This window comes from Microbacterium sp. Leaf179 (assembly GCF_001423785.1).
Lineage (GTDB): Bacteria > Actinomycetota > Actinomycetes > Actinomycetales > Microbacteriaceae > Microbacterium.
Genome location: NZ_LMPH01000002.1, coordinates 792,932 through 843,947 on the forward strand (window position 1 = coordinate 792,932; position 51,016 = coordinate 843,947).

The window sequence follows — 51,016 nt, forward strand, 5'->3', positions numbered from 1 at the left end:
GCCCTCGCGCCGGTCGGGGAAGTAGGCGAGGAATCCCGTCAGGGTCCCCCACGTGGCGGTGTCGGACTCCGCGACGACGGTGAGACGGATGTCGACGGCCGCTTCGACGGCGCGGACGACCTCGGCGAACGTCATCCCCGGCGCGAGCGCGGCGCGCGCGAGCGCGCGATCGACCCGGGCCTGCACCCGGGCACGCGTCTCGTCGGCCTGCGTCATCGCCGGTCCCCCCTCGCGGTCGATCATGGTGTCGGCGGCCTGCCGCGGAGCGAGTGGGCGATCGCGCGCAGGGCGTCGGGCGACATCTGCCCGAGGGCGCGGAACTGGATGCTCTCGGCCCCCGCCGCGCGCATCGCCTCGCGCAGTTCGAGCTCGGCCTCGGTGCGGTCGGTGAGCGCCTCGTCGGTGTGGTCGGTGAGGTATTCGACAGGAACGTCGGCCCACTGCGTGATCTGCCGCAGCACCTCTTCGTCGACCACGACCGTGTTCGTCGTGGCGTCGAGCAGGCCTCGGGCACCGGCCGCGACCGACGGGTCGGCATCGTCGAGGTGCCCCAGGAGCTCGGTCTCGGTGGCGGCCTGGCTCGAGATGAGTCGGCGCACGCGTTCACTCACGGCACCGGCGGGAACCCGCATCTGGACGCGCGGCGCCGACTCCGGGCTCGCGAGCTCTTCGGGGGCGACGCCCAGGACGGCGGCGAGCGATTCGATGTCGTTGGTGTTGTACGGCAGCGAGAAACCGGCCCGCGACTGGTAATAGCTCTTCGTCATTCCGGCGCGACTGATGAGCTCACCCACGGTGAGCCCTTTCGCCTTCCGCAGGCGATCCACATTCGCCACCACTCGTCGGGAGTACCGAGAGGGTGGTCCGACAGCGCCACGACCCACGTCTTCGATCGTAGACGACCCTCACCCGGGGGGAGGTGATCGTATTTACGTGACGCCGGGAGTGCTATTTACGATCCTCTGTGCTTGGATGAATGCGAGACATCGCGTGCGGCCCCCCGGCTCGTTCCGCCCGCGTGCGTCGGATGACGCGGGGCTGCCGCTTTTCTCGCCTACGGGCGCGGCGGCATTGGGGGACGCCGCGCCCGTTCTCCCCTCTCAGCGTGAAGGTCAGGCGATGCGTCGCTCCCGCGGACGGATGACCCGCCACCAGCTGTGGCCGTAGCCCTCGAGGGCGACCTCGAACCTCCCGTCCTTCAGCGGCACGGGACCCTCGGTGTCGCTCAGCAGGTTCACCACGCTCCACCCCTCGGCATCCGCTCCCTCGAGAGTGAGGTGAAAAGTGCGTCCATCGGGGGCGAAGTTGTGCGCGGCGACGACCATGCCGAGTTCGCTCGTCACCGAGTGAGCCAGCACGCAGGCGTGGGGCTGATCCAGGATGCCGAGCTCCCCCCACCCGATCTCGGGCGAAGCGCGGTAGTGGCGCACCAGGTTCTGGACGAACCTCAGCATCGAGTCGGGGTCGTGGCGCTGCTGGGCGACGTTGACGTGCTGCGGACCGAAGCCGCCGGGAACCACCTGCGCGACGAGATCATCGCCGTCGGCGTGCGAGAAGCCCGCGTCTCCGGCGCCGGTCCACTGCATGGGAGTGCGAACGGCGGCGCGGCTGCCCTCGATCTCGGGGTTCTCGCCCATGCCGATCTCTTCGCCGTAATACAGCACGGGCGCGCCCGGCAGCGAGAAGATCAGGCTGTAGACCATGCGGATGCGACGAGGGTCGCCCTCGAGCATCGACGGCAGGCGGCGGGTGATGCCGCGGCCGTGGATGCGCTGGCCCGCGTTCGGCGCGAACGCCTCGAACACCTCGTCGCGCTCGTCGGCCGTGAGCTGGTCGAGGGTGAGCTCGTCGTGGTTGCGCACGAAGTTGCCCCACTGATTGCCCCGGGCGATGTCGGGCCGCGAGAGCAGCGCATCGCGGAGCGGACCGGCATCCTGACGGGCGAGCGAGAGGAAGAGCCGCTGATTGGCGACGAAGTCGAACTGCATGGTCAGCTCGTCGCCGTCGGCGTCGCCGAAGAAGCGCAGCTGCTCGTCGTAGGGCAGGTTGACCTCGCCGAGCAGCATGGCGTGACCGCTGCGGCGCGAGACGTAGCCGCGGAGCTCGCGCAGGAACTCGTGCTCGGGTCCCTCCTGCCCGTCGATGAGGTGGGGCACGGCGTCCACCCGGAAGCCGTCGATGCCCAGTTCGAGCCAGAAGCCGATGGCCTTCGCGATCTCTTCGCGCACCTCGGGGTGGTCTGTCGCGAGATCGGGCTGGTGCCGGTAGAACGAGTGCTTGTAGTACTGCCCCGCCGTCTCGTCGAAGAACCACACGCCGTCTTCGACGTCGGGGAACATGCTCGCGGGGGCGTCGTCGGGCACGTCGTCGCGCCACTGGTAGAAGTGGCGGTACCGGTTGTCGCGGCTGGTCCGCGCCTGCTGGAACCAGGGGTGCTGGTCGGAGGTGTGATTCACCACGAGGTCGACGATCACGCGCATTCCCCGGTCGTGCGCGGTCCGCAGCACCTCCACCATGTCGCCCAGCGAGCCGTAGCGGGGGTCGACGCCGTAGTAGTCCTCGATGTCGTACCCGTTGTCGCGCTGCGGCGAGGGGTAGAACGGCGCGAGCCACAGGCAGGTGACCCCGAGCTCGGCCAGGTGGTCCAGGCGCTGCGCGAGGCCCCGAAGATCTCCGATGCCGTCGTCATCGGCATCCAGGTAGGTCTTGACGTCGAGGTTGTAGAAGACGGCGGTCTTCCACCACAGGTCGCTGGTGTCGGTGAGTCTCATGCCGTCGCCACCCCCGTCGCGGTGTCGGGGTGGCGCGCGGTGGTCGCGGAGGTCGTCATCGGAGCCCTCTTCTCGGGAGCGGTGGCGGCTGGTCCCCTTCGTTCTACCCACCGCACCTGATCATCGGCGGCCTCTTGCCTCGGTCGCGGCGATGTGCGTCGTGCGGTGGCGGGCGGAGGAGCAGGGATGAGCGGAGGACCTACGCCGCGCCAAGGCCCTCCCCTCGCCCCACGCCCTCCGCCCATCACCGGCCGCGGGGCAGCGCCACCGGCAGCGGGGCGCGGGTCAGAGGCGGCAGGACTCCCGCTCGACCAGCGACACGTCGATCACCGTGAGCTCGTCGAGGCCGAGGCCGGCGTCGGGCCGCAGGCGCGCGAAGACGCGCTCCGCGGCGAGCGCTCCGATGCGGCGCGGATCCTGGTCGATCACGGTGACGGCCGGGGTGAGGGTGTCGGCCATCGGGAAGTCGCCGAAGCCGACGAAGGGCATCGGCGCCCCGCGCAGCACGTGCGCGAGCGCCATCGAGGAACGGGCGTTGGCCGAGAACAGCGCCGTCGGCGGCTCCGCCAGATCGCGGAGCCGTGCGAGAGCGGATGCCGCGGACTCGCGGTCGGAGACCTGAGAGGCCACGAGCTGCTCATCGATCTCGACGCCGGCGTCGCGCAGCGCCCGGCGCCAGCCCTCGACGCGCTTGGTCTCGGTGGACAGGTGCACCATGTCGCCGACGTACGCGATGCGGCGGTGACCGTGCGAGAGCAGGTGACTGGTGGCGAGGTGAGCGCCGGCCTCGTCGTTCTCGGTGAAGGTGTCGGTGAGCAGCCCCACGGGGGCACGGTCGACGAAGACGATGGGCGTGTGACCGCGCCAGCGCTCGAGCCACGAGTGGTCGGTGCCGACGGGCGCGATGACCAGCCCGGTCAGCTGGCGACCGAGCAAGGACTCGAGCGCGGGGCGTTCGTCGTCGGGATCCTCGCCGAGGCTCGTGACGAGGGTCGACAGACCGTGGCGGCGTGCGGTGTCCTCGACGGAGCGCGCGATGGCGGCGAAGAACGGGTCGACGACGTCGGGCACCGCGACGCCGATGACCGAGGCGCGACCGGCGCGGAACGTCGTGGCCAGGGCGTTGGGCACGTAGTTGAGGTCGCGCATGGCCGCCTCCACCAGCGCGCGGGTGTCGGGCAGTACGTGGGGGTCGTCGTTGAAGACGCGCGACACCGTCTTGGTGCTCACACCAGCGCGCAGGGCGACGTCGCGCATCGTGGTCACGAGGCACCTCCGGGGTGTGGGCGAGTGGCGGGTCCGACGAGCCACCCTATCCGGCGGTCACCGCCGACCAGCGCCGAGACGGCGGGGGCCGACGCCGCCCCCCGCCGGGCGGAAGAGGCGTTCTCCCGCCCGGCACCGTGGCATCCGTCCCCCGCGCGCACCCGCGGCGAGATCGGCCGAGGGGCGTCGGACGCGATCATGGACGGACCCGGCGCCGGGCGGGCGTGGTCATCTCAGCGGCCGTCGACGGCGTCGGCGAGTTCGCGCAGGCGCGGCAGGGCGCGGCCCGAGAGCAGCTCCTCGCGGCGGTCGGCGTCGATCGAGAGGCTGTCCTTCCACAGTGACCGACCGGCCATCGCGCCCGACGCACCGTTGGCGACGGCCGTGCGCACCTGCTCGATGAAGGTCTCGTGGTCGACACCGGCCGACAGCACGGCCCACGGCACACCCTGGGCGACCTCGGTCACGCGGGCGCTGGCCTCGGCCGAGCCGGGGTACTGGAGCTTCAGGATCTTCGAGCCGCACGCGACCGCCAGTTCGGCGCCGTCGACGACGAGGTCGGCGAACTTCGCCTTGTACTCCTCGTCGCTCTCGTCCTCGAGCTGGTACGTGAGCAGCTCGACGATGAGCAGCAGGCCCTCGGCCTCGCAGGCGGCGACCAGGTCGCGGATCTCCTGAGCGACGCGGGAGTCGGCATCCTGCTTGTCGGGGCGCGTGTAGTAGAGCATCTTCGCGACGGTGCCGCCCATGTCGCGGACCGTGCGGGGGGTGACGCCGGGCACGAAGCGCGTGTACTTGAGGCCGTCGACGGTCTCGAAGCCCGAGGCGTCGAGGCCCACGACGAGTCCGGTGTCACGGTCGAGAACACCGTCGTCGACGATCTGCGGCAGCGCGACCTCGGGGTCGAGCAGGATCGCGGGAGCGTGGTTGGCGAGGTGGCGGACGAGGTCGGCCTTCACCTCGGCGAGCTCCTCGCGCGTGATGGCGTCGGAGCCGTTCGGGGCGTCCTTGATCGCGGCCTTCATCCCGTTGCGCTGGTCGGCGGCGACGATGAGCATGTGGCCGTCGGGGGTACTGATCGACTGGAGCGCGCGGCGCTCGAGCGTGGTGAGTTCGTTCATGTTTCTCTCTTCTCTGGGGTGTGCGCGCGCGTGCGGTCGGGGCAGGCGCGAGGGTCGGGTCAGGAGGGGACGGATGCCGAGACGAGGCGCCGCGCCATGTCGGCGGCTCCCCACGCGACGTCCTGCTCGCGGGCGGACAGGGCGAGGTCGGGCAGGGCGTGGGCACGGGCGCGTCGGACCGAGGCCATGCCCGCCCACCCGCCGGTGAGCGTGGAGTGGGTCGCCGGGGCGACCTCACGGTCCATCGCGGCGATGAGCTCGGCGATCTCGGCGTTGCTGTGCCGGAGGGCGGCCCCGAAGATCTCGGCGGGAGAAGCCTCGGCGTGCAGCGTCAGGCGCAGGACGCCGTCGTCGTTGCGCGCCCCGGTGACCTCGATCGCGCCGGCGGGCAGCTCACCCTCGTAGGGAAGCGCCATCACCGCGGCGTCGAGGACGTCGCGCCCCGCGCGATCGCTGATGCCGCTCGCGTGCAGCACGCGCCGCAGCAGGAGCCCGGTCTTGACGCCGGCGACGAGCACGTGTTTGCCGGGCACGACGTGGCGCACCTCGTTGATGAGAGCGTCGGCCAGGCGCTGGCGCGCGGCGTACCCCAGGGGCGCATCGAGTACGCGCAACAGCACCTCGGCCGTGCCGAGCGAGACGTGGTACCCGTCGGCATCCAGCGTGCCGTTGGCTTGAGCGGCCACGAGGTGGTCGTGGCCGGCGACGGTGAGGGCGGCACCCGCGACGCGCGGGCCGAAGACATAGGAGGCGACGCCCCACGAGAGGCCTCCGCCGCGGAGCGGGGGAAGCAGCGTGTCGTCGACGCCGAGGGCGTCCAGCATCGCGGGCCACGCGGCGCCGGAGTCCTGGTCGATGAGGCCGGTGCGTGAGGCGAGCGAGAGCTCGAGGGCGACGTCACCGCCGAGGGCGGCGACGATGAACTCGGGCAGGTCCAGCCAACGCAGACCCGCGAGGTCGGTGCCCTGATCGCGCAACCAGGCGAGCTTGGCGACGCTCACCTGCGCTCCGAGGGGCAGGCCCGTGCGGCCGGCGAACTCCTCGCGCACCGCTCGCGGGAACGCCGCGATCTGCTCGAGGCCGCGCGGGTCGAACCAGGCGAAGCCCAGGCCCGCAGCGGCACCGCTCTCGTCGATCAGGATGCCGGTCTCCCCCATGCCGGCGACGGCGAGCGAGGTCAGCGGCTCGGCGGTCAGCGGGGCGAGGTCGGCGTCGACGAGGTCGACGAGCGCGCGCACGGAGGCCAGCAGGTCGGCGGCGGCGATGTCGGTGGTTCCGCCCGCTCCGACCCGCCACGGGGTGGGTACCTGAGCGCCGGCGATCTCGGTGCCGTCGTCGTCGATGACCAGCATCTTGATCGCGGTGCTGCCGAGGTCGAGCCCGCCGTGCAGGCGCGCGGACCCCGAAACCATGTCACCGGTGTCTCGCATGAGCGGCCGTCCTTTCCGGAACTTCTTCGAGTCCCGGAATTTCAAGCATGACACCGGTGACTTGCTACGTCTATGGTGGGGGTATGCCGTCGCCGTGTCAAATACCCGAATCGCTCGCCGTCGTCGTCGCCGGCACCGCCGGCAGCGGCAAGAGCACCCTGGGTCGGGCGATCGCCGAGCGCCTGCGGGCGCCCCTCGTCGACCTCGACAGCGTGACCACGCCGCTGCTCGACGCCCTGCCCGACGGCGCACTGGGCGACCACTGGCTCACGTCGCCGCACTCCCCCGCGATCCGCGCCGGACGCTATGCCGCCCTGCGCGCCACCGCCACCGATGCCCTCTCCACGGCGGGCCGCGTGGTGGTCGTGGCGCCGTTCACCGCCGAGCTCACCGGGGGCCACGAATGGGACGCCCTATGCGAGGCCCTCGCCCCCGCCGAGCCGCACGTCGTGCACGTCGACGGAGACCCCGCCGTGTTGGCATCCCGTCGCTCCTCCCGCGGCGCGTCTCGCGACGCCCACCGCCCCCACACCGCTCCCGTGGCCCCCTCGATCCCGGTCACCGCCGTCGACGCCGAGCTGTCGACGGCGCAACAGCTGGCCCGCGTCCTGCCGGCGCTCGGGATCCGGCGACCGATCGATGCGGACGCCGAGATCTTCACGCGCGAGTTCGACGCCGTGCTGTTCGACCTCGATGGCACGCTGGTGGACTCCACGGCATCCGTCGTGCGGTCGTGGCGCCGCTTCGCCGAGCACTTCGACGTGTCGATGGAGGCCCTGCACGCCAACCACGGCCAGCCCGCGCGCACGCTCGTGGGTCATCTGCTGCCCGCCGACCGGCATGCCGAAGCCCTCGCGCACGTCACCGACCTCGAGGTCACGGATGCCGTGGGCCTTCTTCCCATCCGAGGCGCCGACGCGTTCTTCACCTCGGTGCCGGCCGAGCGACGGGCCATCGTGACATCGGGGTCGGTGCCGATCGCCACCGCCCGCCTCGCCGCCGCGGGGTACGAGCGTCCCGCGGTGTTCGTCACGGTCGACGACGTCGAGAACGGCAAACCCCACCCCGAGCCGTTCCTCACCGCCGCCGCCCGCCTCGGCGTCGACCCCGCGCGCTGCCTCGTCGTCGAAGACGCGCCGGCCGGCATCGCGGCTGCCCGCGCCGCCGGCTGCGCCGTGCTGGCCCTCACCGGCACGACGGCCGAGGAGGAGCTGACCGCCGACCTCGTGGTGGACGGGTTGGACGCCGTGCGTCTCGAGGTCGCGGCATCCGGAAGGCTGCGGTTGGTGCCGGCCTGACACCGGCGCTACCCGGCAGAACTCCCCATCCGTGCCCGTCGCAGCCCGCCGACCCGCCCCGCTCGACACAGGGCGCGGGGTTCTCTCCGGCGATGCGTCGCCGAGTCCCCCACGAAAGATGCGTAAGGGTCAGAGTCGGTTTTGCACGTTTGCGGATTTCGCATTGGGGTTTGGCACCGATCCGATCCGCGGTTCTCGGGGCTTCTCGATGAGCCTCGCTCGCGGGTTCCTGGGTGGTGCAAAACCGATCGGTTTTGCGCCATTAAGTAGCTTCGTGGTCATGACGCCCCCCTCGGATTCAAGCTCGCCCGTTGAGCGTGACGGGGCACGTCGTGACGGCTTGACGGGCGGCGCCAGAACCGACCGACGAGGCGAGCTGCAATCCCTGAGTCCCGTGCCACCTTCTACCGACGATCGCGCACTCTCGCCCGCTGACTATCCCCAGCAATCATCTCCCGGAGCACGCAACGGATAGGCGCCCCTCAGCGACACACACCTGCGGACACCTATCCGGTGGACGTGAGCCACACAAAACGTCCGTGTCTGACCTCTCGAACCGCAGCTCTCTCCGCCCCGCATAGCGATGCCTATTCGGACCACTCTCACCACATCTAAGGCCCACCGCTGTCGGCCCTCCCCCAGCCTGATGCCAGCACCGCCTCTACGAGCTTGGGCGCGGAACTGAACCAAACGGTTCTGCGCTGACGGATGCTCGACGAAGTTCATCGAGCATTGAGGAGTGTGAGGAGCGTGACGACAAATACACACGCTCAGCAAAGGAGCATCCAGCCCGTCGGTCTTCCTGCGTTCTCATAGGAAAAGTGCTCCCGCAGCAAGGCCGAACGTCGCGCTGCTGAAGAAAACGGCAGTCCCGGCATCCCTGTCGGATCTGATGGCCAAGTCGAACAGGGTCAGGTTCCCCACGGCAGCTGCCGCCCAGATTGCGGCACCGGCTGCAGCCGCGCGGCGAACGACCCTACTCTTCGTGCCAGCGTCCGGAGGTCACGAATGGTCGTCATCTCCGTCCGATTTACGGCCCACCTCGCTACGCCGCATCATGCTGGGCAAACGCGAAATGATGACGACCGAAGCGATGACGGTCACCGCGAGGGGAACTGCGAAGGTGTACCAAGGTGCAAAATCGGTCACCACAGCCACCCACCAAAGTACGGCGAGGGAAGAAACGAGCAGGAAGAAAACTGCGTACGCCAGCAGAGCAAACGGGTGGGTGTAGGGGTTCTTCTTCATTTAACAGGACCTAATCGTTGACGAGATACTCAATATCAAGCCCACCGTCGATGCGCTCAAACCCACCACTCCCGCCACTCCCAGTGCAACTGACGCTCCGAAGCTCGGGACTGTCGCCGCCGCACTAAGGACGACCCCGACCACGGAAGCCCCCAGACCAGCGATAGATGCGACCAAACCGACGACGCTTTCAGTGCATTCGGCGCTGAGGCCAGATGGGTCCTTTGCGTTGACGGGGTTGCAGTTTGCATAGGCGTAGGGATTCGCTTCCTGGCCGCTGGGGTCTGTCTGCGTGAAGCGGGCTTGGCTGGCGTCGTAGTAGCGGGCGCCGAACTTGTAGAGGCCGCCGCCGACGCTGAGCCCGCCGATGTAGCGGAGTTGGTTACCAGCGACTTGAGCGTTCGAGCCGTTAAAGCGTTGTTCGCCGTCAGGGCTGTAGCTGTATCCGCCGAGGTAGACGCCTTCGCTGTTGAAGATGCCGGCGACGGAGCCGAGGTGATCGGTGACGTAGTAGAAGCGCGCGTCGTCGACGGTCTTGTACCCGATTGCTACGCCTTCGGCGGTGCGGGTGTAAGTGTGCTCCGTGGTCGAGCCGTTGGTGCGACGCATGAGACCGAGGGCGCCGTTGTCGAACGATAGGCCGGTGCTGACGCCGTATCGCTCGGTGTTGCCGGTGGCGAAGTTGGTGTTTTGGGTGGAGCCGAGGGATCGGACCTGGCTGCGAACGCCGTAGCTGGATGCGAAGCCGGAGCCGTCGCGGGTTTGATTGCCAGCGGCGTCGTACGTCCAGGTCGCGGAGTCGCCCGTTGCGGAGGTGAGTTGGTTGGCGGCGTTGTAGGTGAAGTTCTTGTTGCCGGTGATGCCGGTGGCTCCGGTGCGGGTCAGTTTGGTGCGGTTGCCATTGGCGTCGAACGCATACGCCCAGGATGCCGACACTGTCGACCCGGTCTTTTCCTCAGCCTTCTTGAGCCTGTTGCGGGAGTCGTAGGTGTAGGTGGTGACGGCACCGGCTGTGATGCCCTGCTCCTTGTAGGAGGTGCGGGTTTGCACGTTGCCGCGGTCGTCGCTGGTGCCCGGGGCGGCGTAGCCGTATCCGATGTCGACCACGGTGGTGCCGGCCCAAGTCTTGGCGGTGATGCGGCCGGGGCGTCCTCCGATGTCACGGGCCGTTTCGATGGTCGCGTTGCCGGGGAGGATGCGCTTGGTCTCCGCTCCGTTGTCGTCGTACTCGAAGAAGATGCACCCGGAATTGTCCGGGTTTGGCTGGGGACAGACGGTACCCCCACCCTGATACACCGTCGTCAACTGATTGGCAGCGTCGTACGTCAACATGTAGCTGTCTTCGGCGTAGTCATTCACGACGGGTCCCAGCGGTTCAGCGCCGGTGTACCGAAGAAGATTTCCCACCTTGTCGTACCGATAGTTCATGTCCGTACCGGAGCGCGGGCCGGTCTCTCGCGTCAGATTGCCCTGCAGGTCATACTCGGAGGTTTTCACACCGCCGGCGGAGTCAGTACGGGATTTCTCGAGCCCGTTGTCGTTCTCGCAGCGATGCGTGTGTCTTGATCGCGCCCCCCACAAGCCGACGGCTGACCCGACAGAGCCGTCAGGCAGCCGGTCGGGCGCTGTCGCTCGTCGCGACGATGGTCTGGCGGTACGCCTTGATCTTCCGCTCCAGCGCCGCCAAGTGACGCTGGACCTCGGCCTGCCGGGCGAGGACGGCCGAGTGGTGTTGTTCGAGGAGCGCAAGACGCTCGGCATGATCAGCACCGGCCCGGTACGCCGCCGCGTATTCGCGCATCTCTTGCACGCTCATCCCCGTGCCGCGGAGCATCACCGTTCCGGCGAGCCAGCTCAACGCGGCCGTGTCGTACCGTCGCCACCCGTCCGGACCACGGTCGGGCGCGGGCGCGATGCCTTCCTTCTCGTAGTAGCGGATGGTGTCGACGGTGATGCCGAGGAGGTCTGCGGCGACACTGATCGTGACGGGCTCGTCGACGTGGACCTCGGGAAGCAGCATGGAACTGAGTCTGCCACTTGACATGGTGTGCACACCAGTGTGGAAGGTTGTCTTCGCCCGGGGCACCTCGGCGAGGAAAGGACACCACATGCAGCAGATCCCTCTCGGCTCCCAAGGCCTTCAGACTTCCGTGCTCGGGCTCGGATGCATGGGCATGAGCGCCTTCTACGGCGGCGCCACCGAAGCAGGCTCCACCGAAGCCATCCGTCGAGCGCTCGACCTCGGGATCACTCTGTTCGACACAGCGGAGGCGTACGGGCCGTTCGAGAACGAGCGACTCCTTGGTCGCGTCCTCGGCACGGACCGGGAGCGTGTGGTCATTGCATCGAAGTTCGCGACGGACTTCACCGACGACGGCGAACCAATCGGCCTCGACGGCTCCCCAGAACACGCGCGCCGCGCGATCGACCGGTCCCTTGGGCACCTCGGTACCGACCACGTCGACCTCTGGTACCTCCACCGTGCAGACCCGAAAGTGCCGATTGAGGAGACCATCGGCGCGATGAGCGAAGCCGTCGCTGCTGGCAAGGTGCGCTACATCGGCGTCTCAGAGACTTCGGCCGAGACGCTTCGTCGGGCGCATGCGACGTTCCCGATCACAGCGATCCAGTCCGAGTACAGCCTCTTCGAGCGCGACGCCGAGCACAACGGCGTCCTCGACACAGCCTCGGAGCTCGGCGTCGGGTTCGTACCCTTCTCCCCACTCGGGCGCGGATTCCTCTCCGGAACCGTCACCCGCAAAGACGACCTGCCTGAAGGCGACGCCCGCCGCAACCTCCCCCGGTTCTCTGACGAGGCCATCGAGGCGAACCTCCGCGTCGTCGCAGCGCTCAAGGTCATCGCCGACGAAAAGGGCGTCACCACGGCGCAGCTCGCGCTCGCGTGGCTGATCCAGGCTGGCACAGTGCCGATCCCCGGCACCGCCAAAGCCGCGCGCATCGAGGAGAACGCCGCCGCCGCAGACGTCGTACTCACCGCCAACGACCTCGAACGCATCGACGCCGCATCCCCGCACGGCATCACGGTCGGCACCCGTAACACCGAAGCAGGAATGGCACGCGACCGCGGCTGACCTGCACGCGAAGGCCCGCGACACCGAACAGGTCTCGCGGGCCGGCGCCGGATTCAACACCGCGCCCCTCGCTGCGATGCGCCGAAAATCCCTGCCGTAAGGGGTTTTCGGTGATCGTTGTGGCGCCTCTAAAGCGCCGACGGTTCCGGTCCCGCCAGAAACGATCGGTTTTGCACGGCTGGCGGAATCGCGAGATCAGCTGCGATCGGTGCTAACCGACCCTGGTTGCGCACCACGCGGCCTGGGTCAGGGGGTGGGCGCACATCGCATTGATGAGTAAGTCTCGATCACACGGTTCTCGTCTGGATAGCCGGCCTCCGCGAGAGCTTTTCGCACGTCGGCTCGGACGGCCTCTCGATGCGCTGCCCCTTCAAGTTCGGTGTTCGATGACCATTCGGTGTCGTCCAGGTCAGTGAGCGTGCTTACCCATGAGTCGAATTCCGCGGAACTGACGGTGGAGTCGTCGAGGGCAGCGCGCGCGACGCTCCACGCCTCGTCCGTTGCTTCATCGGACAAGCCCGCAAGCCACCACTCGATGCGGCACGAGCCGCCCGCTACGGCAATGTCGTCAGCCCGATCGACAGCGTCAGGCCGAACGAAGCCGCAGGCGCTCAGACATACCAGCAGGACCATGGTGGTGGCGGAGACCACGATTGACCGTCGGTTCATTGCTCAACCCTACGGAGGATGGGCGGTGACTGACCGTTGCTCCGCTTGTCCCCTCTGGGTGGTGCAAAGCCAATCGGTTTCGCACCAATGCTGGAGGCGCCGACTGGTTACCGGTTGTGCTGTGCGCGAGGCCTGGCTACCAGGTCGTGAGAACTGTGAGCAGAATAACGAGCCCTACGACGAAGCCAGCCAGGCGAAGCGTCTCCGCTCATCCTCCAGCCCCGTCAGCTCGGACCGAAAGCGGTCATTGTCCTGGCTCGCATAGTCGCTACTCATCGCTCGACAGTATTGGCCGCACCCTCTGATGGGGCCACGACTTTGCTCATCACGTGGCCGTTCCCAATCGTGCCTCCCAGAACGCTTCTGGGAATAGCGTGCGGTGCGGAACCGACCGTCGCGCCGAGGAAAGCGAGGGGAAGACGCGGCTACCTGGGGCGAAACCGATCGGTATCGCACCAGGTCGCATCAGTTCTGCGTACCGGCATCGGCGCCGTGTTCGCTTTCGAAGGCGCGCACCTTCTGCCGATACCGCGCCATTTCAGTGAGCCCGTATATGAAGCACAACACCCATCCGATGGCAAAGGTCGAAGTTCCGCCGCTCATCAGCAGGACAAGACCAAGGGTGACGCCAATCCCCCCAACCCAAAGTGCCCACAGGGCCCGCACTCGGATGCGACCGAGGGCCAGCCGCTGTTGGATGAGGGATGCCATGGGTTGACTCTCTCGGCCAACGCACTTCGAGCGCAACCAGCTCGCCCGTGCCGCAAAACCGATCGGTTCGCGTCAGCGCGTCAGGACGTCATCGGGAGTCGTTCCTGCTGGCCGCTGCCCGCCTCGGCGCCGAGCCCCGCCGCGCGACCCAGGCCCCGAGCCCCGCCCCGCACACCTCCGGCAACCCGCCCCACCACCCGCTCCCACCCACCCTTCCCCCGCAAAACGCAGGAGTTGTGCCGAAGCCGCAGCGCACACCCCGCCATCGCGGCCCCTCTGTCACGATGAAGCACGAACGGGCGGCAGGGCATTCAAGGGGGCAGACATGGCGCACGGCGCATCGAGCTGGTCGAGATTCTGGAACAGGGGCGGGTTCTGGCGGGCACTCCTGCTCGCGGTCGTCTATCTCGGCGTCTATCTGCTGATCGGTTTTCTGCTCAGCCGCGTGCTCGCCCCCGGCGGAAGCCTGCGGGGCGAGACGGGCAGCGCGGGCGACGTGTTCTTCGGCACCGGCGTCCCGATCCTCGTCACCGGGGTACTGCTCGTCGCCTTCGCGGCGTCGGTCGGGTGGCGCCGCGAGCTGTTCTCGCGGCAGACGCTCGGTGGGCGCCTGTGGATGTGGACCGCCGTGATCGTCGTGCTGGCGATCAACGTCTTCGCCCTGCTCTCGATCGATTACGCGGCCGCGGGGCTCCCGCTCGTCGGCGCCTGGTTGGTGACGGGACTGTTCATCGGCTTCGTCGAAGAGCTCGTCACGCGCGGCTTCGTCGTCGATCTCATGCGCAAGGCCGGTCACCGCGAGATCGCCGTGGCCCTCGCCTCGGCCGGGATCTTCGCCGCGCTGCACCTCGCCAACCTGTTCACCTCGACCGAGGGCGTCGCCGTCGTGCTGCAGCAGGTCGTGTACACCTTCTTCTTCGGCCTGTGCATGTACCTCGTGCTGCGGGTGACCCGCACGCTGATCGCCCCGATGCTCGTGCACGCGAGCACCGACCCGACCCTCGAACTGCACGCCCTGTTCCCGGCCAACGGCCTGCTCGGCGTCGTTCCCACGCTCAGCACCTACATCGTCGTGCTCACCGGGCTGATTCTGCTGATCGCCCTGATCGTGAGTGAGCGCCGCCGCGCCGCCGCCGCACCCGCCTTCGAGTGAGGGGTCGATTCCCGTCGCCGCGGAGCTCCCGAGGCGGCGGGTCCTGACGCCTCACGCGCCAGGCCGCGTCGCCCGCTCCAGCAGCTCCAGCACGTGCACGTACGACTCCCCCGTCGCCTTCGTCATGCCCAGCTCGCACGTGCGGTTGCACGAGGCGTACGCGTCGGCGCCCCAGCCGGCGACCTCGGCCGCCTCGGGAGCGGTCGCGGCCCCGGTCAGCTCCGGGTGCAGCATGCCGCGATCGCCCGCATACGCGCAGCAGCCCCAGGCGTCGGGAACACGGACCTCGGATGCCACGACCGCACCGATCGCGCGGAGTGCCGGGTCGATGCCCAACTGCGTCGACGAGCAGGTCGGGTGCAGCGCCAGCAGTTCGGCCACCGGTGTCGGGGTGAGACGCGGAAGCAGATCAGATGCCGTGAAGGCCACGGCATCCAGAACCCGGATGCCGTCGTCGCGCAGCGTCGCCGCGAATCCCTCGGTGCAGCTTGACGCGTCGCACACCACGGGGAGGGCGCCGTCGCGCGTGGCCTCTCGGACGGCCGCACGCACGCGGGCCGACATGGTGGCGTGCCCCTTCGCGTAGCCCTTCGACGACCACGGGGTGCCGCAGCACAGCGCGTCGATGCCGTCGGGGACGACCGCCGAGACGCCGGCGCGCTCCAACAGCCGGGTGAACGCCGCGGTCGCGCCGATGCCCTCGGAGGCGCCGAACATGCTGCCCACGCAGGCCGGCAGGAACACCGCCACGGGCTCCACGCCCGCCCCGCCGACCCGAGACCCCAGCGACCGCCGCGACGCCCCACCGGCGGGAAGCTCCGCCGAGTACCGCGGCACTGTGTCGGCGCCGAGCACCGCGCGGGCGGCATCCGTCACCGTCCGCACGAGCGGCGTGGGCAGCGCCGCGGCGACCGTCAGGGCGGCGGATCCCGCGCGCGTCACCGCGCCCCATCCGGTCGCCGCCGCCGACCATCCCGCGGCCAGCACCGGGTCGGCATCCTCCCGCCGGAAGCGCTTCATCAGCGTCCCGGTGTTGATGAGCACGGGGCACGCCGTCTGGCACATGCCGTCGACCGCGCAGGTCTGCACGCCGTCGTAGTCGTAGTCGCGCTCGAGCTCCGCGACGAGAGCCCCGTCGCCGCGCTCGCGGGCTGCGGTCGACGCCCTCCGCACGACGATCCGCTGGCGCGGCGTCAACGTGAGCGATCGACTCGGGCACACCGGCTCGCAGTATCCGCACTCCACGCACCGGTCGGCCTCGGGCTCGATCGACACCGGCGTCTTCAGGTCGCGCATGTGCGCGCCGGGGTCGTCGCTGATGATCACGCCCGGATTCAGGATGCCGCTCGGGTCGAGCAGACGCTTCAGCTCGACCATCACGTCGTACAGTTCGTCGCCGTACTGCCGGCGCACGTACGGCGCCATCGCGCGACCGGTGCCGTGCTCGGCCTTGAGGTTGCCCCCGGCGTCGAGCACCAGGTCGACCATCGCCTCGGTGAACCCCTCGAACCGACCGAGCGCTTTCGCGCCCTCGAAGCGGTCGGTGAGCATGAAGTGGATATTGCCGTCCTTGGCGTGGCCGAAGATCACGCTGTCGGAGTAGCCGAATCGCGCGAACAGCTGCTGCAGCCCTTCGCAGGTGTCGGCGAGACGCGCGACGGGCACGACCACGTCTTCGAGCAGCGCCGTCGTGCCCGAGGGGCGGGCCCCGGCGACCGAGGCGTAGAGGCCCTTTCGGAAGGTCCACGCGGCGGCGCGCTGCACCGGGTCACGGGAGAAGACGGCCGCGTCGAGCAGGTCCTCACCGGCGAGCACGCGTGCGCCCGCCCCGGCGAGCTCCCGGAGCGCGGGAGCGTCGTCCGCGTGGTACTCCACGAGCAGCGCCGCCTGCGTCGTGGCCTCGAAACCGTGGATGGCGGCGGGAGTGCCGGCCAGACGCTGTCCGACGCGCAGGGAGGTGGCATCCATCAGCTCCAGCGTCGCCACTCCCGTCGACACCAGGGCGGGAAGAGCGCGGGTGGCCGCGTCGAGCGTGGGGAAGACCGCGAGCGTCGTGGCGACGGCCGGGCGGATCGGCACCGTGCGGAACGTCGCCTCGGCGACGAACGCGAGCGTCCCCTCGGATCCCACCGTGAGGTGCGCGAGCAGAGCCGCCGGGGTGTCGAAGTCGAGGAACGCGTTGAGCGCGTAGCCCATGGTGTTCTTCATCGCGAACTGTCGCCGGATGAGCGAGACGCTCGCGGCATCGCCGACCACGCGCTCCCGCAGGCGCATCAGCCCTTCGACGAGGGCCGGCTCGCGATCGCGCAGCAACGCGTCGGCGTCGGGGGCGGCCGTGTCGACGACGGTCCCGGATGCCAGCACCAGCGCGAGGCCCTCGAGGGTGCGGTACGAGTTCTCCTCCGTTCCGCACGCCATGCCGCTGGAGTTGTTCGCCACGACCCCGCCGATCGTGCACGCCGCTTCGCTCGCCGGATCGGGGCCGAGCCGGTGCCCGTGCCGCAACAGCCTCGCGTTGACCTGGCGCACCGTCGCGCCCGGCTGAGAGCGCACGCGGCGCCCGCCGTCGCGCACGTCGATGCGCCCGAAGCCCTGCCGCACGTCGATCAGCAGCCCCGCTCCCGACGACTGCCCCGACAGGCTGGTGCCGCCCGAGCGGAAGGTCACCGCGGTGGCCGAGGCGGTGGCCGCCCGCAGGATCGCTCCCACCTCGGCCGCGTCGGCGGCGACCACCACGGCATCCGGGGTCAGTAGGTAATGGGAGGCGTCGTTGGCGTAGGCGACCCGGTCGATCGCGCGCGTGCGGACGCGCGACACGTCGGCGACCGCCGCGGTGATCTCGGGAGCGAGGACGCTCACGCGTCGCCCTCCGGGTTCAGGGCGCGAGTGAGGTCGGGCGCGGTGTCGACGAGGGCCCGGATGCCCTGGGGCGGTCCCGCGACGAGGGTCGACGCGTGCGCCACCGCGTGGGCTCCCCACTCCGCGGCCGAGGCTGCGGCCACCGCGAGCGGATCGGCGCCGGCCGTCGCCGCGGGCGCGCGGGTGAGACCGAGCAGGAACCCCGCCAGGGCGGCATCCCCCGCCCCCGCCGTGTTGGCGACGTGCGGGGCCTCGGCGCGGGCGAAGACCACCCGCTGGTCGGTGACGGCGAGCAGGCCGTCGGCGCCCATGCTCGCCAGCACGATGCCCACGCCGCGCGCGACGATCTCGCGCGCGGCGGTGACGACGTCGCCCAGGGTGGTGAGGGGCTGCCCAACCGCGGCGGAGAGCTCGTCGACGTTCGGGGTGAGCAGGTCGATGCCGGCGGGGTCGGCGAGCAGAGCGTCGAGCGCGGCTCCGCTGGTGTCGACGGCCACGCGGGCACCGCGCTCGCGGGCCGCCGCGCGGATGGCGGTGAGGTCGACGAGGGCGTGGGTTCCCGCGAGCTCCGGCAGGCTGCCCGAGATGACGAGCCAGGGCTGCTCCCGCGCGGCGAGCTCGTCGCGCACGGCCGACACCGTGGCATCCCACGCCTCCGCCGACAGCGGCGGGGTGGGGGCGTTCACCTTGGTGGTCGCTCCGTCGGCGTCGACGATCGACGTGTTCACGCGCGTCGCACCGGGCACCTCGACGATGCGCAGCAGGGCGGCGGTGAGTCCGCAGCGCGCGAAGCGCACGTCGTCGGCGCCGAGCACCACGACGGCGGCCGTGGTCGCGCCGCCCGCGGCGAGGGCGGCCGAGACATTGACGCCCTTGCCGCTCACCTCCCGCGTGTAGCTGTCAGCCCGGGCGAAGGCGCCGCGGCGCAGGATGCCGACGCGGTAGGTCGCGTCGATGGCCCCCGCCGCGGTGAGGGTGACGATGCCGGTCATGCGGTGCGTCCGGTGATGACGTCGAGCAGTCGATGCACTTCGCCCGCGACCGCCTCGCGGCCGGGCGAGAGCCAGCGGCGCGGGTCGATGGCATCCGGGTCCCGGTCGAGCTCCGCGCGCACCGCGGAAGTCAGCACCTGGTTCAGGTGCGTGCCGACGTTGACCTTGCGCACGCCCGCGCGCACGGCGCCGTCGATGCCGGCGTCGGCGACGCCGCTGGAGCCGTGCAGCACGAGGGGCACGGACAGGGCGGCAGAGAGGTCGGCGATCAGGGCTTCGTCGAGCCGCGCCGTGCGCTCGCGCATGGCGTGCTCGCTGCCGACCGCGACGGCGAGGGCGTCGACGCCGGTCTCGCCGACGAAGCGCATGGCCTCGGCGACGTCGGTGCGGACGCCCGGTGCGTGCGCGCCCTTGCCCCCGATTTCGCCCAGCTCGGCCTCGACCCAGGCGTCCACGGCGTGCACGCGTGCGGCGACGGCGGCGGTGCGGTCGAGGTTCTCGGCATCCGGAAGGTGAGCCGCGTCGAACATGACCGACCGGATGCCGACGGCCAACGCCTCGTCGACGAGCGACTCGTCGGTGGCGTGGTCGAGGTGCACGACGACGGGCACCCGGGCGGCCTCGGCCAGCCGCAGTGCAGCGGACGCCGCCGGGGCGAGCCCCCCGTGGAACGCGATGGCGTTCTGCGACAGCTGGAGGATCACGCCGCGGTCGGCCGCTTCGGCCCCGGCGACGATGGCCTCGGCGACCTCGAGGGTGATGAAGTTGAAGGCCCCGACCGCGCGGTGCGCGGCGAGCAGTTCGGGCATGTCGGCCAGCGGCACGGCGGTGTCTTTCTCGTCGGTGGTGATCGTCGGCGCTTCGCGCGCGCGTGAGTCGCCAGGATGTGTCGCCGACGTGCTGTCCGAAGCGACGAAGTGTGGCGACTCACGCGAAGAGCGGAGGGGGGATGCCGGGACCCCCACGCGGATGTGGGGGCTCCGGCATCCGGGGTGTCAGCAGCTGGACTTGTAGACCGCGTCCTTGCCGTCGGTGTCGATGTTGTCCTTCGTCAGAATCGTGAAGCCGGTCTGGATCTTCTCCTCCGTCGCTTCGCCCTTGAGCGCGGCGATGGCCTGCTTGACACCGTCGGAGCCGATGGTGGCGGGCTCCTGCGCGACGAGGGCCTGCACCGTACCGGCCTGGAGGGCCTTGACCTGGGCGGGACCGGCGTCGAAGCCGACGATGGTGACAGCACCCTGCTTACCGGCCTGCTGCACACCCGTGGCCGAGCCTTCGGCGGCGAACAGGTTGGCGGCGAAGATGCCCACGATGTCGGGGTCCTTCTGCAGCGCGGCGGTCACGATCTCGGCCGCCGTGGAGGGCTCGTTGTGCGAGTACTGCACACCCACCGACTCGAACTTCGAGTCCTTCGCGACCGCGTCCTCGAAGCCCTTCGCTCGGGCGTCCGTGGTCGAGATGCCGGGGTCGACCGAGACGACGAGCACCTTGCCACCGTTCGGGTTGGCCTCCTGAATGGCTTCGAACGCGGCCGCTCCGCCGCCCTCGTTGTCGGACGAGATCTGCGAGACCGCGCCCGAGGGGTCCTCCAGCGTCGTGTCGACGAGCACGACTTTGATGCCCGCCGCCTCCGCCGCCGCGATCGGCGCCTGCATGGCCGACACGTCGGTCGGGGCGATGAGCAGCGCGTCGGGCTTCGACGCGACGATCGCGTCGACGATCGGCTTCTGCAGGGTGGGGTCGAACTTCTCGGGACCCTGGGTGGTGACGGTGGCGCCTTCCTTGGCGGCTTCGTCCTGGATGCCGCACTGCATGGAGATGTAGAACTCATCCCCCGCGACGCCCTGCACGAACGCGATCTCGTACCCGCCCTCCGCGCCGCCCGACGCGGAGCCCGACGAGGCTCCGCCGGAGCACCCGGCGAGGACGAGGGTGGCTGCGGCGCCGAGGGTGGCGAACGCGAGAACCTTGCTGTTCCACTTCATTGTGATGACCGTTCTCTCTTGGTGGGGTCGGATGCCGGGCCTCAGCTGCGGCGTCCTCCGCTGACGAACTTTCGCCAGAGGCTTTGGGTGTTGCCGCGGGTCGCGGCGGTGCGGCGTACCTGGTCGACGTAGACGGCGGTGATCAGCACCGCACCGACGGCGACCTGCTGCCAGAACGGCTGGACACCGGTGATGACGAATCCGTTCTGCAGCACGGCGGGGATGAACAGGCCGACGACGGTGCCGAAGATCGTGCCGACACCGCCGAACAGGGACGTCCCGCCGATGACGACGGCCGCGATGACGTTGAGGTTGGTCTGCGACTGTCCCGCGATGGCGGTGGTCGAGAACTGTGAGAGGGCGAGGATGCCGGCGAGGCCCGCGAGCGCTCCCGACAGGGTGTAGACCGAGATGAGGTGGCGGTCGACCTTCACGCCGACGCGGCGGGCGGCCAGCTCGCTGGAGCCGACGGCGTAGGTGTAGAGACCGAACTTGGTGAAGTGCAGCACGATCGCCCCGATCACCACGACGACGAGGGCGATGACGCTGATGATCGGCAACGACCCGAACACGTTGCCATAACCGATCGACACCGTCAGCACAGTGGGAACGTCACGCACGTCGACTCCACCGGTGAGGATCTGCGCGAGCCCCAGGGCCATGCCGAGCGAGCCCAGCGTGACGATGAGCGGCGGGATCTTCGCCTTGGCGATGAGGAAGCCGTTGAGCAGCCCCCAGCACACGCCGCTGAGGATCGACACCAGGATGCCGATCGTCGCGACGCCCCAGCCTTCGCCGCCAAGGGCGCGCATGACGAGGGCTGAGACGACGCCGGAGAACACGAGCACCGAGCCGATGGAGAGGTCGATGCCGGAGGTGATGATGATGTACGTCATGCCGACGCCGAGGACGGCGAGGATCGAGGCGTTTTGGATGATGAGGCGGAAGTTGGACCACTGGGCGAACGAGTCCGGCGCCAGGGCGCTGAAGATCAGCACGATGACGATGAGGATGATGAGGATCTGGAAGGCCTGCGCCTTCAGCAGCCCGACGAAGAAGTTCGGTTTCGAATCGTCGAACGTGCCGATGGCGACGGTCTCCGTCGGCGGTGTCGTGGTGCTCATTTCTGGTCGTCCTTCGTGACGGCGCCGGTCATGAGCCCGACGAGTTCTTCCATGGAGGTCTGTTTCGCGTCGATGTTCGCCACACGAGTCCCCAGGCGCAGCACCTGGATGCGGTCGCACACCTCCATCACGTGCGGCATGGAATGCGAGATCAACACCACCGCGATGCCCTTGTCCCGCACCCGCCGGATCGTCTCGAGCACGTTCTTCGTCTGACGCACACCCAGAGCAGCGGTGGGTTCGTCGAGGAACACCAGGCGTCCGGCCCAGTGCACGGCACGGGCGATCGCGATCGCCTGCCGCTGCCCACCCGACATCTCCCCCACCGGCGACGTCAACGAACGCACCGTCGCGCCGAGCTCATCGAACGCGGCCCGGGAGGCGACGGCCATGTCCTTCGTCTTCATGAACCCCAGCGCACCCGCCAGGCCCGGGCGGCGGATCTCGCGGCCCAGGTACATGTTCTGCACCGGATCGAGATGCGGGGCGAGCGCGAGGTCCTGGTAGACCGTCTCGATTCCGAGGCCGGAGGCGACCTGCGGGTTCGACATGTCGATCGGGGTGCCGTCGAAGAGGATCTCGCCCTCGTCGACGGCGAGATTGCCCGACAAGGCCTTCACCAGCGTCGACTTCCCCGCACCGTTGTCACCGATCAGGGCGGTGACCTCCCCCGGATAGACCTCGAAATCCACATTGCTCAACGCCCGGACGGATCCGAACTGCCGCGACAGTCCCCGCGCCTGCAGCACGGGAACGGCGGTGGTGACTGACGACATCGTCAGCTCCTTTCGTTGGTAAGAAGAGGGCTCTCGTCCGCGACGAGAGAAGAAGAGAGGAACGCCTCGGCGACGTCCTCGAAGGACCGGGATGCCGCGTCGGCGGCGAACGCGGCGAACAGCGCCGCGCCGTACGCGGTGCCCTCGTCGTGGGTCGAAACGGTGACCTCGGGCAGCAGCGCCGAGCGCGAGCGCACGACGGACGCCATGGTCGACCAGCCGCCGGTCAGCACCGTCGAGGTGGGAGGGGCGACCTCGCGGTCCATCACGGCCATGCACTCCGCGAGCATCTCGTTGCCGTGACGCAGGCTGGCCGCGAACAGTTCGGCGGGGCTGAGTCCGTCGCTCTGCGCGACGATCCTGAGCACGCCGTCATCGTTGCGGGCGCCCGACACCTCGAGACCGCCGTCGGCGAGCGTGCCGTCGACGGGAAGAGCCACGGCCGCGTCGTCGATGACCGCGCGTCCCGTGGCATCCGTGATCCCGAGCATCTGCAGCACGCGCCGCATGAGCAGTCCCGACTTGGTGCCCGCGAGCAGCACGTACTTGCCCGGGATGACGTGGCGCACGCAGTTGATACCGGCGTGCGCGAGACGCTCGCGCGCGGCGAACGGAAGGGTGTCGTCGAGCACGCGCACGAGCGCCTCGGCGGTGCCCATCGAGTCGTACAGCTGTCCCGTGTGGGTGGCGCCGACGGCGACGGCCGAGACGAGGTGGTCGTGCCCCGCGATGGTGAGGGCGGCGCCGCGGAAGCCCGCGGGCATGGCCGGGTCGCTCAGCGTCCCGACCGCTTCACCGGCGCTGACGCGAGCGCCGAGGATCGTCTCGTCCACCCCGAGCACGTCGAGCGCCGCCTGCCAGGGGGTGCTGTCGTCCTGGTCGATGAGTCCGGTGCGCGAGACGAGCGAGTACTCCGCCACGCGGGGCCCGCCGAGCGCGTGCACGACGAACTCCGGAACGTTGAGGAAGGTGGTCCCGGCGAGCGCGATCCCGCGGTCCCGCAGGTGCAGGAGCTTGGCGATGGATGCCAGGGGCCCGACCGGCAGCCCCGTGCGGCCGGGGAACTCGGCGCGGAACGCGTCGGGGGTCGCCGCGATCTGAGCGGCGCCGCGCGGGTCGAACCACGCCATGATCGGCGCGAGCGCGGTGCCGTCGGCGTCGAGCAGCACTCCCGCCTCGGCCATGCCCGACACCCCGAGGGCGACGATGCGATAGCCCGCGTCGAGGCGTTGGTCGGCCTCGGCCGCGAGCTCGCGGACGACGGCGATGGCACGGTCGGCGGGCATCTCGGCCTGACCGTGGTCGAGGTTGGTCCAGGGTGAACGACGGCTCACGACGAGCACCTGGCGCCCGTCTGGGGTGGCGACCAGCAGCTTGGTGCTGGTGCTTCCCATGTCGATGCCGACGACGTAGTCGCTCACCGCACTCCCCCGCCGCGCAGGGTCCCGGGCCAGCCGGCTCCCGGCGCCGCGACGAGCACATCGGCCTCGCCCGCCAGGCGCCAGGCGCCGAAGGCGTGCGGGACGGCGTAGACCTGTCCGCGCTCGACGTCGACCGAGCCCGCGTCCGACACCAACGCGCCGGACCCTTCGCGCACCAGCACCACCGCGAAACCGGCTTCACGGGCGGCGGTCTCGCCGGCCGCGTCGAACAGGCGGAAGTACGGGTCGGCGGCGGCGGGCAGCAGCGAGCGGAAGTCGTTCCCCGCCGGCGTCGTGCCGGCCGTGCTGATCAGGGCGCCGAGGGCTGCGGCATCCAGCTTCTCGGTCGACACGGCGGGCATGACGGCGTCGAAGCCCAGGTCGAGGTGCGATTCGTCGCGGGTCGAGGTCGTGACCGACCACTCGAGCAGGATCGAGAAGTCGGTGGGCTCCTGCACCTCGGCGACGAAGATCCCGCCGTCGATCGCGTGCACGGTGCCGGCGGGCACGAGCACGCCCATCCCGGGGCGGACGACCACGCGGTTCATCCGCGAGAGCATCCACTCGCTGTCCTGCGCGTCGCGGCGGCGGTCGAGCTCGTCGCGGTCGACGGCCCGGTTCCAGCCGACGTGCACGGCGCAGTCGTCGTCGGTCTCGAGCACGTACCAGGCCTCGGTCTTGCCGTACGGGCAGTCGAGGTGCCCGCGCGCGAACTCGCGGTCGGGGTGCACGTGCACGGGAAGACGCTGGCGCGCATCGAGCAGCTTGACCAGGATGCCGAGATCCGCGGCGTCGCGTCCGCCGCGGGCCCCCACCCACGCGGCGCGGTCGGCCGTGACCAGGTCGCGCAGGAACGCGCCGTCCTCGGCGATCGCGAGGCCGATGGTGTCGGAGCCGAAGCGCGAGACGGTCGAGCCGAGCCACTCCTCGGGCTGGCGGTCGGTCTCGGGCACGATGCCGCGGAGGGCCGCGATGCGGTCACCGCCGAGGTAGAAGTGCTGCACGGGGTTCGGGGGCAACAGGACGGGCTTCATCACGAGGCTCCGATCGGTTCGGAGGACGACACGGCGGCGACGCCGGAGGTCTCGGTGCGGGCGAGGGCGAAGGCCGTCGCCACGAGCGCCGCGGCGGGCTCGATCACGGCGACGGAGAGGGGGGCGGCCTCGGGCGGGGCGGGCTGCCCGGCCGACGCTGACGGGGCGGGCTGCCCGGCCGACGCCGACGGGGCGGGCTGCTCGGCGGACGCCGACGGGGCGGGCTCCCCGGCAGGTGCCGAGGGCACGGCGGGCGCGGCGGGCCGCCCGGCGGACGTGGGCTGCGCGACGGACGACCCCTCCGCGGCGACGGCGCCCACCGGCGCGGCGACGGCGGGCAGGAATCCGGCACCGACGCCGACCTCGCCCGATCCCCGCGGGACGAGGCGGGTCGGCACGACGATGCGCGCGGGACCCTCGTCGGGGCGCGCGGCGCGCTGCCGCAGCAGCCGGAACGCCGCGACCGCGAGCAGGCGCGGGTCGTGGTCGACGTAGGTGATCGCCGGCTCCAGCACCTCGGCGAGGGTGAAGTCGCCGAACGAGATGAGCGCCGGCATGCGCAGGCCCTTCGCGCGGATCGCCCGGACCGTTCCGATCGCCGCGAGGCTGGTCGCGCAGAGCAGCGCGGTGGGGGCGTCGCCGCGTTCGAGCAGGCGCGAGGCCTCGGCGGCCTCGCCTCGGCCGAAGCGCTCGTGGGTGACGACGAGCGAGGGGTCGAACGGCAGACCCGCCGCTTTCAGAGCCGAGCGGTAGCCGGCCAGGCGATCGTCGACCGTGGGATAGGGCACGTCCTCGCCCATGAAGGCGATCCGACGGTGCCCGTGGGCGACGAGGGCGGCGGTGGCCTCCGCGGCGGCGCCGAAGTCGTCGATCACGACGGCGTCGATACCCGGGCGCGAGCGGTCGATGCAGACGACCGGAAAGCGGGTGCGCAGCCCCGCGAGGGTCGCGGCGTCCACGGCGACGGGCGCGACGATGAGGCCCGCGAGGCGGTGCCCGGTGAGGCGGTCGAGCTGGGTGCGCTCGTGGGCGGCGTCGTAGCCGGTGCTGGCGAAGATGACGCTGAGTCCCTCGGCGACGGCGAGCTCTTCGACGACGCTGACGAACGCGGCGAAGAACGGGTCGCTGATCGCGTCGATCAGAATGCCGATCGTGTCGGCGTCGCGCCGCTTGAGTTCCCGAGCGCTGCGGTCGGGGACGAAGCCCAGTTCGCGCACGGCCCACAGCACGCGATCGCGGGTGGCGGGCAGCACGCCGGCTTCGTCGTTGACGACACGGGACACCGTCTTGGGGCTGACCCCCGCGGCCGTGGCGACGTCGATGAGTCGGGCGCGCGGCCGGGGCGCCATGGCCTCGGTGGCCGCCGTGGCGGCCGGTCGCTCGTCGTGCGTCATCGCATCTCCGACATCGTTGTCATTGGGGACGAAACCCTCGGGCGGGCTGCGCTGGAGTCAGCATGAGCCCGATGGGACAACGTTGTCAAGTCACGGAAGCATCTCGGATGACAGCGATGTCGAGACCGAGCTCCCACGAGGCTCCGGGGGCGAGTGCGCGCAGCAGCCCCCTCGCCCGCGCGTCGCCGCGACCGAGGATCGTCGCGGCCGTCGCCGGCTCCACCCCGAGCACCACCCCGCCCTCCTGGGCCACGCGCCACTGGAACATCCCCGGCAGCACCGAGGTGTCGAACGAGATCCGGATGCCGAGCCCCGACGGCGCGATCACCTCGGCGCTCACCCGACGGTCGGTCGGCAGTTCGTGCGCGAACACCTGCTCGGGGTAGTGCGCGACGGGTTCGGGGAACTCCGCCCACGACGACAGTCCCGCCTCGGCCGCGGCGTCACGCGGCTGCACCCCCGTGGCGGGAGAGCGCAGCACCGAGCCCGTCTCCACCAGCGGCCAGCCGAGGTTGACGTGGTACAGCACCATGGACTCCACCTCGCGGGAGCCGCGGTTGACGATCGCGTCGCGCAGCTCGATCCGCCCCTCACCGAGTGGAACCCGCACACTCCGCCGCAGCTCCAGATGGGCACCGAGCACCGTGGCCTCCACGACGACCGCCTCGACCACCACGGCGTCCGGGGTCGCCTCGGCCCGGGTGACGGATGCCGAGAGGCCGCTGTACCGCCCATGCTGGGGGTGCTCCCCCTCGGCGTCGACCGACGGCGGGCCGAACGACAGCAAGCCGCAGGTCGTGACGAGACCTCCCCCGAACGAGGCGCCGAAGCCCCCCGCTCCCGGCCGCGGCCAGCCCGTGGGCGACACCCAGGCGAGCGGCACACCACGGTGACGCACCTGACCGAGATCGAGGCCGCGGTCGGGCAGCAGCTCGACCTCGAGGTCGCCCGCGATCACGCGCAGGCGCCGGGTTCCGGCATCCGGTCCGTCGGTGCGCACCGATGCCTCCACGCTCGCGACCTGCGCCGTGCACCCCGCCCTGCGGCGCGCCTCGTCGATCGTCGATCCGTACAGCTCGCCCATGAGCCCCGCCTTCCTCGCCGTTGCGCGGCCCACGTTAGCAGTCGTTGACAACGTTGTCTCGCGCCCCGCATACTGACGGTCGAGCGCAGAGCCGCGCCCCGACCCGACGTCTCGGAGACCCACACCCCATGTCGAAACCCCGCCTCCACCGCCTCTTCAACGCGACCTCCGGCCGCGCGCTCGACGTCGCCGTCGACCACGGCGCGTTCCACGAACACGGCTTCCTCACCGGTATCGAAGACATGGCCGCCACCGTCCGGACGCTCGTCGAAGCCGGCCCCGACGCCGTGCAGCTCACGCTCGGCCAGGCTCCGCTGCTGCAGAGCGTCCCCGGCAAGCAGAAGCCCGGCCTGGTGCTGCGCACCGACATCGCCAACGTGTACGGCGACCCGCTCGAATCCCCCCTGCACAGCATCCACGTGCCCGATGCGATCGAGGTCGCCGTGCGCCTCGACGCCGTCGCCGTGTGCGTGAACCTGCTCGATCTGCCCGGCGAACCGCAGGTGCGCGAGCAGTGCATCCGCTCGATCCTGGCTCTTCGCAGCGACGCCGAGCGGTACGGGATGCCGCTGATGATCGAGCCCCTCGTCATGCAGACCAAGCCCGGCAGCGGCGGGTACGGCGTCGACGGCGACACCGCCAAGATCGTCACCCTCGTGCGTCAGGCACGCGAGCTCGGCGCCGACCTCATCAAGGCCGACCCCACCGACGACATCACCGAATACCACCGGGTGATCCAGGCCGCCGGAGACACTCCCCTGCTGGTCCGCGGCGGGGGGCGCGTCGACGACCGCACGCTCCTGGAGCGCACGCGCGCCGTGCTCGAGCAGGGCGCCCGCGGCATCGTCTACGGCCGCAACGTCATCCAGCATCGCGACCCGGCCGGCATCACCGCGGCCCTCATGGCCGTCGTGCACGACGACGCCTCGGTCGACGAGGCCCTGAGCCTGATCGGCGGTGCCGCATGACCGGCAAGAAGGTGGGCATCGGCATCATCGGCGGAGGACTGATGGGCCGCGAGATCGCCGCGGCGCTGCGCCGCTGGCCCGCCCTCATCGACCACCCCGTCGAGCCCGAGCTCGTGGCCGTCTGCGACATCAACCCCGCGGCGCTCGAATTCTTCGAGCGCATCGACACCGTGCAGCTGACCACCACCGACCACCACGAGCTGCTCGCCGACCCCCGCGTCGACGTCGTCTACATCGCGGTGCGCCACGACCTGCACGAGCGGCTGTACGTCGACACCATCCGCGCGGGCAAGGCTCTGCTGGCCGAGAAGCCGTTCGGCATCGACCGGGCCGCCGCCGACGCGGTCGTCGCCGCCATCGCCGACAACCCCGTGTCGTTCGTGCGGGTCTCGAGCGAGATGCCGTTCTTCCCCGGCGCCCAGTGGGCCGTCGACTACGTGCGCTCGGGAGCCCTGGGCCGCATCGTCGAGGCGAACTGCTCGTTCCTGCACTCCAGTGACATCGACGTGGACAAGCCGTTGAACTGGAAGCGGCAGAAGCAGTTCTGCGGCGACGCGGGCGTGCTCAACGACCTCGGCATGCACACCTGGCACGTGCCGCTGCGCCTGGGGTGGACGCCCGAGAAGGTGGTCGGCATCCTGCAGGACATCGTCACCGAGCGCCCCGGTCCCGACGGTTCCCCGCAGCCGTGCGACACCTGGGACAACGCCGTGATCCACTCCTGGGCCCGCCACGACGGCGCCCCCTTCCCGCTCACGACCCAGACCAAGCGCATCGCGCCGGGTCAGAAGAACACGTGGGAGTTCGAGGCCATCGGCATGTCGGGCGGCGTGCGCTTCAGCACCAAGAACCCCAAGGAGGTCGAGGTCTTCGCCGTCATCGACGTTCCCGGCGTCGGGCGCGAGCAGAGCTGGCAGAAGATCGACGCGGGCAGCCAGTCGGTGTGGCCCACGGTGACCGGAGCCAACTTCGAGTCCGGCTTCTCGGATGCCATCCTGCAGATGTGGGCGGCCTTCCTCGCCGAGTACGTGGGCGAGCTCGGCGACGGCTTCGGCTGCGTCCGCCCCGACGAGGCCGCGCTGACGCACCGGCTCTTCGCCGCCGCCATCGCCTCGCACGAGACCGGCGCGCTCGTCGCTCCGAGCTCTGTCTGACCTGCTCCCGCCAAACCCGTCGAGTGTCCAGGACTCGCCGCATCCGTCGCGCTGGCAGCGGCGTGTCTCGGACACTCGACGGGCGCATCAGCCCCCGCCGACGCGCGGATCCCGAAGTCGGCCCGCCCGGATCCCGAAGTCGGCCTGCCCGGGTCCCTATGCTCGGAGGATGCCGTGCCTGACGGCATCCTCCGAGGAGACTCATGCGCAAGACCGGCCGCCCCACGATGGTCGACGTGGCCGCCGACGCGGGCGTGAGTCTCAAGACCGTCTCGCGCGTCATCAACGGCGAACCGAACGTCGACCCCGCGATGACCGAGCGGGTTCAGTCGGCCGTCGCACGACTCGGCTACCACCGCAACGCCCTCGCCGCGAGCCTGCGCTCCGGCAATCGCGACACCGTGGGCTTCATCGCGGCCGACCTGTCGAACACCTTCTACATGGCCGTCGCCGCTGCCGTCTCGACCGTCGCGGCCCGCGAACGCATGCATCTGGTCATGGCCTCCAGCGAAGAGGACGCCGACACCGAGCGCACCCTCGCCCTCGACCTGTGCCAGCGTCAGGTCGGCGGACTCATCGTCGTGCCCACGGCCGACGACCACTCCTATCTGCGGCGCGAGGTCGAGCTCGGCACTCCGGTCGTCTTCCTCGACCGTCCCGGCAGCGGTGTGCCCGCCGACGCGATCCTGCTCGACAACCGCGGCGGGGCGCGCGCCGCCGTCGCCGAACTGCTCGAGGCCGGACACCGTCGCATCGCCGTCCTGATGGACGCCCGCGGGATCTACACCATGGCCGAGCGCTGGGCGGGGGTCCACGAGGCCTTCCGCGCCGCGGGACGCGAGCCCGATCCCGCGATGGTCGTCGACGGCCTCCACACCCCGGCGGTCGCCCGCGAGGCGATGCAGCGCCTGCTCGACCTCGACGATCCGCCCACGGCCGTGTTCTGCGCGAACAACCGCGTCACCATCGGCGCGCTCGAGGCCATCCTGCCCCGCGGAGCCGACGTCGCCATCGCCGGCTTCGACGACTTCGAACTCTCACGTCTGCTCCCCCGGCGCATACGGATCGTCGACTACGACGTGGCCGACCTCGGCACGCGCGCGGCCGAGACGCTCCTCGCCCGCAGGGCCTCTCCCGCGACGGGGTCGCACACGCACCTCGTTCCGACGCGCCTGGTGCACCGGGGCGGCGTGCGCTGAGTCGACGCGCCTCGCGCACGTGCCGTGGCGAGGGAATGCGCGTCGCGGGTGATGTCGCGGACGAACTTCTCGTCGCCGTCCGACGGCGGAGGGCGCACATCGATCCGCGCGCGCCGTGGCACGCGGAAGAGTGAGAGATCGCCCACCACCCACCCGGGAGCGATGCATGAGTTCTTCCCCGCCCGCCGAGGGGTGGTTCGCGATCGCCCACGGCGCCCTTGACGTGCGGGGGTCGGCCCTGTTCGACGCCGGTGCCGAGATCCTGATGGTCCCGACCGACCCCGGTGATGCCCTGTGCCTGGTGGGCGCGGGCGCCGCCCTCTGGCGTCGACTGATCGACCGGGCCCCCGTCGGCGACGCCGACCTCGACCCGGCGGAGCGCGAGATGCTGGCCCAGATGAGCGTCGCGGGCCTCGTCTCCCGCGATCCCTCCCACCCCGCGCGAGTGCTCCGGCTCGACCCGCCGACGCTGTCGTCGCCGCTGCACGAGCTCGTCTACGCCCTGACGGCCCGCGTGGCCGCGCAGCACGGCATCCCGTGCGTGTTCACGAAGGGGCCGGCGCTGTTCCTCCAGGGATTGCGCGAGCGCGAGCACTCCGGCGACGTCGACGTGTGGTGCGACCCGGCGCAGGGCGACATCCTGGCCGCGGCCCTCGAGCCGTGGGGGTGGTCGCGCGAGCCCGATCCGTGGCGCGGCACTTCGGTGCACCACACCGCCACCATGACGCCACACGGCTGGGGCTGCGAGATCGACGTGCATCGCCGCTTCCCCGGTCTCACCCTCGCCGACGCCGACGCTCTCGCGATCGTGCTCCGCGACGCCGAGCCGATGCGCTTCGCCGGCGTCGAGATTCGGGTGCCGCGCGCCGACACGCACGCCGTCCTGGCCGCCGTGCACGCCGTGCGCCCCGTCATCGGGGCGGGACCGCGCACGCGGGCGACGTCCGACACGGCCGCCCTGCTGCTCGCCCGGGCACCCGGTTCCCTCGATCGCGCGCGCGAGCTCGGCGCGGTCGGCGTGCTGCGCGACGAGCTCGCACCCCTGGCTCCCCCGGGGTCGCTCGACGGCGACCACGGCGTCCCGCGCGACTGGACCTGGCGCGCCGAGTCCAGCCGGGCCCGCGCCTACTGGGCGGCGCTTCGGGGCGAGCCCCCCACGACGCGGGCGCGTCTGCTGCTGCGCTTCGTCTGGCCACCCGACGACATCGCGCTCGCCTCGGCCCGCCGCGCGGGTGAGGCCACCGACGACCCCGACCGGGCGCGCCGCCGGCGCCTGGTGCGGGGCCTGCGCGAATGGCTCCGCGCGCGCGGGTGACGACGTGCCCGGCGTCGAGGGGTGAGGAGCGGCGTGAACGAACGGTGAGCACCGCCGCCGCGCGTATCCCCCTCCGCCGACGAACCCGGGCGCGGCCCGCGCTTCACCCGGGTGCTCACCTTTCGGGGCGCGCGAACCGTGGCGAGCGCGGCGTCGAAGCTGAGACGTCGTCGCACCGTGTGTGCCCGCCCTCCCCACTCACCGCCGTCTCACTCCGGAGCCCTCCCGCATGTCTGCTTCCGACACCCCGCTCGTCGTCAACGGCCGTTTCCTCACCCACCCCACGACGGGGGTCCAACGATTCGCCCGCGAGATCGTCCGCGAGCTCGCCCCCCTCACCGACCTCGTGGTCGTCGCCCCACCGGGTCGTCTCCTCGACGCCGACCTGGGCGTCGAGATCCGACAGGTCGGACGCCGCGGCGGTCACCTCTGGGAGCAGATCGATCTGCCCGCGCACCTCCGCCGATCGGGCACTCCGCTGCTGCTCGGCCTGGCCACGACCGGACCGGTGCGCTATCGGCCGCAGATCGTCGCGCACCACGACATCACCTACGTGCGTCATCCCGAGAGCTTCGCGCGATCGTTCCGCCTGCTCTACCGCGCCTTGATCCCGCCCCTGCTGCGCTCGAGCGCCCGCGTCATCACCGTGAGCGGGTTCTCGGCGCGCGAGATCGCCCTGCATTATCGAGTGCCGGCCGACAAGCTCCGCGTGGTCGCCAACGCCGTCTCGAGCGACTTCCCCGCCGACGGGCCCGCGCACGACGAGGGGTCCCCGTACCTGCTCGCGGTGTCCTCACCGAATCGCCACAAGAACTTCGACGCGCTGCTCACGGCCTTCGACCGGGCCGATCTGCGGCAGATACGCCGCCTGCTCATCGTCGGCAACCAGGCGAAGGCCTTCCACGCGTCGATGAGCGCCACCGCCGGCGACCGGGTGCGCTTCCTCGGTCGCGTCGACGACGACGAGCTCGCGCGCCTGTACCGCGGCGCGACGGCCTTCGCCTTCCCGTCGCTCTACGAGGGCTTCGGGATCCCGCCGCTCGAGGCGCAGCGCATGGGTACGCCGGTGCTCGCCGCGCGGGCGGCCTCTCTTCCCACCGTGCTCGGCGACTCCGCCCTGTGGGTCGACCCGAGCGACCCCGACGACATCCGCCGGGGGATCGAGCGCCTCGACGGCGACCCCGCGCTGCGGGCCGAGCTCTCCCGTCGCGGTCGCCTGAACGAGAGCCTGTACTCGTGGGCCGACTCCGCGGCGCGCGTGGCCGCGATCGTGGCGGAGGTGCGCGCCGAGCTCCGCCCCTGACCGGCGCGGTTCCTCGGGCGCGCCCGCCGGCAGCCCCTCAGCGAGACCCGCCGTCGGCCACCTCGCCGAACCACGCGCGCTCCAGCGCCACCCGCTGCGCCCGCGCGGTGCGGTCCCCGAGGTAGGCGCTCCACGCCGCGTGATTCGCGGCGCTCCACGCCCCGAGCCGGCCGGCGCGAACGGCATCCACGAAGCCGCCGAGACCCTGCTCGATCGTCAACGCGGGCGCAAGCCCGGGCAAGGCGGGAATGGCGCGCGCGAGGATCGGCGCCCCTACCGCGTGGGCATCGAGCAGCGCGATCGGGAATCCCTCCCACGCGGCGGTGTGCAGGTAGAGGTCGAGCTCTCTCAGCTGCGCACCGACCTCGGTCGCGGGGAGCCATCCGGTCACGTGCACCCGCGGCTCGTCGTGCCCCGCGGCGGCGGCGGCGCCGTCGGCGCTGCCGATCCACCGGGCCTCCACGGGTGCGGCGAGCGCCGCGCGCAGCTCCTGCACCCGCGCGCGGAAGTAGTCGGGGTCCTTCTGGGCCGCCCAGCGTCCCAGCATGCCGACGCGCAGCGACGTTGCCGCCGTCCGCGCCCGCCGAGCGGCGATCGGCGCGGCGGCGTCGGGAAGCGACGAGACGTTCGGGACCGTGACGATGCGCTCCGGCGCGACACCCAGGCCGAGGGCCTCGGCGCTCTCCCCCGGGCCGCACGCGGCCACGACGGTGGCGCGCCCGCGCAGCAGCGTCTCGACGGCGCGGAAGGCCGCGCGCACCGGTGGGGCGACGTCGGTGCGCACGAAGGCGTAGCAGTGAGGGGTGTAGACGACGCGGGCGCGGCGCGGCGCTCCCCACAGCCGGAGGTATGCCCCCGGGAAGGTCGAGTGCGCGTGCACCACGTCGAACGACGCGGTGCGCAGCAGGTGCCGCAGCCCGAGAACCGCCCGACACATCGATGCCGTGTCCCACTCCCGATGGCTCGCGGTGGTTCCTTCCCACACGGCGGCGGGGGCGCCGTCCGAGAACGGCGCGGCGATGATGTGGTCGACGCCGGCCGGGGAGTTCGCGACGTACGTCCGCACCGCGACGGGGACACCTCCCGTCACCCGGTCGACGAGGTGCAGGACACGGCGGGGCGCGGGGGCGGTCACCCGTCGACGCTAGGGATCCCCCGCGCCGTCACCGGCGGGCGAGGGCGGCGGCGCCCCGGGTGAAGCGTGGCGTGCGCGGCATCCGCAATTCCGTCAAGGCCCCCGGCCGACACGGGGGCCGGTGCGTACCGTCGGGCCATGACTTCCGCTCGCGACCAGTTCACCTTCGACAACCCGGTCACCCGCTACGCCCGCGTCGAGCCGCCCGTTCAGCATCAGCCCGAGCCCGGCGTGCAGGCAGACATGACCCCCGTGCCCGACCTCGGCGAGAAGACCTACCGCGGCCTGGGCCGCCTGGTCGGACGCAAGGCACTCATCACGGGCGGCGATTCCGGCATCGGCGGGGCCGTGGCGATCGCGTTCGCCCGCGAGGGCGCCGATGTCGCGATCGTTCACCTGCCCGCCGAGCAGCGCGACGCCGACCACATCCTGCAGCAGATCCGGGATGCCGGGCGCACGGGCGTCTCGATCGCGATCGACATCTCCGATCCGAGCGCGTGCCGTGAGCTCGTCGCCCAGGCCGCCGAGGCGCTCGGCGGCCTCGACATCCTGGTGAACAACGCGGGCAAGCAGGTGATGGTCGACAAGGTCGACGACCTGTCCGACGAGCAGTTCGAGCAGACGTTCCGCACGAACGTCTTCGCCCCGTTCTGGATCACCAAGGCCGCGCTCGCGCACCTTCCCGAGGGCGGCACGATCATCAACACCGCGTCTCTCGAGGCCTACGTCCCCGCCCCCGACCGCCTCGACTACGCCGCCACCAAGGCGGCGATCAACAACCTGTCGAAGGGCCTCGCCCAGCAGCTCGCCCCCCGCGGCATCCGGGTCAACGTCGTCGCCCCCGGCCCCACGTGGTCGGCGCTGCAGGTGAGCCAGGGCGTCTCCGACGACCAGATGGAGCACTTCGACGACGAGAGCACCTACCAGCGCGCGGGGCAGCCCGCCGAGATCGCCCCGGCGTTCGTGTTCCTGGCATCGGCGGAGTCCAGCTACGTCTCGGGCGAGACGTTGAACGTGAACGGCGGCATGGTCACGCCCTGACCGGCCCGCCTCGCGCCCGGCCCCGCCCCGGGCCGAACTCCTGACTTCTCCACCTCCGCCGATGCCGCGCGCCCTTACGCGCCCGGTCACGCCGGTTTTCTCAGGAGTTCGGCCCGCATCCCGCCGCCACCGCGGCGAGGCCCGCGGCGCCCTTGCGCAAAACATCCCGATCCGCAACCGACCCTTCCGCGCCCCCGCGGTAAGCGAGCGTGAAGACATGCCCTCCGAGAACGCCGTCGCCCCGGGCGAGGCGCCCATCACCCTGTACATGCTGCACGCGCTCGGCGCGAGCGCCGACTCCTTCGATCGCGTCGCCGCACAGCTCTCGGGCCGGGTGCGCGTCGAGGGCATCGACCTCCCCGGCTTCGGCTCGGCGGCGGCCGCGACGGACTCCTCCCTCGACGCCACCGTCGCCCACGTCGTCCGCCACCTCGCTGCACACGCGCGCGGCCGGTGGATGCTGGGCGGCCACAGCATGGGCGGCAAGATCGCCGCACTCGTGGCCTCCCGGGTCCTGCGCGGAGACGCCCCCCTGGTCGGCCTGAGCGGCGTGGTGCTGATGGCGCCGTCGCCCCCGCGTCCCGAGCCGATGGACGAGGAGCGCCGCGAGCTCATGCTGTCGTGGGTGTCCGACGGCGCGATCTCGCAGACGGATGCCGAGACCTTCCTCGAGCAGAACACCGCCGAGCCGCTCGATCCCGACGCCCGCCGCCTCGCCCTGGCCGATCTCGGACGCACCTCTCCCGCCGCGTGGCGCGCGTGGCTCGAGACGGGCAGCCGCGTCGACGCGACCGCCGAGGTCGGCACCCTCGACCTCCCGGCTCTCGTGCTGGCGGGCACCGACGACGCCGATCTCGGAGCCGCGGCGCAGCCGGGCCTGCTCGCCGCGGTGTACCCGCGCGCGCGGTTCGTCCCCCACGACGACACGGGGCACATGATCCCCCTGGAGCGTGCCCCCGAGGCCGCCGAGGCGATCGCGCGGTTCGCGACCGACGAGGCGCTGCTCGGCCCCGTCGTCCCCGCCGAGTGGGCGACCCTCATCGCCGGCGACCGCGTGGATGCCCGCGTGCGCGGCATCCTGAACCGTCGCGCGGTTCCCGACGACCGCGGTTACGCCCCCGCCGTGCTCGACGTCGCGCAACTCGTGCTGCTCCGCGAGATCGCCGACATCGTCGTCCCGCAGAAGGGACCCGCGATCGACCTCGCCGCCCGCGTCGACGCGCAACTCGCGCGCGGTGAGGGTGACGGGTGGCGAAACGCCGACCTGCCACCCGACCCCGAGGCGTATCGAGCGGGGCTCGACACCCTGGCATCCGTGTGGCCGACCGACCCCGTTGCGCGCGAAGACGTTGTGCGCGCCGCGATCGAGGGAACGACGGAGGCGACGGGCTCCTTCGACGCCGCTCAGCTGACGGCGTGGCTCGAGGACGCCCGCAACGACCTCGTGCGCCAGTGGCTGGCCCACCCGGCGAGCATGGCGCGCGTCGGGTACGACGGGTTCGCCACCGGCGGCAGTCCGATGCGCGGCTACGTGGAACTGCGGCTGGGACGCCGAGAAGACTGGGAGCCCGCCGGTGTCGGCGGCTCGATCGCGGCGGGAGACGCAGCATGAACCTCGAGCAGATGCGCACCTTCACCGACGACGAGATCGTCGACGTCGTCGTCATCGGCACGGGCGCCGGCGGCGCGCCCCTGACGGCGGAGTTGGCGGGCAAGGGCCTCAGCGTCGTGGCGCTGGAGGCCGGACGCCACTTCTCGCTCGACGAGCTGACCCCCGACGAGACCGAGGCCGTCGAGATCAACTGGATGTCCGAGCGCCTCAGCGGCGGTGACGACCCCACCGCGTTCGGGCCCAACAACAGCGGGCGCGGCGTCGGGGGCTCGATGCTGCACTGGGGGGCGTTCACGCCCCGCCCAGACCGCCGTGACCTGAAACTCCGCACCGGGTCGGGTCAGGGCCGCGACTGGCCCGTCGACCCCGACGAGCTGCTGGCCTACGTCGAGCGCGTCGAGGGCGACATCGGCGTGTCCGGCCCCACGCCGTACCCGTGGGACCCGAGCCGCACGTACGCCTACGCGCCGGCGAAGCGCAACGCACCGGCGAACCTCGTGGCGAAGGGCTGCGACGCCCTCGGCATCCGCTGGGCCGACGCGCCGGCGGCCGTGCTCACCCGGGCGCGCCTGCAGGATCACCACGGTGAGCGCGGCGCGTGCGTCAACTGCGGCGAGTGCCACCAGGGATGCCGTGCCGACGCCAAGGCCTCCACCGCCAACACGTATCTGCCCGCGGCCGTCGCCGCCGGGGCCGAGATCCGCAGCGAGGCGATGGTGCACGGGATCGAGCTCGATGCCCGCGGTCACGTCGAGGCGGTCGTCTACCGCAAGGACGGTGTCGACCGACGCCAGCGCTGCCGGACCCTCGTCCTGGCCGGAGGCGGGGTCGAAACGCCCCGACTGCTGCTGCACACGGGTCTGGCCAACGACAACGGTCAGGTCGGCCGCAACTTCCTTGCTCACGGGGCGACGCAGGTGTGGGGCCGGTTCGACGAGCCGGTGCGCGGGCACCGCGGGTATCCGTCGTCGCTCATCAGCGAAGACATGATGCGTCCCGCCGACGCGGACTTCGCCGGGGGCTACCTCGTGCAGAGCCTCGGCGTCATGCCCCTCACTTTCGCCACTACGCTCACCCGCGGGGGCGGCCTGTGGGGGCCCGAACTCATGCAGCGTCTCGACCAGGCGCGCTTCATGGCCGGCATCGGCATCAACGCCGAGTGCCTCCCGTCCGACGACAACCGGCTCGAGCTGGTCGACGAGACCGATGAGTTCGGCATCCCTCGCGCTCGGGTGACGTTCACCGCGGGCGAGAACGAGAAGGCGATCGACCGCCACGCCACCGCGTTCATGCTGCGGGTGATGCAGGCTGCGGGAGCTCGCGAGACGATGGTGCTGGCCCGCTCGGCGCACACCATCGGCACGTGCCGCATGTCGGACGATCCCTCCGACGGGGTGGTCGATGCCGACGGTCGCTCGCACGAGATCCCCAACCTCTGGATCTGCGACAACTCGGTGTTCCCGTCGGCGATCGCGGCGAACCCGGCGCTGACGATCATGGCCCTGTCGCTGCGCACCGCCGACCGTATGCTCGCCTCAGCCGCCTAACCCGCCGCGCCGCGCCGCGCCCGCCCCGCTGCCCCGCCGCCCCTTCCCCTGTTGAGTGTCCAAAACACGCCGCGGGGCTCGGTGCGCGGGCGGCGCGTCGTGGACACTCAACGGGCTACCGCCGAACACGCGAGAATGGATGCCATGAAGCTCGAGCACCTCGTCCGGTTCACCGCCCTCGCCGAGGAGCTGCACTTCCCCCGCGCGGCGGAGAAGCTCCGCATCCCCCTCGCCTCGCTGTACACGACGATCGACAAGCTCGAAGAAGAGGTGGGGCAGCCGCTCGTGTCGCGCACCCCGCCCACGCAGCTGACCCCCGCGGGCCAGTTGCTCCTCACCGAGGCCCGGCACCGCATCGCCGACGCGCCGCCCGCGGCTCCCCGCCAGAAGGCACCCGGCGGAGGCAAAGCCAAAGCGTCGAAGGGAAAGGGCCGCGCCCCCATCGTCAAGGGCGAGCCCAAGCCGTACAAGAAGCGCCAGGGCCGCTGACCCCCGCCCTCCCCACGCATAAACGCTGATCCTGCACATAAACGCGCTGTCTGAGCGTTTCCGTGCAGGATCAGCGTTTATGCGGGTCTCCCTACAGCTCGGTCACGACCCCGGCCTCGACGCGCCAGCGCCGGTCGGTCTGCACCGCGGCGAGCATGCGCCGGTCGTGCGTGACGAGCAGCAGCGTGCCGGTGTACGACTCCATCGCCTGCTCGAGCTGCTCGATGGCGGGCAGGTCGAGGTGGTTGGTCGGCTCGTCGAGCACGAGCACGTTGACGCCTCGGGCCTGCAGCAGGGCCAGCCCCGCGCGCGTGCGTTCCCCCGGCGACAGCTGATCGACGCGGCGGGCGACGTGATCGGCCTTGAGCCCGAACTTCGCCAGCAGCGTCCGCACCTCGCCCGCGTTGAGCTCGGGCACGAAGCCCTCGAAGGTCTCGGCGAGCGGGCGCTCCCCCACGAACAGCGAGCGCGCCTGGTCGATCTCGCCGATCTCGACGCTGGCGCCGAGGCTCGCCGAGCCCTCGTCGGGCGCCTGACGACCCAGGATGCCGCGCAGCAACGTCGATTTGCCGGCACCGTTGGGGCCGGTGATGCCGATGCGCTCGCCCGCGTTGACCTGCAGCGACACCGGGCCGAGGGTGAAGTCGCCCTGCCGGAACACCGCGGCGGACAACGTAGAGACGACCGAGCTCGACCGTGGCGCCGTCCCGATCGTGAACTCGAGCTGCCACTCCTTGCGAGGCTCCTCGACCTCGTCGAGCCGCGCGATCCGGCTCTCCATCTGTCGGACCTTCTGCGCCTGCTTCTCGCTCGATTCGGCCGCGGCCTTGCGGCGGATCTTGTCGTTGTCGGGTGACTTCTTCATCGCGTTGCGCACACCCTGACTCGACCATTCGCGCTGGGTGCGAGCCCGCCCGACCAGGTCGGCCTTCGTCTCGGCGTACTCCTCGTACTTCTCGCGCGCCTGTCGGCGCACCGTCGCCCGCTCCTCGAGGTAGGCGTCGTAGCCGCCCCCGTACACGCGGTGGGAACTCTGCGCCAGGTCGAGCTCGAGCACTCGCGTGACCGAGCGCGCGAGGAACTCGCGATCGTGGCTGACGAGCACCACGCCGCCCCGCAGCCCCCTCACGAACGTCTCCAGTCGCTCGAGGCCGTCGAGATCGAGATCGTTGGTGGGTTCGTCGAGCAGCGCGATGTCGAACCGCGAGAGCAGCAGCGCCGCGAGCCCCACGCGCGCGGCCTGCCCTCCCGAGAGCCCGGTCATCTCGGCATCCGGTCCCACCTGCAGGCCGAGGTCTGCCAGGACCACCGGCATCCGCTCGTCGAGATCGGCGGCGCCACTGGCGAGCCAGCGTTCGAGCGCGGTGGCGTAGGCGTCGTCGGCCCCCACCGCATCGGGATCTCCGAGCGCGGCCGCGGTGGCGTCCATCTCGCGTGTCGCCTCGGTAGACCCGGTGCGGCGGCCGATGTACTGGGCGACGGTCTCACCGGGCACGCGTTCGTGCTCCTGCGGCAGCCAACCGACGAAGGCGTCGGCCGGCGCGAGGGTGATCGACCCGCCCTGCGGCTCGTCGACGCCCGCGAGTAGACGCAGCAGCGTGGACTTGCCCGCACCGTTGGCCCCGACGACCCCGATCACGTCCCCGGGGGCGACGGTGAGGTCGATGCCGTCGAACAGGGTGCGGTGTCCGTGGCCTCCGGCGAGGCCCTGTGCGACGAGCGTTGCGGTCATCCCTCTAGTCTCTCAGGGCCCGCTGACGCCCCCGTCACCGCGCCCGCGGATGCGACGTGGCGTACACGTCGCGCAGCGCGTCGACCGTGACGTGCGTGTAGATCTGCGTCGTGGCCACCGACGCGTGGCCGAGCAGTTCCTGCACCACCCGCACGTCCGCCCCACCCTGCAGCAGGTGCGTCGCGAACGAGTGCCGCAGCGTGTGCGGCGAGACGTGCGCGGTGAGTTCGGCGCGTTCGGCGGCGGCCTGGATGATCAGCCAGGCGCTCTGTCGCGACAGCGGCGCCCCGCGCACCCCGAGGAACAGTCGCGGTGTGGCGCGTCCCCGGGATGCCAAGCCGGGACGCACCCGCGTGAGGTACGCCTCGATCGCGGCACGCGCGTAGGAGCCCACCGGCACGATGCGCTCCTTGTCGCCCTTGCCGCGCACCCGCAGCAGATCGCCGTGGGCCGTGTCGTCAACGTCGAGCTGCACGATCTCCGACACCCGCGCGCCGGTCGCGTACAGCAGCTCCAGCAGTGCCCGATCCCGGATCGCCGACGGTTCCGCCGCTGAGGCGTCTTCGGTTTTCGGTGCGGGACCCGCGGCATCCAGCAGCAGGTCGACCTGCGCGATGGTGAGCGCCTTGGGCAGACGGCGGGGTGCTTTCGGGGGCCGCAGTCGACCCGTCGGGTCGTCGTCGGCGCGCCCCTCACGCACGAGGAAACGGTGCAGTCCCCGCACCGACGACTGCAGGCGCGCGAGCGACGACGACGCGGGAGGAGGTTCCGCCGACGCGCGTTCTGCGGCGAAGTCGGCGATGAGAGCCGGCGTCACCGCATCGATCGTCGTCACCCCTCGCTCCCGCAGCCAGGCGACGTACACCGTCAGGTCGCGGCGGTACGCGGCGGACGTGTGGTCCGAGAGCCCGCGCTCGAGGGCGACGTGGCGGAGGTAGGTCTCGACCGCGCGCTCGAGCTCCACGTCAGGCCGACGCGGCCTCGCGGCGCAGCACCTCGGCCGCGGCGAGCGCGCCGGTGGCGAGGATGCCGTTGCGCAGGCGCCCCGACAGCACACCGTCGATGACATCGGCCAGCGGCACCCGCTCGACGCGCATGTCGGACTCTTCGTGCTCGCGCTGGTAGTCGGTCTCGACCGTCGTCAGTCCCCGCGCGAGGAAGAGGTGCACGACTTCGTCGTTGCCACCGGGGGTGGTGTGCATCGACACGAGGTGCTGCCACCGCGACGCCTCGAGGTCGACTTCTTCGGTCAGCTCGCGCTTCGCCGTCTCGAGCGGGGGTTCGCCGGCCACGTCGAGGAGCCCGGCCGGGATCTCCCAGTCGCGTTCCTTGATCGGGTGCCGGTACTGCTGGATGAGAACCACGCGCCCGTCGTCGTCGATGGCCACCACCGCGGCCGCTCCCGGGTGGGCGACGTACTGACGGGTCATCTCGCCGTCGCCGTAGCGCACGGTGTCGGAGCGGACGTCCCACACCGCGCCCTCGTAGACGAGCTCGCTCGAGAGCACCTCGAGCTCGACGGATTCGTCGCGCAGTTCTTCCACGTCAGTCCTCCTCGACGTCGAACAGCTCGCTCGAACGGTGACGGTCGAGAGCCGCCGCGACCAGGCCGCTGAACAGCGGGTGGGGCTCGGTCGGGCGCGAGCGCAGCTCGGGGTGGGCCTGGGTGGCGATGTAGTACGGGTGCACGTCGCGCGGCAGCTCGACGAACTCGACGAGGTCGAGGTCGGGGTTGAGGCCCGAGAACACCAGACCGGCGTCGCTCAGCTGCTGGCGGTAGGCGTTGTTGACCTCGTAGCGGTGACGGTGGCGCTCCGAGATCTGCGACTGCCCGTACAGGTCTGCGGCGAGCGAGCCTTCGGCGAGGGCGGCCGGGTACAGGCCCAGACGCATCGTGCCTCCGAGGTCGCCGCTCTCGAGGATGTCGACCTGCTCCGCCATGGTCGCCACGACGGGGTGGACGGTGTCGGGGTCGAACTCGCTGGACGAGGCACCCTCGAGACCGGCCATCGTGCGCGCGTACTCGATGACCATGCACTGCAGGCCGAGGCAGATGCCGAGGGTGGGGATCCCCTGCTCGCGCGCGAAACGCAGCGCGCCGAGCTTGCCCTCGATGCCGCGGATACCGAACCCGCCGGGCACGATGATGCCGTCGACCGCCGCCAGAGCCTTCTCGGCGCCCTCGGGCGTCTCGCACAGGTCGGACGGGATCCACGTGATCGTCACGTGGGTCTCTTGGCCGAAGCCGCCCGCCTTGATCGCCTCGGTGACCGACAGGTAGGCGTCGGGGAGGTCGATGTACTTGCCGACGAGCCCGATGGTGACTTCGTGCTTGGGGTTGTGCACCGCCTGCAGCACACGCTGCCACCGCGACCAGTCGACGTCGGCCGCCTTATCGAGGTCGAGCGCGTCGACGATGTAGGCGTCGAGACCCTGATCGTTGAGCATCGAGGGAATGTCGTAGATGCTGGGCACGTCGATCGCGTTGACGACCGCGTCTTCGTCGACGTCGCACATGAGCGCGATCTTGCGCTTGTTCGACTCGGTGACGGGACGGTCGCTACGCAGCACCAGGGCATCGGGCTGGATGCCGATGGAGCGCAGCGTCGCGACGGAGTGCTGGGTGGGCTTGGTCTTCTGCTCGCCCGACGCGCCCATGAAGGGCACGAGCGAGACGTGCACGAAGAAGACGTTCTTGCGGCCGAGCTCGTGGCGGATCTGGCGTGCCGATTCGATGAAGGGCTGCGACTCGATGTCGCCGACCGTTCCACCGATCTCGGTGATGATCACGTCGGGCTGCGGGCTCTCACTGGCCTGCAGGCGCATGCGGCGCTTGATCTCGTCGGTGATGTGCGGAATGACCTGCACCGTGTCGCCGAGGTACTCGCCACGGCGCTCGCGCGCGATGACCTGCGAGTAGATCTGGCCGGTGGTGACGTTGGCCGCCTGGCTCAGCTCGATATCGAGGAAGCGTTCGTAGTGCCCGATGTCGAGGTCGGTCTCGGCACCGTCATCGGTCACGAAGACTTCGCCGTGCTGGAACGGGTTCATCGTTCCCGGATCGACGTTGAGGTACGGGTCGAGCTTCTGCATGACCACGTGCAGGCCTCGCGCCGTGAGGAGATTGCCGAGGCTTGCCGCCGTCAGGCCTTTTCCGAGGGAGGAGACCACTCCTCCGGTGACGAAGATGTGCTTCGTCGTGAAGATCTTGTCGTCTGAATGTCCCGCGTCCGAAGTCTGCATCACGGGCTTCGATCCTATCAGTCAGCTCGGTCGATGGTTCTCGCGGATCTCATCCGCCTCGTTCGGGAGTCTCGCACCACCCTCCGACATCCGCATCACCGCAGCGTGAAGATCGTGCGGCGAGCGCGCGTCACCGAACGGAGCGTCCCGTTTGCAGCAGCTCCCGGGCGTGGGTGAGGGCGGCGTCGGAATCGCTCAGGCCCGACAGCAGGCGAGCCATCTCGGCCTCGCGTTCCGCGCCGTCGAGTCGCCGGACACTGGATGCCGTGACCGCGCCGTCGTTGCCCTTGACGACGGTGAGGTGGTTCCCGGCGAAGGCGGCGACCTGGGCCAGGTGGGTGACGGCGATGACCTGCGACGACTCCGCCAGCCGTGCCAGCCGGCGGCCCACCTCGATCGCCGCGGCACCGCCGATCCCGGCGTCGACCTCGTCGAAGACGAACGTGGGAACCGGGTCGACTCCGGCGATGACGACCTCGATGGCGAGCATGACACGGCTGAGCTCTCCGCCCGAGGCCCCGCGCGATACGGCTCGCGGATCCGCGCCGGGGTGCGGAGCGAGCAGGATCGTGACCTCGTCGCGGCCGTGCCCGGCGGGAACAGCGGGGGCGACCTGGACCGTGAGCCGGGCGTCGGGGAGCGCCAGAGCGTGCAGCTCCTCGGTCACCGCGGCACCGAGGCGCGCGGCGGCGTCCCGTCGCGCGGCGCTGAGGTCGTCGGCGGCCGCATCCAGTTCTGTCGCGGCCGCGTCGCGCTGCGCGCTGAGGCGTTCGATCCGGTCACCGTCGTCGTCGAGTTCGACCAGACGGGCCGAACCCGTCTCGAGCAGCGCGATCGCGGCATCCACCGATCCGTGGGCGCGAACGAGACCCGCGAGCACGCCCCGTCGCTCGTCCACGGCCGACAGCTCGTGCGGACCCGACTCGTCGAGATCGGCGAGGTACCCCGACAGCGCCACCGACGCGTCGGTGGCGCGATAGCCGAGATCGGCGACCTGCTCTCCGATCGCGGCGAGCGCGGCGTCGCTGCCCGCGATGCGTTCGAGTGCTCGGCGCGCCTCGGCGAGCAGGGTGACGACGTCAGGTGTGCCGTCGTCGTTCGACAGCGCCGCGTGCGCGGTGACCGCCGCCAGACGCAGTTCCTCGGCGTTCGCCAGACGCTCCGCCCGCCGAGCCAGTTCGTCTTCTTCGCCTTCGACGGGGGCAGCGGCTTCGATCTCGGCGATCGCGGCTCGCAGCTGCGCAGCCTCTCGGGCGCGATCGTCGCGATCGGCGGTGAGGGTGGTCAGCTCGGCGTCGAGGGCGCGCCAGGTGTCCCACGCGCCGCGGTAGGCGGTGCGGGCCGCCGTCACCGGGCCGCCGCCGAAGCGGTCGAGGGCGTCGCGCTGTGCCGACGAAGACTTCAACCGCAGCTGGTCGGACTGCCCGTGCACGACGACGAGATCGTCGGCGAGGTCGGCGAGAACACCGGCCGGAGCGGTGCGTCCGCCGACCGTCGCGCGTCCTCGTCCCTCGCTCGAGACGGTGCGACCGAGATACAGCTCAGCGCTGCCGCCGCCCACCGGTTCGACGTCACCGCCGGCCTCGCGCACGCGGGAGGCCACGGGGCCGTCCTCGGGAACGAGCCAGACGCCCTCGACCGTCGCCTGCGCCGCGCCCTTGCGCACGGCGCTCGAGTCGGCGCGCTGGCCGAGCAGCAGTCCGAGACCGGTGACGACCATGGTCTTGCCGGCGCCGGTCTCGCCGGTGATGGCGGTGAATCCCCGTCCCATGGGCAAGGTGGCGTCGGCGATGACACCGAGGTCGCGCAGGCGCATCTCTTCGATCATGAAGGTCCCCCCGCCACTCCCCGCCAACCCGTCACGGGGAGGTGGAACTTGCGCACGAGGCGATCGGTGAAGGCGGCCGGGTGCAGCCGTGCCAACCGCACGGGCCGGGACGACCGGCGCACGACGACACGCGCACCCGGGGGCAGGTCGTGCGAACGGCGACCGTCGCACCACAGGATGCCGCTGCCGCTCGTGCGCTCCAAGACCTCGACCGCGACGGTGGCCTCGGGGCTCACCACGAGGGGACGCGCGAAGAGCGCGTGCGCCGACAGCGGCACGACGGCGATCGCCTCGACGGTAGGCCAGACGATGGGGCCGCCGGCCGAGAAGTTGTAGGCGGTCGAGCCGGTCGGAGTTGCGACGACGACGCCGTCGCAGCCGAACGACGACAGCGGGCGACCATCGACGGCCATGACGACCTCGAGCATGCGCTCCCGGCTGGCCTTCTCGACGGTGGCCTCGTTGAGCGCCCACGTCTCGAAGATGACACGGTCGTCGGCGTCTTCGATCTTGACGGCGAGCGCGAGGCGCTCCTCGACCGTGTAGTCCCGGTCGATCACCCGACGCACCGCGTCGTCCATGTCGTCGCGTTCGATCTCGGCGAGGAATCCCACGTGCCCCATGTTGATGCCGAGGATGGGGGCCGTGCTTCCGCGCACCATCTCGGCCGCGCGCAGGATGGTGCCGTCCCCGCCGAGGACGATGGCGAGCTCGACGTCGTCTATGCCCACGTCGACACCCAGGGTCGCCACCCCCTCGAGGCCGAGGCGCTCGGCGAGTTCGGGGCGGTCCTCGGCCGAGACGACGGGAGTCGCCCCCGCCGCGCAGATGGCCGTGATGATGCGTTCGGCGGCATGGACGGTGTCGTCACGGCGCGCGTGGACGACGAGGAGGATTCGGCGATCGCTGGGGGTCATCGGCTTCCGGTCAGTCGGGTCACGGTGCTCTCCCATTGTGAGGGCTCTGTGCCGTGGACGGCCGAGAACCACGCGACGTACTCCTGGTTGCCATGGGTTCCGACGATCGGCGACGCGATGAGACCCGCGGTGCGCAGACCCACGTCCCACGCGGCCCACAGCACGCCGTGCACGGCGTCGGACCGCAGAGCCGGGTCGGTGACGAGCCCACCCTTGACCGCGGTGCGGCCGACTTCGAACTGGGGCTTGATGAGCAGCACGACGTCGGCGGCCGGATCCATCGTCTCGACGATCGCGGGAAGAACGTGGTGGAGCGAGATGAACGAGAGGTCACCGGTGACGATGCGTGGTCGCTCGTCGACGCCCGTCGCGGCGGCCAGAGAGGCGGCGGTCATGAACCGCACGTTATACCCCTCGACCGACACCACGTCCGGGTCGGACTCGACGACGGTGGACAACTGCCCGTGGCCCACGTCGACGGCCAGGACGGGGCGAGCGCCGCGTTCGCGCAGAACCTGGCTGAAGCCGCCCGTCGACGCGCCCAGGTCTACGGCGGCGACACCGTCCACGACGATGTCGAAAGCGTCGAGCGCCGCCAGCAGCTTGTGGGCTCCCCGGCTGACGTAATGGTCGGATCCGGCCACGTCGATGACGCTGTCGTCGCCGACCTGCGCCGACGTCTTGACGACCGGACGCCCGTCGACGCTCACGAGCCCGTCGACGACGAGCTGAGCGGCGTGCGAGCGGGAGCGGGCGAGCCCTCGGGCGGCGAGCTCCGCATCGAGACGGGGAGTCACGCCCGCCGCGCTGCCGGGGTGTCGGTCGGTGCCGACTCGAGGCGGCGCGCCAACTCGTCCTGCACGGCGGCGTAGGCCTCCGCGCGCGCTCCCAGCGGCTGCTCCTCGATCATCCGCAGGCGATCGACGAGTTCGGGAACGGCATCGGGGGCGGAGCTGTCCGACATGGATGCCATGCTACCGACGTCAGCGCACGCGGAACGGGTCCGCGTACAGCTGTTCGGGTACGCGGAAGCCGAAGATGGCGCGTCCGGAGTTCCAGATCGCCGCGGCTCCGGCGCGCAGAAGGTCGATCTGCCGACCGCCCTCCGCGACGATGCGCAGGTCGACACCGTCGACCTCGACGATCGCGTCACCCACGCGGGTGCGTGCGCCCTTGACGATGGTCTCGGGATACGGTTCGAAGAGTTGGCGCAGATCCTCGACGATGTAGTCGGGACGCTGCGACGCAATGGCCGCGAGCACCTGCTTCGGCCGGTCGATCCCGGTCAGCACGAGCAGCGAGGGCATGCCCGCGGTCCGCGCTCCCTGGATGTCGGTGTCGAGCCGGTCTCCGATGAACAGCGGCGCCTTCGCCCCTGTCCGGGTGATCGCCTCGTCGAAGATCGGACGCTCGGGCTTACCCGCGATCGTCGCCAGGCGTCCCACCGCCGTGTGCACGGCCGACACGAGGGTGCCGTTTCCCGGGGCGATGCCACGCGCCTGCGGGATGGTCCAGTCGGTGTTCGTCGCGACCCACGGGATGCCGCCGTCTTCGACTGGGGTGGCAAGCGCGTAGGCGGCCTCCGCCAGGTGCGCCCATCCCACGTCGGGGGCGAAGCCCTGCACGACCGCCGCGGGTGCGTCGTCGGCGTTGCGGGTGACGACGAAGCCGGCCTTCTCGACCTCGACCACGAGACCCTCACCACCGATGACGAGAAGGGTCGAGCCCGCGGGCACGAGGTCACGCATGAGCCGCATGGCCGCCTGCGGACTCGTCGTGACGTCGTCGGCGGCGACGCGGAGTCCGAGCGACGAGAGGTGCTCCGCGACCGATGCGTCGGTGCGCGAGGCGTTGTTGGTGATGTAACCGAGCCGGCGCCCCTCGTCCTGGGCCCGGTTGAGACTGTCGACGGCGTGCGGGAGGGCACCGGGGCCCGCGTACACGACGCCGTCGAGGTCGGCGAGCACGACGTCGATGCCGTCGAGCGGTGTCGACGCCGTCCGGCCGCGCCCGAAGATCATCGCGCGTCCTCGTCGGGGGCAGAGGATTCCGTCGAATCGTCAAAGTCAGCCTCGTCGACGTCCTCTGCGCCCGCATCAGCCGCATCGGCGTCAGCATCAGCGACCTCGGCGTCATCGTCGTCGGTGGAGGTGTCGCCGAGGTCTTCGATGTCGTCGACGCCGGGGTCTTCTGTCGGGATGACCCCGGATGCCACGTCCACACCGCCCTCGTCGTCGATGAGTTCGATCTCCTCGACGACGATCACTTCGCGGTCGGCGACGCCCGCTGCGGCGTCGAGGGCATCGGAGGCGATCTGGGCACGGCGTTCCCACTCCGCCGCTTCGGCGTCACGCCCGAGCTCCTCGAGCACCGCGGCGCGAGCGCTGAACAGCGCGGGGCTCCACTCGAACGCACGGTCGGGGTCGGCCTCGGGGATGTCGAGTTCCTGGAGCGCCCGTTCCGTTTCTCCGAGGTCCAGACGAGCACCGGACATCGCGATCGCGAGCTGCACGCGGACCGGGACCGAGAGCTTCGAGCGGTCCACCGCGCGGCCCTCTTCCAGCGCGCGATCGGGTTTGCCGACTCCTCGCTCGCTGTCCACGATGAGCGGCACCTGATCGTCGGAGCCCGTGATGCGACGGTGGGTGCGCAGCTCTCGCAGGGCGAGGGCGAAGTCCCCCACCGCATAAGCGGTGATGGCGACCGTCTCGCGGACGACGCCGACACGGCCGGCGCTCCGAGAGGCCGCCAACGCGTGCTCGTGCGCGAGCGCGGGGTCTTCGTCGATGAGACGCGCGGCCATCGCGAGATGGCGGGCGACGTTCTCGGCGTTGTCCTTGCTCAGCGTCTTCAACTCGTTGCGTGCCGCGCCCGGCAGATCCCAGGCCGTGATCTCTTCGGGGATCTCCGGACCCCGCTCGCGCCGGTCCTGCGGCGGACGCGTGGCACGTGCGTCGTCACGATCGAAGCGGCGGGGTGCGCCCGCACCGGGACGCCGGTCACCTGAGTGACGACGGTCATTCCCGCCGGCGAAACCGCGATTGTCGCCCTCGCGACGGTACGGACGATCACCGTCACGCGGCGGACGCGAGTCATTGTCGCGACGGTAAGGGCGGTCGCCATCACGCGGCGGACGCGAGTCATTGTCGCGACGGTAGGGGCGGTCGCCGTCACGCGATGGACGGGAGTCACCCGAACGCGGCGGACGTGAATCGTTGTCGCGACGGAACGGGCGGTCACCATCACGCGGCGGACGCGAATCATTGTCGCGACGGTAAGGGCGGTCACCGTCGCGCGATGGACGGGAGTCACCCGAACGCGGCGGACGCGAATCGTTGTCGCGACGGAACGGGCGGTCACCATCACGCGGCGGACGCGAGTCATTGTCGCGACGGTAAGGACGGTCACCGTCACGCGGCGGACGCGAGTCATTGTCGCGACGGTAAGGACGGTCGCCATCACGCGGCGGACGCGAGTCATTGTCGCGACGGTAGGGGCGATCAGCGTCACGCGATGGACGGGAGTCACCCGAACGGGGCGGACGCGAATCGTTGTCACGACGGAACGGGCGGTCACCATCACGCGGCGGACGCGAATCGTTGTCACGACGGAACGGGCGGTCGCCATCACGCGGCGGACGCGAGTCGTTGTCGCGACGGAACGGGCGGTCGCCGTCACGCGATGGACGGGAGTCACCCGAACGCGGCGGACGCGAATCGTTGTCACGGCGGAACGGGCGGTCACCCTCACGCGGCGGACGCGAATCCCCCGAACGCGCAGGACGCGAATCATTGTCCCGACGGAACGGGCGGTCGTTGTCGCGCGGAGGACGGGCATCGCCCTCACGACGGAACGGACGGTCGCCGCGTGGCGACGCCCCGTCCCTTCCGGAAGACTGCCCGCGACCGGACGCGCGGTCGCCCGAGCGTCCTTCGTTGCTCTTGCGATCGTTCGCGTCATTCGTCGACATGACTGGCCTTCCCGGGAAATGTGCCCGTAAATGCGAAATGGCCACCCAACATTGGGTGGCCATTCCGACTAAAAGAAGTCCGGCGGTGTCCTACTCTCCCACAGGGTCCCCCCTGCAGTACCATCGGCGCTGAGA

General features: G+C 70.9%; 44 protein-coding genes (1 of these 44 only partly in view). 12 read left to right on the top strand and 32 right to left on the bottom strand.

Annotation, left to right across the window (positions count from 1 at the left end; translation table 11 throughout):
- The 6 genes from ASF96_RS11285 to ASF96_RS11310 form a co-directional block, all read right to left on the bottom strand.
- A protein-coding gene (locus ASF96_RS11285; protein ID WP_055839366.1) for a hypothetical protein crosses the window boundary here: on the bottom strand, nt 1-216 show its 5' portion. Its footprint begins 246 nt before the window's first position; only the first 216 of its 462 coding nucleotides appear in the window; its start codon is at nt 214-216; the stop codon falls past the left edge of the window.
- Nucleotides 217-239: 23 nt separating this feature from the next.
- On the bottom strand, nt 240-794 hold the full coding sequence (locus tag ASF96_RS17425) for a hypothetical protein (RefSeq protein ID WP_235560587.1): 555 nt from the start codon (nt 792-794) through the stop codon (nt 240-242).
- Nucleotides 795-1,112: 318 nt separating this feature from the next.
- The gene (locus ASF96_RS11295) at nt 1,113-2,771 is read right to left on the bottom strand and encodes an alpha-amylase family protein (RefSeq protein WP_055939198.1); all 1,659 of its coding nucleotides are present in this window, start codon (nt 2,769-2,771) and stop codon (nt 1,113-1,115) included.
- 285 nt (nt 2,772-3,056) lie between these two features.
- Nucleotides 3,057-4,028: a LacI family DNA-binding transcriptional regulator gene (locus ASF96_RS11300; protein WP_083285975.1), complete on the bottom strand. Its 972-nt coding sequence runs from the start codon at nt 4,026-4,028 to the stop codon at nt 3,057-3,059.
- 242 nt (nt 4,029-4,270) lie between these two features.
- Nucleotides 4,271-5,158 carry a tagatose-bisphosphate aldolase gene (locus ASF96_RS11305; protein WP_055939201.1) on the bottom strand — a complete coding sequence of 296 codons (888 nt, stop codon included), beginning with the start codon at nt 5,156-5,158 and terminating at the stop codon, nt 4,271-4,273.
- Between the two features lie 59 nt (nt 5,159-5,217).
- Nucleotides 5,218-6,570: an FGGY family carbohydrate kinase gene (locus ASF96_RS11310; protein ID WP_055939492.1), complete on the bottom strand. Its 1,353-nt coding sequence runs from the start codon at nt 6,568-6,570 to the stop codon at nt 5,218-5,220.
- A 101-nt stretch (nt 6,571-6,671) separates the two neighbouring features.
- Here ASF96_RS11310 and ASF96_RS16555 point away from each other — a divergent pair, with 101 nt between their 5' ends.
- Entirely contained in the window at nt 6,672-7,886 is a 1,215-nt protein-coding gene (locus tag ASF96_RS16555; RefSeq protein WP_162239426.1) for an HAD-IA family hydrolase, read from the top strand.
- A gap of 1,002 nt (nt 7,887-8,888) precedes the next feature.
- On the opposite strand, the gene ASF96_RS11320 is transcribed toward ASF96_RS16555, so the two are convergent.
- The 3 genes from ASF96_RS11320 to ASF96_RS11330 form a co-directional block, all read right to left on the bottom strand.
- The gene (locus ASF96_RS11320; RefSeq protein ID WP_055939204.1) at nt 8,889-9,134 is read right to left on the bottom strand and encodes a hypothetical protein; all 246 of its coding nucleotides are present in this window, start codon (nt 9,132-9,134) and stop codon (nt 8,889-8,891) included.
- Nucleotides 9,135-10,631, bottom strand: a complete 1,497-nt coding sequence (locus tag ASF96_RS11325) for an RHS repeat-associated core domain-containing protein (protein ID WP_055939207.1) — start codon at nt 10,629-10,631, stop codon at nt 9,135-9,137. It lies immediately after the preceding gene.
- 109 nt (nt 10,632-10,740) lie between these two features.
- Entirely contained in the window at nt 10,741-11,154 is a 414-nt protein-coding gene (locus ASF96_RS11330) for a MerR family transcriptional regulator (RefSeq protein WP_055939212.1), read from the bottom strand.
- An 88-nt stretch (nt 11,155-11,242) separates the two neighbouring features.
- On the opposite strand from ASF96_RS11330, the gene ASF96_RS11335 reads away from it, so the two are divergent.
- On the top strand, nt 11,243-12,226 hold the full coding sequence (locus ASF96_RS11335) for an aldo/keto reductase (protein ID WP_055939215.1): 984 nt from the start codon (nt 11,243-11,245) through the stop codon (nt 12,224-12,226).
- Nucleotides 12,227-12,472: 246 nt separating this feature from the next.
- On the opposite strand, the gene ASF96_RS11340 is transcribed toward ASF96_RS11335, so the two are convergent.
- Complete coding sequence (locus ASF96_RS11340; protein ID WP_055939217.1) at nt 12,473-12,877, bottom strand: hypothetical protein; 405 nt, start codon at nt 12,875-12,877, stop codon at nt 12,473-12,475.
- Between the two features lie 483 nt (nt 12,878-13,360).
- Complete coding sequence (locus tag ASF96_RS11345) at nt 13,361-13,606, bottom strand: hypothetical protein (RefSeq protein ID WP_055939222.1); 246 nt, start codon at nt 13,604-13,606, stop codon at nt 13,361-13,363.
- Between the two features lie 325 nt (nt 13,607-13,931).
- On the opposite strand from ASF96_RS11345, the gene ASF96_RS11350 reads away from it, so the two are divergent.
- Nucleotides 13,932-14,759: a CPBP family intramembrane glutamic endopeptidase gene (locus tag ASF96_RS11350; protein ID WP_055939225.1), complete on the top strand. Its 828-nt coding sequence runs from the start codon at nt 13,932-13,934 to the stop codon at nt 14,757-14,759.
- Nucleotides 14,760-14,810: 51 nt separating this feature from the next.
- Here the strand turns inward: ASF96_RS11350 and ASF96_RS11355 are convergent, their stop codons facing one another.
- From ASF96_RS11355 to ASF96_RS11400, 10 genes are all read right to left on the bottom strand, one after another.
- On the bottom strand, nt 14,811-17,618 hold the full coding sequence (locus tag ASF96_RS11355; protein WP_055939228.1) for an FAD-binding and (Fe-S)-binding domain-containing protein: 2,808 nt from the start codon (nt 17,616-17,618) through the stop codon (nt 14,811-14,813).
- The gene (locus ASF96_RS11360) at nt 17,615-18,610 is read right to left on the bottom strand and encodes a PfkB family carbohydrate kinase (protein WP_055939231.1); all 996 of its coding nucleotides are present in this window, start codon (nt 18,608-18,610) and stop codon (nt 17,615-17,617) included. Before ASF96_RS11360 ends, ASF96_RS11355 begins: the two co-directional genes overlap by 4 nt.
- A complete protein-coding gene (locus ASF96_RS11365; protein ID WP_235560588.1) occupies nt 18,607-19,434 on the bottom strand; it encodes a class II fructose-bisphosphate aldolase in 828 nt (275 codons plus the stop codon). The genes ASF96_RS11360 and ASF96_RS11365 overlap by 4 nt, the downstream gene beginning before the upstream one ends.
- Before the next feature lie 171 nt (nt 19,435-19,605).
- Entirely contained in the window at nt 19,606-20,595 is a 990-nt protein-coding gene (locus ASF96_RS11370) for an ABC transporter substrate-binding protein (RefSeq protein WP_055939234.1), read from the bottom strand.
- A gap of 41 nt (nt 20,596-20,636) precedes the next feature.
- Nucleotides 20,637-21,719 (bottom strand): ABC transporter permease, encoded by a 1,083-nt coding sequence (locus tag ASF96_RS11375; RefSeq protein ID WP_055939238.1) that lies wholly within the window; start codon nt 21,717-21,719, stop codon nt 20,637-20,639.
- Nucleotides 21,716-22,495: an ATP-binding cassette domain-containing protein gene (locus ASF96_RS11380; protein ID WP_055939241.1), complete on the bottom strand. Its 780-nt coding sequence runs from the start codon at nt 22,493-22,495 to the stop codon at nt 21,716-21,718. Before ASF96_RS11380 ends, ASF96_RS11375 begins: the two co-directional genes overlap by 4 nt.
- A gap of 2 nt (nt 22,496-22,497) precedes the next feature.
- A complete protein-coding gene (locus ASF96_RS11385) occupies nt 22,498-23,916 on the bottom strand; it encodes an FGGY-family carbohydrate kinase (RefSeq protein ID WP_082509576.1) in 1,419 nt (472 codons plus the stop codon).
- Entirely contained in the window at nt 23,913-24,953 is a 1,041-nt protein-coding gene (locus ASF96_RS11390; RefSeq protein WP_200934097.1) for a class I mannose-6-phosphate isomerase, read from the bottom strand. The genes ASF96_RS11385 and ASF96_RS11390 overlap by 4 nt, the downstream gene beginning before the upstream one ends.
- Nucleotides 24,950-26,344, bottom strand: coding sequence for a LacI family DNA-binding transcriptional regulator (locus ASF96_RS11395; RefSeq protein ID WP_055939248.1), 1,395 nt, complete (start codon nt 26,342-26,344; stop codon nt 24,950-24,952). Before ASF96_RS11395 ends, ASF96_RS11390 begins: the two co-directional genes overlap by 4 nt.
- Nucleotides 26,345-26,429: 85 nt before the next feature.
- Nucleotides 26,430-27,428, bottom strand: a complete 999-nt coding sequence (locus ASF96_RS11400; RefSeq protein ID WP_055939252.1) for an aldose 1-epimerase family protein — start codon at nt 27,426-27,428, stop codon at nt 26,430-26,432.
- A 128-nt stretch (nt 27,429-27,556) separates the two neighbouring features.
- Here ASF96_RS11400 and ASF96_RS11405 point away from each other — a divergent pair, with 128 nt between their 5' ends.
- The 5 genes from ASF96_RS11405 to ASF96_RS11425 all read left to right on the top strand — a co-directional run bounded on the left by ASF96_RS11405 (nt 27,557) and on the right by ASF96_RS11425 (nt 33,367).
- Nucleotides 27,557-28,396 carry a class I fructose-bisphosphate aldolase gene (locus ASF96_RS11405; RefSeq protein ID WP_055939254.1) on the top strand — a complete coding sequence of 280 codons (840 nt, stop codon included), beginning with the start codon at nt 27,557-27,559 and terminating at the stop codon, nt 28,394-28,396.
- Nucleotides 28,393-29,550: a Gfo/Idh/MocA family protein gene (locus ASF96_RS11410; RefSeq protein WP_055939257.1), complete on the top strand. Its 1,158-nt coding sequence runs from the start codon at nt 28,393-28,395 to the stop codon at nt 29,548-29,550. The genes ASF96_RS11405 and ASF96_RS11410 overlap by 4 nt, the downstream gene beginning before the upstream one ends.
- A 203-nt stretch (nt 29,551-29,753) precedes the next feature.
- Nucleotides 29,754-30,749 carry a LacI family DNA-binding transcriptional regulator gene (locus ASF96_RS11415; RefSeq protein WP_055939260.1) on the top strand — a complete coding sequence of 332 codons (996 nt, stop codon included), beginning with the start codon at nt 29,754-29,756 and terminating at the stop codon, nt 30,747-30,749.
- Nucleotides 30,750-30,915: 166 nt separating this feature from the next.
- Complete coding sequence (locus tag ASF96_RS11420; RefSeq protein ID WP_055939263.1) at nt 30,916-32,064, top strand: nucleotidyltransferase family protein; 1,149 nt, start codon at nt 30,916-30,918, stop codon at nt 32,062-32,064.
- A 229-nt stretch (nt 32,065-32,293) separates the two neighbouring features.
- Nucleotides 32,294-33,367 (top strand): glycosyltransferase family 4 protein, encoded by a 1,074-nt coding sequence (locus tag ASF96_RS11425; protein WP_055939267.1) that lies wholly within the window; start codon nt 32,294-32,296, stop codon nt 33,365-33,367.
- 37 nt (nt 33,368-33,404) lie between these two features.
- Here ASF96_RS11425 and ASF96_RS11430 read toward each other — a convergent pair whose 3' ends face one another.
- On the bottom strand, nt 33,405-34,502 hold the full coding sequence (locus tag ASF96_RS11430) for a glycosyltransferase family 4 protein (RefSeq protein ID WP_055939270.1): 1,098 nt from the start codon (nt 34,500-34,502) through the stop codon (nt 33,405-33,407).
- Nucleotides 34,503-34,640: 138 nt separating this feature from the next.
- On the opposite strand from ASF96_RS11430, the gene ASF96_RS11435 reads away from it, so the two are divergent.
- The 4 genes from ASF96_RS11435 (at nt 34,641) to ASF96_RS11450 (ending at nt 39,191) form a co-directional block, all read left to right on the top strand.
- Nucleotides 34,641-35,543 carry an SDR family oxidoreductase gene (locus ASF96_RS11435; protein ID WP_055839994.1) on the top strand — a complete coding sequence of 301 codons (903 nt, stop codon included), beginning with the start codon at nt 34,641-34,643 and terminating at the stop codon, nt 35,541-35,543.
- A 217-nt stretch (nt 35,544-35,760) separates the two neighbouring features.
- Entirely contained in the window at nt 35,761-37,155 is a 1,395-nt protein-coding gene (locus tag ASF96_RS11440) for an alpha/beta fold hydrolase (protein WP_055939272.1), read from the top strand.
- Nucleotides 37,152-38,702: a GMC family oxidoreductase gene (locus tag ASF96_RS11445; RefSeq protein ID WP_055939275.1), complete on the top strand. Its 1,551-nt coding sequence runs from the start codon at nt 37,152-37,154 to the stop codon at nt 38,700-38,702. The genes ASF96_RS11440 and ASF96_RS11445 overlap by 4 nt, the downstream gene beginning before the upstream one ends.
- Before the next feature lie 144 nt (nt 38,703-38,846).
- Entirely contained in the window at nt 38,847-39,191 is a 345-nt protein-coding gene (locus ASF96_RS11450; RefSeq protein WP_055839982.1) for a LysR family transcriptional regulator, read from the top strand.
- A 91-nt stretch (nt 39,192-39,282) separates the two neighbouring features.
- Here the strand turns inward: ASF96_RS11450 and ASF96_RS11455 are convergent, their stop codons facing one another.
- The 10 genes from ASF96_RS11455 to ASF96_RS17430 all read right to left on the bottom strand — a co-directional run bounded on the left by ASF96_RS11455 (nt 39,283) and on the right by ASF96_RS17430 (nt 49,765).
- Nucleotides 39,283-40,923: an ABC-F family ATP-binding cassette domain-containing protein gene (locus tag ASF96_RS11455; protein WP_055939279.1), complete on the bottom strand. Its 1,641-nt coding sequence runs from the start codon at nt 40,921-40,923 to the stop codon at nt 39,283-39,285.
- 34 nt (nt 40,924-40,957) lie between these two features.
- Complete coding sequence (gene xerD, locus ASF96_RS11460) at nt 40,958-41,887, bottom strand: site-specific tyrosine recombinase XerD (RefSeq protein ID WP_055939282.1); 930 nt, start codon at nt 41,885-41,887, stop codon at nt 40,958-40,960.
- Between the two features lies 1 nt (nt 41,888).
- Nucleotides 41,889-42,467 carry an NUDIX domain-containing protein gene (locus ASF96_RS11465; RefSeq protein ID WP_055839970.1) on the bottom strand — a complete coding sequence of 193 codons (579 nt, stop codon included), beginning with the start codon at nt 42,465-42,467 and terminating at the stop codon, nt 41,889-41,891.
- Between the two features lies 1 nt (nt 42,468).
- Complete coding sequence (locus tag ASF96_RS11470; protein WP_055839967.1) at nt 42,469-44,166, bottom strand: CTP synthase; 1,698 nt, start codon at nt 44,164-44,166, stop codon at nt 42,469-42,471.
- A 130-nt stretch (nt 44,167-44,296) separates the two neighbouring features.
- The gene (gene recN / locus ASF96_RS11475; protein WP_055839964.1) at nt 44,297-45,994 is read right to left on the bottom strand and encodes a DNA repair protein RecN; all 1,698 of its coding nucleotides are present in this window, start codon (nt 45,992-45,994) and stop codon (nt 44,297-44,299) included.
- Nucleotides 45,991-46,911, bottom strand: coding sequence for an NAD kinase (locus ASF96_RS11480; RefSeq protein ID WP_055939285.1), 921 nt, complete (start codon nt 46,909-46,911; stop codon nt 45,991-45,993). The genes recN and ASF96_RS11480 overlap by 4 nt, the downstream gene beginning before the upstream one ends.
- The gene (locus ASF96_RS11485; RefSeq protein WP_055839958.1) at nt 46,908-47,708 is read right to left on the bottom strand and encodes a TlyA family RNA methyltransferase; all 801 of its coding nucleotides are present in this window, start codon (nt 47,706-47,708) and stop codon (nt 46,908-46,910) included. Before ASF96_RS11485 ends, ASF96_RS11480 begins: the two co-directional genes overlap by 4 nt.
- Nucleotides 47,705-47,875 carry a hypothetical protein gene (locus ASF96_RS17265; RefSeq protein ID WP_181015925.1) on the bottom strand — a complete coding sequence of 57 codons (171 nt, stop codon included), beginning with the start codon at nt 47,873-47,875 and terminating at the stop codon, nt 47,705-47,707. Before ASF96_RS17265 ends, ASF96_RS11485 begins: the two co-directional genes overlap by 4 nt.
- A gap of 19 nt (nt 47,876-47,894) precedes the next feature.
- Nucleotides 47,895-48,932 carry an HAD-IIA family hydrolase gene (locus ASF96_RS11495; RefSeq protein WP_055939288.1) on the bottom strand — a complete coding sequence of 346 codons (1,038 nt, stop codon included), beginning with the start codon at nt 48,930-48,932 and terminating at the stop codon, nt 47,895-47,897.
- Nucleotides 48,929-49,765, bottom strand: a complete 837-nt coding sequence (locus tag ASF96_RS17430) for a hypothetical protein (protein ID WP_235560589.1) — start codon at nt 49,763-49,765, stop codon at nt 48,929-48,931. The genes ASF96_RS11495 and ASF96_RS17430 overlap by 4 nt, the downstream gene beginning before the upstream one ends.
- Nucleotides 49,766-51,016 lie beyond the last annotated feature (1,251 nt).

Coding starts and splice junctions, on each gene's coding strand:
- ASF96_RS11370 (WP_055939234.1), bottom strand. CDS start 20,595: ATGAAGTGGAACAGCAAGGTTCTCGCGTTCGCCACCCTCGGCGCCGCA.
- ASF96_RS11305 (WP_055939201.1), bottom strand. CDS start 5,158: ATGAACGAACTCACCACGCTCGAGCGCCGCGCGCTCCAGTCGATCAGT.
- ASF96_RS11375 (WP_055939238.1), bottom strand. CDS start 21,719: ATGAGCACCACGACACCGCCGACGGAGACCGTCGCCATCGGCACGTTC.
- ASF96_RS11495 (WP_055939288.1), bottom strand. CDS start 48,932: ATGATCTTCGGGCGCGGCCGGACGGCGTCGACACCGCTCGACGGCATC.
- ASF96_RS11445 (WP_055939275.1), top strand. CDS start 37,152: ATGAACCTCGAGCAGATGCGCACCTTCACCGACGACGAGATCGTCGAC.
- ASF96_RS11440 (WP_055939272.1), top strand. CDS start 35,761: ATGCCCTCCGAGAACGCCGTCGCCCCGGGCGAGGCGCCCATCACCCTG.
- ASF96_RS11455 (WP_055939279.1), bottom strand. CDS start 40,923: ATGACCGCAACGCTCGTCGCACAGGGCCTCGCCGGAGGCCACGGACAC.
- ASF96_RS11400 (WP_055939252.1), bottom strand. CDS start 27,428: ATGGGCGAGCTGTACGGATCGACGATCGACGAGGCGCGCCGCAGGGCG.
- ASF96_RS11295 (WP_055939198.1), bottom strand. CDS start 2,771: ATGAGACTCACCGACACCAGCGACCTGTGGTGGAAGACCGCCGTCTTC.
- ASF96_RS11300 (WP_083285975.1), bottom strand. CDS start 4,028: ATGCGCGACGTCGCCCTGCGCGCTGGTGTGAGCACCAAGACGGTGTCG.
- ASF96_RS11360 (WP_055939231.1), bottom strand. CDS start 18,610: ATGACCGGCATCGTCACCCTCACCGCGGCGGGGGCCATCGACGCGACC.
- ASF96_RS11470 (WP_055839967.1), bottom strand. CDS start 44,166: ATGCAGACTTCGGACGCGGGACATTCAGACGACAAGATCTTCACGACG.
- ASF96_RS11415 (WP_055939260.1), top strand. CDS start 29,754: ATGCGCAAGACCGGCCGCCCCACGATGGTCGACGTGGCCGCCGACGCG.
- ASF96_RS16555 (WP_162239426.1), top strand. CDS start 6,672: ATGCCGTCGCCGTGTCAAATACCCGAATCGCTCGCCGTCGTCGTCGCC.
- ASF96_RS11345 (WP_055939222.1), bottom strand. CDS start 13,606: ATGGCATCCCTCATCCAACAGCGGCTGGCCCTCGGTCGCATCCGAGTG.
- ASF96_RS11330 (WP_055939212.1), bottom strand. CDS start 11,154: ATGCTGCTTCCCGAGGTCCACGTCGACGAGCCCGTCACGATCAGTGTC.
- ASF96_RS11335 (WP_055939215.1), top strand. CDS start 11,243: ATGCAGCAGATCCCTCTCGGCTCCCAAGGCCTTCAGACTTCCGTGCTC.
- ASF96_RS17265 (WP_181015925.1), bottom strand. CDS start 47,875: ATGTCGGACAGCTCCGCCCCCGATGCCGTTCCCGAACTCGTCGATCGC.
- ASF96_RS11480 (WP_055939285.1), bottom strand. CDS start 46,911: ATGACCCCCAGCGATCGCCGAATCCTCCTCGTCGTCCACGCGCGCCGT.
- ASF96_RS11395 (WP_055939248.1), bottom strand. CDS start 26,344: ATGACGCACGACGAGCGACCGGCCGCCACGGCGGCCACCGAGGCCATG.
- ASF96_RS11350 (WP_055939225.1), top strand. CDS start 13,932: ATGGCGCACGGCGCATCGAGCTGGTCGAGATTCTGGAACAGGGGCGGG.
- ASF96_RS11380 (WP_055939241.1), bottom strand. CDS start 22,495: ATGTCGTCAGTCACCACCGCCGTTCCCGTGCTGCAGGCGCGGGGACTG.
- ASF96_RS11425 (WP_055939267.1), top strand. CDS start 32,294: ATGTCTGCTTCCGACACCCCGCTCGTCGTCAACGGCCGTTTCCTCACC.
- ASF96_RS11405 (WP_055939254.1), top strand. CDS start 27,557: ATGTCGAAACCCCGCCTCCACCGCCTCTTCAACGCGACCTCCGGCCGC.
- ASF96_RS11320 (WP_055939204.1), bottom strand. CDS start 9,134: ATGAAGAAGAACCCCTACACCCACCCGTTTGCTCTGCTGGCGTACGCA.
- ASF96_RS11410 (WP_055939257.1), top strand. CDS start 28,393: ATGACCGGCAAGAAGGTGGGCATCGGCATCATCGGCGGAGGACTGATG.
- recN (WP_055839964.1), bottom strand. CDS start 45,994: ATGATCGAAGAGATGCGCCTGCGCGACCTCGGTGTCATCGCCGACGCC.
- ASF96_RS11310 (WP_055939492.1), bottom strand. CDS start 6,570: ATGGTTTCGGGGTCCGCGCGCCTGCACGGCGGGCTCGACCTCGGCAGC.
- ASF96_RS11435 (WP_055839994.1), top strand. CDS start 34,641: ATGACTTCCGCTCGCGACCAGTTCACCTTCGACAACCCGGTCACCCGC.
- ASF96_RS11450 (WP_055839982.1), top strand. CDS start 38,847: ATGAAGCTCGAGCACCTCGTCCGGTTCACCGCCCTCGCCGAGGAGCTG.
- ASF96_RS11420 (WP_055939263.1), top strand. CDS start 30,916: ATGAGTTCTTCCCCGCCCGCCGAGGGGTGGTTCGCGATCGCCCACGGC.